At 63.6% G+C, this 57,153-nt stretch carries 50 protein-coding genes, 1 other RNA gene and 1 pseudogene (2 of these 52 only partly in view); 26 read left to right on the plus strand and 26 right to left on the minus strand.

Annotated elements, in window-relative coordinates; translation table 11 throughout:
- Positions 1 to 295: the 5' portion of a GtrA family protein gene (locus GGR61_RS09080; protein ID WP_184621190.1), read on the minus strand. 89 nt of this gene lie to the left of the window's left edge; only the first 295 of its 384 coding nucleotides appear in the window; it begins with the start codon at positions 293 to 295; the stop codon falls past the left edge of the window.
- A gap of 144 nt (positions 296 to 439) precedes the next feature.
- Between GGR61_RS09080 and glmU the strand changes: the two genes are divergently transcribed.
- Both glmU and GGR61_RS09090 read left to right on the plus strand, forming a co-directional pair.
- Positions 440 to 1,804 (plus strand): bifunctional UDP-N-acetylglucosamine diphosphorylase/glucosamine-1-phosphate N-acetyltransferase GlmU, encoded by a 1,365-nt coding sequence (gene glmU, locus GGR61_RS09085; RefSeq protein ID WP_184621191.1) that lies wholly within the window; start codon positions 440 to 442, stop codon positions 1,802 to 1,804.
- A gap of 118 nt (positions 1,805 to 1,922) precedes the next feature.
- Positions 1,923 to 2,864, plus strand: coding sequence for a right-handed parallel beta-helix repeat-containing protein (locus tag GGR61_RS09090; RefSeq protein ID WP_260287404.1), 942 nt, complete (start codon positions 1,923 to 1,925; stop codon positions 2,862 to 2,864).
- A gap of 181 nt (positions 2,865 to 3,045) precedes the next feature.
- Here the strand turns inward: GGR61_RS09090 and GGR61_RS09095 are convergent, their stop codons facing one another.
- The 8 genes from GGR61_RS09095 to GGR61_RS09130 form a co-directional block, all read right to left on the minus strand.
- Positions 3,046 to 4,398: a HAMP domain-containing sensor histidine kinase gene (locus tag GGR61_RS09095; protein WP_184409141.1), complete on the minus strand. Its 1,353-nt coding sequence runs from the start codon at positions 4,396 to 4,398 to the stop codon at positions 3,046 to 3,048.
- A gap of 8 nt (positions 4,399 to 4,406) precedes the next feature.
- Positions 4,407 to 5,750, minus strand: coding sequence for a sigma-54 dependent transcriptional regulator (locus GGR61_RS09100; protein WP_184621193.1), 1,344 nt, complete (start codon positions 5,748 to 5,750; stop codon positions 4,407 to 4,409).
- Positions 5,751 to 5,858: 108 nt separating this feature from the next.
- Positions 5,859 to 7,094, minus strand: a complete 1,236-nt coding sequence (locus tag GGR61_RS09105; protein WP_184621194.1) for an FtsX-like permease family protein — start codon at positions 7,092 to 7,094, stop codon at positions 5,859 to 5,861.
- A gap of 1 nt (position 7,095) precedes the next feature.
- Positions 7,096 to 8,424 carry an ABC transporter permease gene (locus GGR61_RS09110; RefSeq protein WP_184621195.1) on the minus strand — a complete coding sequence of 443 codons (1,329 nt, stop codon included), beginning with the start codon at positions 8,422 to 8,424 and terminating at the stop codon, positions 7,096 to 7,098.
- A gap of 42 nt (positions 8,425 to 8,466) precedes the next feature.
- Positions 8,467 to 9,693, minus strand: coding sequence for an FtsX-like permease family protein (locus tag GGR61_RS09115; RefSeq protein WP_184621196.1), 1,227 nt, complete (start codon positions 9,691 to 9,693; stop codon positions 8,467 to 8,469).
- A gap of 64 nt (positions 9,694 to 9,757) precedes the next feature.
- Positions 9,758 to 11,056, minus strand: a complete 1,299-nt coding sequence (locus GGR61_RS09120) for an ABC transporter permease (protein WP_184621197.1) — start codon at positions 11,054 to 11,056, stop codon at positions 9,758 to 9,760.
- Between the two features lie 83 nt (positions 11,057 to 11,139).
- On the minus strand, positions 11,140 to 11,862 hold the full coding sequence (locus GGR61_RS09125) for an ABC transporter ATP-binding protein (protein ID WP_101362174.1): 723 nt from the start codon (positions 11,860 to 11,862) through the stop codon (positions 11,140 to 11,142).
- 161 nt (positions 11,863 to 12,023) lie between these two features.
- A complete protein-coding gene (locus tag GGR61_RS09130) occupies positions 12,024 to 13,295 on the minus strand; it encodes an efflux RND transporter periplasmic adaptor subunit (RefSeq protein WP_184621198.1) in 1,272 nt (423 codons plus the stop codon).
- Between the two features lie 203 nt (positions 13,296 to 13,498).
- On the opposite strand from GGR61_RS09130, the gene glmS reads away from it, so the two are divergent.
- On the plus strand, positions 13,499 to 15,328 hold the full coding sequence (glmS, locus tag GGR61_RS09135; RefSeq protein WP_184409189.1) for a glutamine--fructose-6-phosphate transaminase (isomerizing): 1,830 nt from the start codon (positions 13,499 to 13,501) through the stop codon (positions 15,326 to 15,328).
- Between the two features lie 192 nt (positions 15,329 to 15,520).
- On the opposite strand, the gene GGR61_RS09140 is transcribed toward glmS, so the two are convergent.
- Positions 15,521 to 17,872, minus strand: coding sequence for a hypothetical protein (locus GGR61_RS09140; protein WP_184621199.1), 2,352 nt, complete (start codon positions 17,870 to 17,872; stop codon positions 15,521 to 15,523).
- A 781-nt stretch (positions 17,873 to 18,653) separates the two neighbouring features.
- Between GGR61_RS09140 and GGR61_RS09145 the strand changes: the two genes are divergently transcribed.
- A complete protein-coding gene (locus GGR61_RS09145) occupies positions 18,654 to 19,127 on the plus strand; it encodes a hypothetical protein (protein WP_184408842.1) in 474 nt (157 codons plus the stop codon).
- A 237-nt stretch (positions 19,128 to 19,364) separates the two neighbouring features.
- Positions 19,365 to 20,513 carry a hypothetical protein gene (locus GGR61_RS09150; protein WP_184621200.1) on the plus strand — a complete coding sequence of 383 codons (1,149 nt, stop codon included), beginning with the start codon at positions 19,365 to 19,367 and terminating at the stop codon, positions 20,511 to 20,513.
- A gap of 163 nt (positions 20,514 to 20,676) precedes the next feature.
- Here GGR61_RS09150 and gloA read toward each other — a convergent pair whose 3' ends face one another.
- The 4 genes from gloA to GGR61_RS09170 form a co-directional block, all read right to left on the minus strand.
- Positions 20,677 to 21,201 (minus strand): lactoylglutathione lyase, encoded by a 525-nt coding sequence (gene gloA, locus GGR61_RS09155; RefSeq protein WP_184408840.1) that lies wholly within the window; start codon positions 21,199 to 21,201, stop codon positions 20,677 to 20,679.
- Between the two features lie 213 nt (positions 21,202 to 21,414).
- Entirely contained in the window at positions 21,415 to 22,686 is a 1,272-nt protein-coding gene (locus GGR61_RS09160; RefSeq protein ID WP_184621201.1) for a copper resistance protein B, read from the minus strand.
- Positions 22,683 to 24,470: a copper resistance system multicopper oxidase gene (locus tag GGR61_RS09165; protein WP_184621202.1), complete on the minus strand. Its 1,788-nt coding sequence runs from the start codon at positions 24,468 to 24,470 to the stop codon at positions 22,683 to 22,685. The genes GGR61_RS09160 and GGR61_RS09165 overlap by 4 nt, the downstream gene beginning before the upstream one ends.
- Before the next feature lie 100 nt (positions 24,471 to 24,570).
- On the minus strand, positions 24,571 to 24,987 hold the full coding sequence (locus GGR61_RS09170) for a CopL family metal-binding regulatory protein (RefSeq protein ID WP_184621203.1): 417 nt from the start codon (positions 24,985 to 24,987) through the stop codon (positions 24,571 to 24,573).
- Positions 24,988 to 25,120: 133 nt separating this feature from the next.
- On the opposite strand from GGR61_RS09170, the gene GGR61_RS09175 reads away from it, so the two are divergent.
- The 5 genes from GGR61_RS09175 (at position 25,121) to GGR61_RS09195 (ending at position 30,219) form a co-directional block, all read left to right on the plus strand.
- A complete protein-coding gene (locus GGR61_RS09175; protein ID WP_184408837.1) occupies positions 25,121 to 26,224 on the plus strand; it encodes a PLP-dependent cysteine synthase family protein in 1,104 nt (367 codons plus the stop codon).
- A gap of 75 nt (positions 26,225 to 26,299) precedes the next feature.
- A non-coding RNA gene (locus GGR61_RS09180) (sX9 sRNA) lies at positions 26,300 to 26,375 on the plus strand.
- Between the two features lie 44 nt (positions 26,376 to 26,419).
- Positions 26,420 to 28,444: a M3 family metallopeptidase gene (locus GGR61_RS09185; RefSeq protein ID WP_184621204.1), complete on the plus strand. Its 2,025-nt coding sequence runs from the start codon at positions 26,420 to 26,422 to the stop codon at positions 28,442 to 28,444.
- Between the two features lie 169 nt (positions 28,445 to 28,613).
- Entirely contained in the window at positions 28,614 to 29,225 is a 612-nt protein-coding gene (locus GGR61_RS09190) for an SH3 domain-containing protein (RefSeq protein WP_221237342.1), read from the plus strand.
- A gap of 310 nt (positions 29,226 to 29,535) precedes the next feature.
- Positions 29,536 to 30,219: an SH3 domain-containing protein gene (locus GGR61_RS09195; protein WP_184621206.1), complete on the plus strand. Its 684-nt coding sequence runs from the start codon at positions 29,536 to 29,538 to the stop codon at positions 30,217 to 30,219.
- A gap of 463 nt (positions 30,220 to 30,682) precedes the next feature.
- On the opposite strand, the gene GGR61_RS09200 is transcribed toward GGR61_RS09195, so the two are convergent.
- The 4 genes and pseudogenes from GGR61_RS09200 to fabA form a co-directional block, all read right to left on the minus strand.
- Positions 30,683 to 31,351 (minus strand): SH3 domain-containing protein, encoded by a 669-nt coding sequence (locus tag GGR61_RS09200; protein ID WP_184621207.1) that lies wholly within the window; start codon positions 31,349 to 31,351, stop codon positions 30,683 to 30,685.
- A gap of 93 nt (positions 31,352 to 31,444) precedes the next feature.
- Positions 31,445 to 31,782: pseudogene (locus tag GGR61_RS09205) on the minus strand (M3 family metallopeptidase); the annotation flags it as partial.
- Positions 31,783 to 31,818: 36 nt separating this feature from the next.
- A complete protein-coding gene (gene fabB / locus GGR61_RS09210; protein ID WP_184621208.1) occupies positions 31,819 to 33,027 on the minus strand; it encodes a beta-ketoacyl-ACP synthase I in 1,209 nt (402 codons plus the stop codon).
- Entirely contained in the window at positions 33,027 to 33,542 is a 516-nt protein-coding gene (fabA, locus tag GGR61_RS09215) for a 3-hydroxyacyl-[acyl-carrier-protein] dehydratase FabA (protein ID WP_184408831.1), read from the minus strand. The genes fabB and fabA overlap by 1 nt, the downstream gene beginning before the upstream one ends.
- A 330-nt stretch (positions 33,543 to 33,872) precedes the next feature.
- Here fabA and dinB point away from each other — a divergent pair, with 330 nt between their 5' ends.
- Positions 33,873 to 34,952, plus strand: coding sequence for a DNA polymerase IV (dinB, locus tag GGR61_RS09220; RefSeq protein ID WP_184621209.1), 1,080 nt, complete (start codon positions 33,873 to 33,875; stop codon positions 34,950 to 34,952).
- A 150-nt stretch (positions 34,953 to 35,102) separates the two neighbouring features.
- Entirely contained in the window at positions 35,103 to 35,753 is a 651-nt protein-coding gene (locus GGR61_RS09225; protein WP_184621210.1) for a phosphoglycolate phosphatase, read from the plus strand.
- Positions 35,754 to 36,058: 305 nt separating this feature from the next.
- Here the strand turns inward: GGR61_RS09225 and GGR61_RS09230 are convergent, their stop codons facing one another.
- The 4 genes from GGR61_RS09230 to GGR61_RS09245 form a co-directional block, all read right to left on the minus strand.
- A complete protein-coding gene (locus GGR61_RS09230; RefSeq protein ID WP_184621211.1) occupies positions 36,059 to 36,883 on the minus strand; it encodes a hypothetical protein in 825 nt (274 codons plus the stop codon).
- Positions 36,884 to 37,083: 200 nt separating this feature from the next.
- A complete protein-coding gene (locus GGR61_RS09235) occupies positions 37,084 to 37,608 on the minus strand; it encodes a hypothetical protein (protein WP_184621279.1) in 525 nt (174 codons plus the stop codon).
- A 485-nt stretch (positions 37,609 to 38,093) separates the two neighbouring features.
- The gene (locus GGR61_RS09240; RefSeq protein ID WP_184621212.1) at positions 38,094 to 38,486 is read right to left on the minus strand and encodes a TfoX/Sxy family protein; all 393 of its coding nucleotides are present in this window, start codon (positions 38,484 to 38,486) and stop codon (positions 38,094 to 38,096) included.
- Positions 38,483 to 38,965 carry a GAF domain-containing protein gene (locus GGR61_RS09245; RefSeq protein WP_184621213.1) on the minus strand — a complete coding sequence of 161 codons (483 nt, stop codon included), beginning with the start codon at positions 38,963 to 38,965 and terminating at the stop codon, positions 38,483 to 38,485. The genes GGR61_RS09240 and GGR61_RS09245 overlap by 4 nt, the downstream gene beginning before the upstream one ends.
- Before the next feature lie 117 nt (positions 38,966 to 39,082).
- On the opposite strand from GGR61_RS09245, the gene bioD reads away from it, so the two are divergent.
- Positions 39,083 to 39,757 (plus strand): dethiobiotin synthase, encoded by a 675-nt coding sequence (bioD, locus tag GGR61_RS09250; RefSeq protein WP_184621214.1) that lies wholly within the window; start codon positions 39,083 to 39,085, stop codon positions 39,755 to 39,757.
- Between the two features lie 297 nt (positions 39,758 to 40,054).
- Here the strand turns inward: bioD and GGR61_RS09255 are convergent, their stop codons facing one another.
- From GGR61_RS09255 to GGR61_RS09265, 3 genes are all read right to left on the minus strand, one after another.
- Positions 40,055 to 40,417 carry a phasin family protein gene (locus GGR61_RS09255; protein ID WP_184621273.1) on the minus strand — a complete coding sequence of 121 codons (363 nt, stop codon included), beginning with the start codon at positions 40,415 to 40,417 and terminating at the stop codon, positions 40,055 to 40,057.
- Positions 40,418 to 40,610: 193 nt separating this feature from the next.
- Complete coding sequence (gene queD, locus GGR61_RS09260) at positions 40,611 to 40,964, minus strand: 6-carboxytetrahydropterin synthase QueD (protein ID WP_184408822.1); 354 nt, start codon at positions 40,962 to 40,964, stop codon at positions 40,611 to 40,613.
- Positions 40,965 to 41,557: 593 nt separating this feature from the next.
- Complete coding sequence (locus GGR61_RS09265; protein ID WP_104549301.1) at positions 41,558 to 42,946, minus strand: DEAD/DEAH box helicase; 1,389 nt, start codon at positions 42,944 to 42,946, stop codon at positions 41,558 to 41,560.
- 307 nt (positions 42,947 to 43,253) lie between these two features.
- On the opposite strand from GGR61_RS09265, the gene GGR61_RS09270 reads away from it, so the two are divergent.
- Positions 43,254 to 44,312: a fumarylacetoacetate hydrolase family protein gene (locus GGR61_RS09270; protein WP_184621274.1), complete on the plus strand. Its 1,059-nt coding sequence runs from the start codon at positions 43,254 to 43,256 to the stop codon at positions 44,310 to 44,312.
- Positions 44,313 to 44,355: 43 nt separating this feature from the next.
- Positions 44,356 to 45,018: a maleylacetoacetate isomerase gene (maiA, locus tag GGR61_RS09275; protein WP_184621215.1), complete on the plus strand. Its 663-nt coding sequence runs from the start codon at positions 44,356 to 44,358 to the stop codon at positions 45,016 to 45,018.
- A 478-nt stretch (positions 45,019 to 45,496) separates the two neighbouring features.
- On the opposite strand, the gene GGR61_RS09280 is transcribed toward maiA, so the two are convergent.
- Complete coding sequence (locus GGR61_RS09280) at positions 45,497 to 46,630, minus strand: PilT/PilU family type 4a pilus ATPase (protein ID WP_184408820.1); 1,134 nt, start codon at positions 46,628 to 46,630, stop codon at positions 45,497 to 45,499.
- A gap of 98 nt (positions 46,631 to 46,728) precedes the next feature.
- Here GGR61_RS09280 and GGR61_RS09285 point away from each other — a divergent pair, with 98 nt between their 5' ends.
- The 11 genes from GGR61_RS09285 to GGR61_RS09335 form a co-directional block, all read left to right on the plus strand.
- Positions 46,729 to 47,112 carry a DUF4398 domain-containing protein gene (locus tag GGR61_RS09285; protein WP_326520625.1) on the plus strand — a complete coding sequence of 128 codons (384 nt, stop codon included), beginning with the start codon at positions 46,729 to 46,731 and terminating at the stop codon, positions 47,110 to 47,112.
- The gene (locus GGR61_RS09290; RefSeq protein ID WP_184408819.1) at positions 47,109 to 47,999 is read left to right on the plus strand and encodes a hypothetical protein; all 891 of its coding nucleotides are present in this window, start codon (positions 47,109 to 47,111) and stop codon (positions 47,997 to 47,999) included. Before GGR61_RS09285 ends, GGR61_RS09290 begins: the two co-directional genes overlap by 4 nt.
- Positions 48,000 to 48,351: 352 nt before the next feature.
- Complete coding sequence (locus GGR61_RS09295; protein WP_168957165.1) at positions 48,352 to 48,570, plus strand: YdcH family protein; 219 nt, start codon at positions 48,352 to 48,354, stop codon at positions 48,568 to 48,570.
- 229 nt (positions 48,571 to 48,799) lie between these two features.
- Positions 48,800 to 50,170 carry a pyridoxal-phosphate dependent enzyme gene (locus GGR61_RS09300; protein WP_184621216.1) on the plus strand — a complete coding sequence of 457 codons (1,371 nt, stop codon included), beginning with the start codon at positions 48,800 to 48,802 and terminating at the stop codon, positions 50,168 to 50,170.
- A gap of 88 nt (positions 50,171 to 50,258) precedes the next feature.
- A complete protein-coding gene (locus GGR61_RS09305; RefSeq protein ID WP_184621217.1) occupies positions 50,259 to 51,455 on the plus strand; it encodes a cystathionine gamma-synthase in 1,197 nt (398 codons plus the stop codon).
- Positions 51,452 to 52,291, plus strand: a complete 840-nt coding sequence (locus GGR61_RS09310; protein ID WP_184621218.1) for an ABC transporter permease — start codon at positions 51,452 to 51,454, stop codon at positions 52,289 to 52,291. Before GGR61_RS09305 ends, GGR61_RS09310 begins: the two co-directional genes overlap by 4 nt.
- Positions 52,281 to 53,645: an ABC transporter ATP-binding protein gene (locus GGR61_RS09315; RefSeq protein ID WP_184621219.1), complete on the plus strand. Its 1,365-nt coding sequence runs from the start codon at positions 52,281 to 52,283 to the stop codon at positions 53,643 to 53,645. Before GGR61_RS09310 ends, GGR61_RS09315 begins: the two co-directional genes overlap by 11 nt.
- Complete coding sequence (locus GGR61_RS09320; RefSeq protein ID WP_184621220.1) at positions 53,642 to 54,259, plus strand: CatB-related O-acetyltransferase; 618 nt, start codon at positions 53,642 to 53,644, stop codon at positions 54,257 to 54,259. The genes GGR61_RS09315 and GGR61_RS09320 overlap by 4 nt, the downstream gene beginning before the upstream one ends.
- Before the next feature lie 8 nt (positions 54,260 to 54,267).
- Positions 54,268 to 55,317 (plus strand): class I SAM-dependent methyltransferase, encoded by a 1,050-nt coding sequence (locus tag GGR61_RS09325; protein ID WP_184621221.1) that lies wholly within the window; start codon positions 54,268 to 54,270, stop codon positions 55,315 to 55,317.
- A 167-nt stretch (positions 55,318 to 55,484) separates the two neighbouring features.
- On the plus strand, positions 55,485 to 56,798 hold the full coding sequence (locus tag GGR61_RS09330) for a glycoside hydrolase family 99-like domain-containing protein (protein WP_184621222.1): 1,314 nt from the start codon (positions 55,485 to 55,487) through the stop codon (positions 56,796 to 56,798).
- Positions 56,786 to 57,153, plus strand: partial view of a rhamnan synthesis F family protein gene (locus GGR61_RS09335; RefSeq protein WP_260287368.1) — the start only. It continues 1,342 nt past the right edge of the window; the window shows 368 of its 1,710 coding nt (coding positions 1-368); it begins with the start codon at positions 56,786 to 56,788; its stop codon lies beyond the right edge, outside the window. The genes GGR61_RS09330 and GGR61_RS09335 overlap by 13 nt, the downstream gene beginning before the upstream one ends.

Raw genomic sequence — 57,153 nt, forward strand, 5'->3', positions numbered from 1 at the left:
GGCCGACCAGATCGACCGTAGCCGAGAGCAGCCAGGTGCTGATCAATGTCAGTGCCAACCACATCACCGCAAAGCGTCGGAAGCGCTGCCAGCCCAGGCCTGCCCCGTTGTCCTGGGCAAAGGTAAAGCGGCCGTTGAGCCAGAATCCGAGCATTGCGCCGCTGATGCGTCCGAGCAGATTGGCCGGCACCGCCGGCATGCCTGCGGCCGTGGCGGCGATGAAGATGCCGCAGTCCACGGCCAACTGCAGGGCGCCAATGATCATGAATTGGCTGCCTTGGCGGAACAGACTCATGTGTGCGGGGTGAGCGGACGAGGGCGCCCATGCTAGCGGCTGTTGCACCGAAAGTGTGATCGCGGCTGGACGACTGGCCCGGTCACGACGCGAGCTGGCGCAGCGACTAGAATTTGCGTCTCTATTCGTTATTGGAACGTCTCGATGACCTTGCCTCTGCACGTCGTGATCCTGGCCGCAGGCGAGGGCAAGCGCATGCGCTCGTCCTTGCCGAAGGTGCTGCAGCCGGTGGCCGGCCAGCCGATGCTGGCGCACGTGATCGCCACCGCGCGGCAGCTGCAACCGGCGGCGATCCATGTGGTGTACGGGCATGGCGGCGAGCAGGTCCAGGCGGCATTCGCCGCGCAGAGCGATCTGCAGTGGGCCGAGCAACGTCAGCAACTGGGCACCGGGCATGCGGTGCAGCAGGCCATGCCTGCCATCCCGGATGCGGCCACGGTGCTGGTGTTGTACGGCGATGTGCCGCTGATCCAGGCCGATGATTTGCTGCAATTGCTGCATGCACCGGGCCGCATGGCGGTACTGGTTGCCGATGTGGCCAACCCCGCCGGTTATGGCCGGATCCTGCGCGATGCCGGAGGCAAGGTGGCCGCGATCGTCGAGCAGAAGGATGCCAATGATGAGCAGCGCCGCATCCGCACCATCAACACCGGCATCCTCACCGCCGAGTCCACCGCGCTGCGGCGCTGGCTGGCCGGTCTGTCCAACGAGAATGCCCAGGGCGAGTTCTATCTCACCGACGTGTTTGCCAGCGCCGCGGCGGATTTCACCCCGGCCGACATGGTGCATGTGAGCGACGTGCAGGACGTGGAAGGCGCCAACGACCCATGGCAACTGGCCCAACTCGAGCGCGCCTGGCAGCTGCGGGCCGCGCGTGCGCTTTGCCTGCAAGGCGTGCGCATGGCCGACCCGGCGCGCGTGGAGCAGCGCGGCACGGTGCAGGTGGGACGCGATGTGCAACTGGATATCGATGTGATTCTGGAAGGCGATGTGACGCTGGGCGATGGTGTGGTGATCGGCCCGTTCGTGAGACTGCGCGACGTTGACCTCGGCGCCGGGACGCAGGTGCGTGCGCATTGCGATCTGGAAGGCGTGGTCACCGAAGGCGCGGTGATGATCGGCCCGTTCGCGCGCTTGCGTCCCGGCACCGTCCTGGCCGACGGCGTGCATATCGGTAACTTCGTCGAGACCAAGAAAGTCACGATGGGCGTGGGCAGCAAGGCCAACCATCTGACCTATCTCGGCGATGCGGTGATCGGCAGCAAGGTCAACATCGGCGCCGGCACCATCACCTGCAACTACGATGGCGTCAACAAGTCGCAGACCACCATCGGCGATGGCGCGTTCGTTGGCTCCAACAGCGCGTTGGTGGCGCCGGTCGAGATCGGCGCCATGGCCACCATCGGCGCGGGCTCGGTGATCACCCGCGATGCACCCGCAGGCCAGCTCAGCGTGACGCGTCCGCGTCAGACCGTGATCGAAGGCTGGGAGCGACCGAGCAAGAAGTAGCGCGCTGCTCGGTCGCACTGTCCTGCAGATCTGCGGCAGCGCCGACACCGATAGACGATGTAGGGCACAACTGATCACGAGGTGCGCAATGCAAACCCGGCGGTGCTTGTTACTGGCGATGTTCTTGCTGATGGTGGCAGCCGGGCTGCCCGGTGCGCTCCATGCACAGGCCTATCGGTTGTATCTGGCGCCCGATGGCAACGATGCTGCCGCCGGCACCAGCGCGTCGACGGCGCTGCGCAGCCTTGGCGCGGCCCAGCAGCACCTGTTGGAGCGGCGGCCGACCGGTGCGGTAGACGTGCTGATCGCCGCAGGCACCTATCCCGGCCAGTCCGTGCAATGGACCTTCACCAATGGCGCGCCCATCCGCTTTATCGCCACCCCTGGCGCCGCAACGCCACCACTGTTCGACGGGCGCGGTGGCGCCACCTGGTTCACCTTGAAAGGTGGAAAAGATACCGCGACGCGATTGACCTTCGAAGGTTTGAAGGTCAGCCATTACTGGATGGCGCTGGATCTGGGCAGCAGCAAGCGTGGCGACGACGGCAACAGCGGCAATGTCATCCGCGACATGACGTTTGAGCGCATCGGTGGCCTGTATGGCCACAGTAGCGAAGCGGATTACGCGTTTGCGGCAATCCGGCTGCAGAATTCGCGCGACAACCGCATCGAAAAGAATCGCTTCGTGTCGATCGAAAACGACACCAAGACCTCCGGTTTCGTCCATGCGATCTACCTGGCGCGGCATTCGTCGGGCAATCGCATCGAGGGCAATACCTTCAGCGACATCAACGGCGACGCGGTGCGCACCCGCGATGCGTCGGACAACACGTACGTGGCGGGCAACCGCTTCGTCAGGGCGGGCAAGTACGCGGCGTTTTCGGACTGGTTCAAGCCCGATGGCGAATGTCCCTCGCAGGGCGGGCAGTTTTTCGACAATACGGTGGGCGTCGGCTACTACCGTGCGATTGCCGCCACCCGGACGACGGGGGCGGACGATGCCTGTGGCGCACTGAAGAAGCCGCGCATCGAAGAGCGTGCCACGCTTGGCGGCGACTGAAGGCGGAGATCAGGCCGCCGTTTGCGATGCGCTGTCAGCAACGCGAATGCGTTTGCCGAAACGATGGTTTGCCGGCGTGGTGCATCCGCACCGGTGAGGGGTCGTCCGATCGGGTGCGCCATCGTGTGCCTGCGACACCGCAGAACCGCCAGCATTCGCGTTCGAAATCGGTCGCAGCGAATTAGCCTGCGGTCGCAGCCGGCAGCAACAAGGTGACGCACAGGCCGCCGTGTTCGCGGTTATGCAACGAGATGCGGCCGCCGTGCGCCTCGGCGATCTCGCGCGTGAGTGCAAGGCCCAGCCCGGTGCCATTGCGTTTTGTCGAGTAAAACGGCATCAAGGCATTGTGCAATACCGCCTCGTTCATGCCGTTGCCGCGGTCGAGCACTTCGATCCGCAGCCATTGCGGCACGCGCGTGACGCGCACGGCGACATCGCTGTTGGGTGGCTGCACTTCGCTGCAGGCTTCGTGCGCGTTCTTGAGCAGGTTGAGCAGCGCCTGCTCGATCTGCGCGGCATCGATGCGGCTGCAGACATCGGTGAGTGCGCCTTGCAGCTGGAACGGAATCTGCTGCCGCAAACGTTCCAGAAACGGCGCCCAGTCGATGGTCTGCAATTGCGGCTGCGGCAACTTGGCAAAGCGTGCGTAGCCGCGGATGAAACCTTCCAGATGACGTGCGCGTTCTTCGATGGTTTCGAACACCGTGCCCAGCCGGTCGGTGCGTTCGCGACGCAGCAACTCGGCACCGGAGTGCGCCAGCGAGGCGATCGGCGCCAGCGAATTGTTCAACTCGTGGCTGATCACGCGGATGACCTTCTTCCAGGTCTGCACTTCCTGGCGACGCAATTCGGTGGTCAGGGTGCGGATCAGCAACAGTTCGTGGCTGCGTCCGTTGAGATGGAAGCTGCGCCGTGACAGGTGATAGATCTGTTCGTCGTCTTCGTCATCGCCATCCTCGCGTACCGCAAACAGGCAATCGCCACCGCGTGCCAGTGCATCGCGCAGTTCGTCCGGCATGCGGCCGAGCACATCGTCCAGATGCTGGCCTTCGAGCTTGCGGCCCTCATGCAGCAGTTTGCGTGCCGCGTTGTTGGAAAAACCAATGCGGCGCATGCCATCGCCACCGGCCACCACCAGCAGCATCGCCACCGGGGTGTTCTGCAGCATGGTGTCGAGCATCAATTCGCGTTGCACCAGGTCGCGCCGTTGCGCGCGCAACACATCGCCCAACTCTGCGTGCGCCTGCACCAGTTGCGCCAATTCGTCGGTGCCGCGCCAGTACACGCCGAAGTTGTATTCGCCATCGCGGTAGCTGCTGGTGGTGCCGGCCAGTGCGCGGAACAGCGAGCGCATCGGTGCGGTGGCGCGGCTGAGGCTGAACCACATCGCCGACAGCAGCAGCACCGCCGACACCACGGCCACTTCCCAGCCACGGTCCAGCCAGTACGCCATGAACCAGGGCAGCGCGGCGGCCAGCGCCAACACCGGCAATAGCCGCAAGAACAGCGAGAAAGTGAAAGAGCGCTGCCGCATGCCGGGACTCATTCCGAAGTGATGCCGTAGCGGTCCATGCGACGGTACAGCGCCTGCCGGCTCAATCCCAGCTCGGCGGCAGCCTGGGCGATGACGCCCTGGGCGCGCGCCAGTGCCTGCTCGATGCGGGCGCGATCCGGCTCGCCGGCTGCGGGCGCGGCCGGGCGTGGCGCAGTGGTGCGCGGCAAGTTCAGGTCGCTGGCTTCGATGCGCGCACCTTGCGCAAGCAGGGACGCACGTTGCAGCACATTGCGCAGCTCGCGCACATTGCCCGGCCAGGGGTGTCGCTGCAAGGCATCACGCGCCTGCGTGGACAGCGGTTTTTCGCCGGCCAGGAAGTGTTCGGCCAACGGCCCGATATCGCCGGGGCGTTCGGCCAGTGCGGGCAGGGCGATTTCCACGGTGTTGAGGCGGTAGTACAGGTCTTCGCGGAAGCTGCCATCGCGGATCATCGCCTGTAGATCGGCGTTGGTGGCGCTGACCACGCGCACCTTGGCGTGCCGTTCGCGGTTGGAGCCCAGGCGCTCGTAGCGGCCGGTTTCCAGCACGCGCAGCAACTTCATCTGCCCGGCCAACGGCAGGTTGCCAATTTCGTCCAGGAACAGGGTGCCGCCGTCGGCCGCTTCGAACTTGCCTTCGCGTGCCTTGTTGGCGCCGGTGTAGGCGCCGGCTTCGGCGCCGAACAATTCGGCCTCGATCAATTCGCCAGGCAGCGCACCGCAGTTGAGTGCGATAAACGGGCCATTTTTTGCCGGCGAGTTGGCCTGGATGATCTCGGCGATCTTCTCCTTGCCGCTGCCGTTGGGGCCGGTGATCAGCACCGGCAGCGCCGAGCGCGCGACCTGGCAGGCGAGCGCGATCGCGCGTTCGCTGGCCGGGTCGGCAAACACGGCGCCACGCAGATCGTAACGCTGGGTCAGTTGTTCGCGGCCACGTCGCTCACGCTCGCGACGGCGCTCCAGTTCGCGGCGCGCTTCGGAGAGTTCCAGCAGGTTGTTGACCGTGGTCAGCAGCTTGGTGTCGTCCCAGGGCTTGGCGATGTAGTCGGCGGCACCGGCCTTGACCAGGCCTACCGCGCTGCCCAGATGGGTCCAGGCGGTGAGCAGGATCACCGGCAGATCCGGGTGGCGCTGACGGATCTGGGTGAACAAGGCTTCGCCTTCCTCGCCGGAGGTGGTGTCGGCGCTGAAGTTCATGTCCTGGATCACCAGGTCGAACCCCTGCTCGTCCAGCAGCGCCAATCCGGCCTGCGGAGAATGCGCGTGCCGTGCATCGATGTCGTGCAGCGAAAACAGCACCTCCAGCGCAGTGGCCACGGCGGTGTTGTCGTCGATGATCAGGATCTGCGGCATCGGAAGCCTTGTCGGGTTGCGGTCATAAACGAGCGAACGGAGCAAGCAGCACGCATCATCGCAGCCACGCGAGGGATTGTCGTGCCGTTGTCGGGCCGCTCGGGTGGCTCATGCCGTGCGCGTGGCCACCGCAGGTGCCACCGCTGCGGCGCGCCGTGCTGGCCATAGCACCGCGAGCTGGCCGAGCAACAACAGGGCCACCGCGCCGGCTGGCACGTACATCGGCGGCAAGCGGACAGCGTCGTAGCGAAGCATCAGCCATTGGTTGAGCAGCAGCGCCAGCAGCATGCCCAACGCGCTGCCGCTGCCGACGATCAGCATATTCTCTGCCTGGAAGTAGCGCAGGATGTCGCGGCGGGTCGCTCCGATGGCGCGGCGGATACCGATCTGCCGGCGACGCTGTTGCACCCAGAAACTGGCCAGTCCTGCGATGCCCAGCGCGGTGACGAACAGCAGGCCCGTGGTGGCCGCAAGCAACAGGCCGATCATCGTCGTGTCGCGCTGGAAATAGCGTGCGCGCACCTGCGCAAAACTGCGTTGCTTGTCGGCGGGGATGATCCGCAGCGGTCCTGATGTGGCAAGCACGACAGCCGCCTGCGCCAATACGCGGCGGCGATCTTGCGGGGCGCTGCGCAGCAGATAGTGCGTCTGATTGCCGGTGGGTAGCTGCGGCGACAAGGCGACCAGATGATCGAGCTCGGCCTTGCGCAGTCTCGGCCGCAGCACATCCTCCACCACGCCGACGACCGTGCTTCGGCTCTCCCATCCGTAGAGTGTCTTGCCGACCGCCACTTGCCCCGGCCACAGTTGCTGTGCCAGCGCGCGGGTAATGATGGTCGCGCTCGGCGTGGAGGTCGAGTACTCGGCCGGATGGAAATCGCGGCCGGCGATCAGGCGCGCGCCCAGGGCCTGCACAAACCCGGGTGAACCGGTGTAAGCGCTGACATCCACGCAGCCGGCAGCGCCGCTCGAACGGAGTGCGATCGCGCGCTCCAATGCGCGCTGATCGGCACAGATGCCGCTGTCGTCGGCACCGCCCGACAGCGGAAGGGTCGCGCCGATCGCGGTGGCCGCCGTGACGCCGGGGATGCCGCGCAGCGCGATCACGTCGGCTTGCCATTGTGCTTGCGCATCGGCCTTGTTGTTTAGGCCGCGCACGGAGATCAGCGAGACTTCGTCTTCGGGCAGGCCGCTCGGCGTCCGCAGCCTGTCGACCCGGTCGCCGATCAAAAAGACCGCGTTGGTGACGAAGGCGCAGCTGAGTGCCACCTGCAAGGCCAACAGCCCGGCGGTGAGCCGGTGATGTGCCAGGCTGGAAAGCATCGGGCGAAGTGGTACGCGCATCTCAGACGTCCTTGATCTGCAGGGCCGGATTGACGCGGCTGGCCCGCCACGCCGGCAGCAGCCCGGCCAACAGGGCGGCTACGATGGCCAGCACGACGGTGCTCAGCAGCATGGGCGTATCGAGATGGGCCAGCGCGGCATAGTCGTCGGGGCGCTGGCGCACACTCCAAAGCCCTGCCTGGGCAATGGCGATGCCCAGCAAGCCGCCCAATCCTCCGATCAACGCTGCTTCGGTGGCGAACTGCAGCAACACGTGGTGGCGTCGAGCGCCGAGCGCACGACGCACGCCGATTTCCCCACTGCGCCGCAAAAACTTTGCCAGCAACAAGGCGACCACGTTGATCAGGCAGACCCACAGAAATCCCAGTGCCAACAGCGTCTGCAGGCGCAGGTCATCCGGCACCATCTGCAGGTGCGCCAGCCAACCCATCAGCGAATACAGGCGGGCCGTCTGTGGCGGGCGCTGAAAGCGGCCGCTGGCATATTGGGTCGCGGCGTAGTCGTAGAGAAAACGCTCGTAGGCAGCGACTTGCTGTGGGGTATCCAGCTGCGCCCAGAACTGCAGCCAGCTGGTGGAGGGGCTTTCGAGTTGCTTGACGCCACTGTCGCTGCGCGTCTCCCAATTGCTGATGCTGTTGCCGGTCGCCAGCTCCAGTTCCATCGCTGTCGATAGCGGAACAAAGAATTCGTCCTGATCACCGAAGGCACCCTTGCGGCCTGGATCGGCATAGAACAACGGTTGCGGATGCCATGTGCCAATGACACCGACGATGCGAAAGCCGACGCGCTGCTCGCCGATGGCGACCGTCTGGCCGATCGGGTCGCGCGACCCGAACAAGGTGTTCGCCAGCCGCTGGCTCAATACGATCAGGCGCGCATGATTCTGGTCGTCGTGGGTGCTCCAGCTGTTCCCCTGTTGTAGCGGGATGCCGAACAACGTAAAGAACGCTGCCGTTGTATAGCGGCCGTTGAGGTCGAGCGGCGCTGTGGCGGCCTGCATCGGCCAGATCAGCGATTGTCCGCTCGCCATTGCCGCTTGATGGACAGCCGGCGCTGCCCGCAGCAAGGCCATTGCATCCGGCCATGTCAGGTTGTCGGAGGGGTCGCCCCATTCCTGCGCACGGGGAAGGTCGGTTGGTAACGGGTCCAGGTGCGGCGTGTAGAGCACCTGACTTTTTGCCGGCAACGGGTCGCGCGACATGACATGCAGCACGGTCAGCATGGTCATGCTCGCACCAATGCCCAGACCGATTGCCAGCACCATCAGTGCGCTGGCAATCGGGGTGCGCCACAGGCTACGCCACGCCAGCCGCAGGCAATAGCGGAACATCACCGAAGACCTTTGCTGGTGTCGATCGGCATCCGGGTCATCTCACGCGCTACGCGTGGCCACTGCCGGCGGCACCAGCGCGGCGCGGCGGGCGGGCCAGAACACCGCGATCTGGCCCAGCACCCAAAGCAGCAGCGCGCCGATCGGCAGATACAGCAGTGGCAGGCGTGGTAGCTCGTAGCGGGCCATCAACCAGACATTGATCGAGTAAGCCAGCAACATGCCGAGCACGATACCGACCGAGGCCAGCAGAAAGTTTTCGATCTGGAAATAGCGCAGGATCTGGCCGCGTGTGGCGCCCAGTGCGCGGCGGATACCAATTTGTTTGGTGCGTTGTTGTACCCAGAAGCTGGCCAGGCCAACGATGCCCAGTGCGGTGACGATCAGTAGCGCGATGCACACAGCACCGAGCAGCCAGACCATCGCGCGGTCACTCTGGAAGTATTCGTCGCGGATCTCGGCATAGGTCTGCTGTTTCAGCACCAGGCGGCTGCTGTCCACCTTCATCAGCGCCGCAGTCGCCGCGGTGAGCACTTCCTGGCGCCGCGCCGGGTCGGTGACGCGCAGCACGTACAGGCCCTTGGTGTAGTTCAGGCGCAGCGGCAGCAGCATCGCGTAGTCGATCTCGGCCAGGCCGCTGGTCGCGGCCGGCCGCGCCAGCGTGTCGACGATGCCGACCACGCGCACCGGGATCTGTCCGATATAGAGGGTCTTGCCGAGGGCATTCTGCCCGGGGAACATCTTCTCCGCGGTGGCGCGATTGAGAATGATGGCGGTACCTTTTTTCTGCGCGTCCCTGTCGGTTTTCGCGATTTCCAGATCGAGGTATTCGTCGGGCGTGAAGTCGCGCCCGCCCACCAACTGCAGCCCCAGGGTCTGCAGCGTGCCTTCCTCGGCCATGTACTGCGCCCCGTTGAGGGTGGGCCGCTCCTGGTCCGGGGTCAGCGACAGGCTGGTGTTCGAGGAGTAGTGCACGAACGGCACCTGGTTGAGCACGGTCGCGTTGCGCACGCCCGGCACGGCGCGCAACGCGGCCAGATCCTCGCGGGTGCGCGCGGCCGCATTGACCTGCTGGCCGATGCCGCCGAGCGAGACCGTCACCAGTTCCGACTCGGCGATGCCGCTGGGCCGGTGCAGGGTCTCGATGCGGTTGCCGATCAGGAACAGCGCATTGCAGACGATCGCGCAGGCCAGCGCGATCTCGAGCACGATCAGCGCGGCGGCGGTCTTGTGCCGGCGCAGGGTGGAAAGGATGGGGCGGATGTCCATGGAGATAACCTTGTGAGGGACCTTCGTTGGCGGTCTGCCCGCCGCCGTGCGGCGGGGGCGATGATCAGGACGATTTGAGCTGCAGCGCCGGCGCCACCTGGATCGCGCGCCAGGCCGGCAGCAGGCCGGCCAGCAGACTGGCGGCCAGGGCCAGGGCGAAGGTCAGTGCCAGCATCGTAGGGTCCAGATGGGCGAGCTTGGCGTAGCTGGAGGGCTGCTGGCGCACGGCCCACAGGCCGAGCACGGCCAGGCCGAGACCGGCGATGCCGCCGGCCAGGCCGATGGTGCCGGCTTCGACCAGACACTGCGCGAAGATCGCACGGCGCGAGGCGCCCAGCGCGCGGCGCACGCCGATCTCGCCGCTGCGGCGCAGGAACTTGGCCAGCAGCAGACCGACGGTATTGAGCAGGCATACCAAAAGAAAACCCATCGCCAGCCACAGCTGCAGGCGCACGTCGCCCGGCACCACTTCGTTGTGGTCCAGCCACTGCATCACGTTGCGCAGGCGCACGTTGTTCGGACGCTGGAAGCGGCCGGCGGCGCGCTGCTGGTTGGAGTAGTTCTCTAGGTAGGCCTTGTAATCGGCGGCCTGCGCCGGGCTCTCCAATTCCGCCCAGTACTGCATCCAGGTGCAAGGCGCATTGAGCGAGGTCTGATCGCCGTTGCTGTCGCCGAAGCAGTTCATGTTGCCGTTGCGGTCTATCTTCAGGTCCATCGCGACTGAGAACGGCAGGTAGGCCTGTTCGTCCGAACCGTAAGTGTTGGTGATGTCGTAGAAGCGCGGATTGGGGGCCCAGGTGTCCAGCACGCCGACGATGCGGAACGTGTTCTGGTCCATGCGCAGTTCGCGGCCGACGCTGTTGGCGCCGTCGTACAGCTTCTCGTTGAGCTTCTTGCTGATGACCGCCACCCGCTCGTGGCGTTCGTCTTCCGTACCGGTCCAGCCGTGGCCGTACAGGAACGGCGTGTCGAACATCGGGAAGAAATCCGCTGAGGTAAGCCGTACTTCCGACTTGAACGGTTTCAGCCCGCTCCTGAGCGGCTCGATCGCCGCCGACCCGCCGGTCATGATCGCCTGCCGCTTGGCGCGTTTCTCGCGCAGCAGCGTTTCGGCGTCGTAGCGCGTGTTCTGGAAGTCCGGCTCCTCGCCGGGCTGGAAGCCGGCCTTCGGCTGCGCATCGACCTGCACGTAGAACAGCCGGTCGCTCTTCTGCGGGATCGGATCGCCGGAGAGCACGTAGAACACGGTCAGCGTGGTCATGCTGGCGCCGATGCCAAGCGCGATGGCCAGCACCATCAGCGCGGTGAGGACCTTGTTGCGGCGGAAGCTGCGCAAGGCGAGGCGGAAGTAATAGCCGAACATGAGGTGGCTCCGGGTCGGGCGCTGCAGGTAGCGACGATGGGTGGGATGGCGATGGCGCGCAGCGCCGGGCCGGTTGCGTTCGCTCAGCGCGCGACGTTGGGGTTGGCGCCGATCGCGGCGTGCCCCAGCACCGGTTCGCGCTGCAGGTCAGTGGCCTGGCCATCGACGATGTGCACGTTGCGCTGCGCGCGCGCGGCCAGTTCCGGATCGTGGGTGACCATGACGATGGTCGAACCTTGCGCGTTGATTTCTTCCAGCAGTTCCATCACCCCGCGCGCCATCTGCGAGTCCAGGTTGCCGGTCGGTTCATCGGCCAGCAGCAGGCGCGGGCTACCGGCCAGCGCACGCGCGATCGCCGCGCGCTGTTGCTGGCCGCCTGACAGCTCGGACGGGTAATGCTTCATCCGCGAACCCAGCCCGACCCGGCCCAGCGCGTCCTCGATGCGCCGCTTGCGCTCGGCCGCGGCCATGCCGCGGTAGCGCAGCGGCACATCGACGTTGTCGAACAGGTTGAGATCGGGGATCAGGTTGAAGCCCTGGAAGATGAAGCCGATCTTCTGGTTGCGCAGGCGCGAACGCGCGTCGTCGGACAGATGGCTGACGTCTTCGCCGTCGAGCAGGTATTGCCCGCTGGTGAAAGTCTCCAGCAGCCCGGCCAGGTTGAGGAAGGTGGTCTTGCCCGAGCCGGAAGGGCCGGTGACCGCAACGAATTCGCCTTCGCGCACATGCAGGTCCAGCGAGCGCAGCGCGTGCGTTTCCACCTGTTCGGTACGGAAGACCTTGGAGACCGATTGCATCTTGAGCATTGCCGAGTCCTTGCAAAAAGAGGAGTGCGAACGGGATTCAGGGTGGCCAGCAATGCGTGGCGAGTAGTCGCCAGGCGGTTGCGGACGCGGAATCTGCAGGTGTTACATGAGGCTTCCGGGCACCTGCCGCACGGCGCGCGCGGGCAGATGGATCGCCGCGCTCAGTGAACGGTGACGCGTGGTGCATCGCCAAAGTTATCCGCGCCCGCCACCACCACACGGTCGCCGACCTGCAGCCCGGACAGCACCTGCACCTCGCCCAGGCTGCTGACGCCCATGCGCACGGGGCGGCGCACCGCGGTGTTGCCGTCCATCACGTAGGCGTAGCTGCCGCCGGATTGTTCGACGAACGGGCCGCGTTCGACCTTGAGCACATTGCGCCGCGTGTCCATCACCACGCGCGCGCTCATGCGCTGGCTCTGGCGCAGGCCCGGCGGCTGCTTGTCGGTGAAGCGGATACGTGCGGTGACTTCGCCATTGACCACTTCCGGCGATACCGCCGAGATGGCGCCCGGAAACGGCTCGCCGCTGCCGCTGGTGAGCTGCGCGGGCATGCCGATCGCCAGATCGCGCGCGAAGCTTTCCGGCACCTTGATCTCCACTTCGAAGTTGGACAGATCCACCACGCCCAGGATCGGCGCGTTAGCGGCGACTTGTGTGTGCTGCACCGCTTGTACCTGGCCGACCTGACCATCGAACGGCGATAGCAGCGTGAGCGCATCTACCTGGCGCTGCACCTCGGCCACTACCGCGCGTTGGCGATCCGCCAGCAGGCGCTTGTTGCGCGAATCCAGATCCGCGCCCTGGCTCTTCAATGAGGCATCGCGCTGGGCGTGCTGCAGGTCGATGTCGGTCTTCTTCAAGGTGTCCTGCGCCTTGGCCAACTCCACTTGCGGCACGGCGCCACCGTCATAACCGCGCTGGTAGCGTTCCAGGTCGCGTGCGGCTGCCTGCTTGTCGATCTTGGCCTGGTCGGTGAGCTTGCTGGCGTTGGCACGCGCCAGGTTCGCGTCCAGGGCGGTGCGGCTGGATTCGGCTTCCAGGCCGGCCAGCGTGGCCTGCTCCTGCGCCAGCTTGCTGCGCAGCTCGGGGCTGTCGATGCGCGCCAGCTCCTGGCCCTGCTTGACCACGTCGCCGGCCACCACGCTCAGCGTCACCGTGCCGGCGGAGATGGCGTACAGCACCGGGCTGTTGGCGGCGATGACGCGGCCATCGGCGGCGATGTCGCGCACCAGGTCGCCCTGGCCGACCGTGGCGATACGCACCCGGCCGGCATCGAACGAGCGACTGCCGGCGCTCCATGCGCTGACCGCCCAGCCGATGCCGGCCAGCACCGCCACCACGCCGATGCCGGGCCACAGCCAACGCCGCCATGGCGCGCCCTGGGCGGGTGTACGGAGAACCTGATCCTGGGCAGAAGTATCGCGAATCATATCGGCTGGCTTGATGGCGTCACTGCGTTGAAGCAGAACCTGTGCCAGTTCTCAAGTTGTTGAAATACATGTGTTTTGTGCGCCAGCTGCCGGTGTCCGCGATGTCCGCGGACACCGGCGCGGACACGCTGTCCGGGCACGGTCATGGAGTGGACAAGATCGGACACGTTAAACTGAGTGGCTTATTTCTCAAGGGTTGGCCTATGTGCGGCATTGTCGGAGCGATCGCCGGGCGCGACGTGGTTCCGGTCCTGATCGAAGGACTCAAGCGCCTGGAATACCGCGGCTACGATTCTTCCGGCATCGCGGTACTCGATGGCGCGCAGGTACGCCGCGTGCGCCGCACCGGACGCGTGGCCGAGATGGCGCAGGCGGCGCAGGCCGAGCAGTTCGGCGCGACGCTGGGCATCGGCCACACGCGCTGGGCCACCCACGGCGGTGTCACCGAGGCGAATGCGCACCCGCATATCAGTGCCGGCGTGGCACTGGTGCATAACGGCATCATCGAAAACCACGAGCAGCAGCGCGAGAAGCTGCGCGCGCTCGGTTACACCTTCGAGTCGCAGACCGATACCGAAGTCATCGCGCATCTGATCCATCACCATCTGGCCGATGCGGGCGATCTACTCAGCGCACTGCAGCGCACAGTGAAGGAACTCACCGGCGCCTACGCGCTGGCGGTAATGAGCCAGGCCGAACCGGAGCGTTTCGTCTGCGCGCGCATGGGCTGCCCGTTGCTGATCGGCGTGGGCGAGGGCGAGAACTTCGTCGCCTCCGACGTCTCGGCCATCGTGCAGGCCACCCGCCAGGTGATCTTCCTGGAAGAGGGCGACACGGCCGAATTGCGCCGCGACGGCGTGCGGATCTTCGATGGCAACGATGCGCCGGTCCAACGCCCGCTGCATCTGTCGGATGTGTCGCTGGCCTCGCTGGAACTGGGCCCGTTCCGCCACTTCATGCAGAAGGAAATCCACGAGCAGCCGCGCGCGCTTGCCGATACCATCGAGGCGGCGATCGATGCGAAAGGATTTCCTGCCTCTTTGTTCGGCGCGCATGCCGAAGCGGTGTTGCGCGATATCGAAGGCGTGCAGATCCTGGCATGCGGCACCAGTTACTACGCCGGCATGACCGCGCGCTACTGGATCGAGGCCATTGCCGGTTTGCCGTGCAGCGTGGAGATCGCCAGCGAATACCGCTATCGCGCCGCCTATGCCAACCCCAAACATCTGATCGTCACCATCTCTCAATCCGGCGAAACGCTGGACACGATGGAGGCGCTGAAATACGCCAAATCGCTGGGGCATCTGCACACGCTGTCGATCTGCAACGTGCCGGAAAGCGCCATCCCACGCGCCAGCGAACTGGTCTGCTACACGCGTGCCGGCGCCGAGATCGGGGTGGCCTCGACCAAGGCATTCACCACGCAGCTTGCGGTGCTGTTCCAGCTGACCATGGTGCTGGGCAAGTTGCAGGGGCGCATCAGCGCGGCAGAAGAAGCCGATTATCTGGAACAGTTGCGTTTTCTGCCTGGCAGCGTGCAGCACGCCTTGAATCTGGAGCCACAGATCGTGGCCTGGGCCGAGCGTTTCTCACCGAAGCAAAACGCGCTGTTTCTCGGCCGTGGCCTGCATTACCCGATCGCGCTGGAAGGCGCGCTCAAGCTCAAGGAAATCTCCTATATCCACGCCGAGGCGTATCCGGCCGGTGAGTTGAAGCATGGCCCGCTGGCGCTGGTGGACGCGGCGATGCCGGTGGTGGTGATCGCCCCCAACGATCGCCTGCTGGAAAAGGTCAAGTCCAACATGCAGGAAGTACGCGCGCGTGGTGGCGAGCTGTTCGTGTTCGCCGACCAGGACAGTCACTTCAGCGAATCCGAAGGCGTGCACGTGATCCGTACCCCGCGCCACGCCGGCGTGCTGTCACCGGTGATCCATACCATCCCGGTGCAGTTGCTGGCCTATCACACCGCGCTGGCACGCGGCACCGATGTGGACAAGCCACGGAATCTGGCCAAGTCGGTGACGGTGGAGTAAGCGCGGCGCGTCGAAGGGCTGCGCTCATTGCACGATGGGCGCACCCAATGCCCGGAATCCTGCCGACGACTGCCTGCTACGGTGTGTTATCCACTCCACGCTGTGGGTGCAGCGCGCTGATTTGCGCGCGTGAGGCGATGAGCCGGTACGTTGCGACCCAAGGGGCACGCAACGTACCGGCAAACATCCGCGTTACGGCACCACCAGATTGCCGTTGTCCGGGCGTGGCTCATTCATGATGACCGGCGACGTTTGCCCGCTTGCCGTACGGTTGCCTCGGATCAATGCGTCCTTGACGTTTTCGTTCTGAATGCGGACCTCCGGGGTGATGTTGTTCTCGATCAGCGAGTTCTTCACCCGATCCCAAAGGCCCACGCTGCCAGTTGCGCCTGCAGCGAAGCGGTTATTGCGGATGATGCCGGTGTTGGTGACCGCATCGGTGTACCAGGCGTTTTCTCGATTGCCTTCGCTGATCATCAGGTTGCTTCCCTGCAGGTTGAATACTGCCGTCTGGCCATCGATCGAGGACGGGTTGGCAACCGCATCTGCAGTAATTTCATTATTGAGCATCTGCGAATGCCAGCCTGCCAGTAGCGAGTTGGCATCGGTATAAAACCCGGTGGGCTGCACGATTCCAGCACCAAAGCGATGCAGCCGGTTGTATGCATGGATGACGTCGGCGGATGGAAAGAAGTTGGTGATCGGGCCAGCGCCACCATGGTCGTTATTGACGAACAACATCCGCCCATTGGTCGTCACGATGGTGACGATGGAGCTCTGATCGGGCGGGATGTCCCATGCACGGTCCAGGTTCACGCGGTTGCCCAGCGGCGATGCATTGCCCATCAGATAACGCGTCTGGCCAGCCCCCTTGCCGGAGACAATCATCACCGAGTTGCCATCGGGATCGCACAGATACGGAACGTCTTTTGCATTGCTGGCCAACGTCAGCGTCGTGCCAGAGCTGGCAGCGACCTTGCCAAGATAGTTGCCGATGCCTTCGTCCATCGTCAGCTGCCAGGTCTGCTGCGCATCCTGCGGATACTGGCTGGCATTGTCTGCGTAATACACATCACGACCAGGCGCAGCAAAGCCCAGTTCCGACGGCGTCTTGTGGTACGGCGCACCGGCGGAGATGTGCTGGTTGTGCGTGATGAGCGCGTTCTGCACATCGTGATTGAAGGTCAGTGCCAGCTCGTGCCAACGCAGTGTGTTGTTTTGCACGGTGGCGCCGTACACATGCTTATCCATGGTGATCGGCTTGCTGGCGGTGATGTCGTTTCCGCTGATCTGCAGGTTGGACACATTACTCGCCTGGATGCCGGTCGTCAGCGGCCCGCTGGCCGTGCGATCGGTTTGCCTGCCGAGGGTGAGCCGGATATCGCGCACGAAGGGGACCGAGCGCAGATCCGTCAGCGGCATATGCTCGAACACGATGCCGGTTCCTTCGCGCATGGCGGGCGCTTCGATGGCCAGGTCGCGTATGCCAAACAGGTTGGTGGCCCAGTTGATCTGCTGATCGCACTTGGGTTGACGTGGCGGCGTGTAAAAGATGCCGTTGCCCTTGAACAACGTGGTGTTATTGGCAATCGGAAAGGACAGCACCGTGGCGTCCTTGCCCGCGCCAGCGATCACCACATGGTTGGGAATCTTCTGATCGAATCCTTGTGCGTATTGCCGGGACAAGGTGTATCTGCCGGCGGGAATCGAGACCACCCCCCCGTTGGCCGCGCAGGCCAGTGCCTCGGCAAAGCTCGCATCATCCGGTGCGCCATTGCCGATCGCCGGGGCCACCCTGCACTGAGTGTTGGGCCAGTTAGTCGGATAGGCGATGCTGACGGTGGTGATGGTGCGACGCGGAGCGGTGCGATCTGCGCCGACACCGAAATTCTGATAGCGGCTCCATGCGCTTGGGCCGCCGGAGCCGTTATGCAAATACAACTCGTAATCGCCTTCGGGCATGTCGGCCGGAATGGCGAAGCTCTGTGCGTACATGCCTTCTTTGGGGTTGGATTCGTCGGCGATCAGGATGCGTTGCACGGTGCCATTCCTGACCAGCGCAAGCTGCACAGGCTGGGTCGATGCCGACATCCTGCCCAATGCGGTGCCGAACACATTGAGCCTGCCACGCGGCGATGCACCACTGCCGACATTGCCCTGCACGAACCAGATGTCCGGGGCATTCACCAGCGTCGTCGCACCCGCACCGTTGCCGGTGACGATCTGATACGCGTAGACGCCACGCGCGATATCGGGAAGTTGGAACTTGAGCGATTGCTCGGTAGCCTGGATCGGAGTCACGCTGCTCCAGCCATTGTTGGCGCTGTCTGCTGTCTCCAGCGGATTGCCTGCCGCGCTATCGTCGAGCCGGGTAAGCCGCACTGTCGCGGTGGGACTGATGTTGCCGCCGCTGACCACCACCGTCTCGTCGCGATCGACCGGTTGTGATGCCCAGAACGTGATCGCGGTGCCGGCAGGTACTTCTGCCGGGCCTGGATAGGCCGCAGATGCAGGAGAGATCACCGCGCCTGCGCGTGCACGCATCCCCGGCGTGCCTGATTGTGGCGACGCATCGCCATCGCTAGTTGAAAGGAATAGTGTCGATGCGAGTAACGCAATGAACGTGGACGTTTTTACAACCATCTCGAATGACTCCTGATACGGAAGCAAACATCTTCCGGAAGGCGCGAGCGCGCGCAAAACACGCGTCGTGATCTCGCATGGCAGTTTTGCGGCCGTCGATGGAGGAAGGCACAGGCTGGGCGTCATGCATGCGCATGTTGCCGTTGCAATCGCAGAACTATGGTGTCCAGTTGCGTGGGGCTTGCCGGGCAGCGGCCATCCTAGAGATACGCACGCGTTTGAATGCGAACAGGGATCACACAGTTGGGTTCGTTTGACGCCAATGTCTCACGGCGCGAGCCAAGTCACTTTTTCGGACCGATCATGCGGTGGTGACGGTTTCGCCAACATGCCGAGGCATCGGTATAGCGAGGTGGGACAGAACCGCACGGTCATTGCGATGGGGATGCGGTTTGATGCCACTGGCATGGTGCATGCGCCACCAGCTGGCCTACCTCGTGACAGGAGCCGTGTTGTGTGCCTTGTGTTCCAGCGGTATGTGCAAGTAAGCGGCGCGTCGCGGGGGGTAACATCTCCCGTCTCGCTGCAAGGATGTCGCAAATGCGGATGGCATGGCTCCTCGCTATCGATTGCTCAGGATCGTGGGCACTGCTCGCGTTAGCGCTCGGTAACCGGCAGTGCTAACAGTCTGGCCCGGAATATGCTTCTGTCTTGCCGAGGGTCCCACCACGCAGGAGGACGTATGCACGAGTCTTTCAAACAGGGCGCGCCGGCCGAGTTGTGGCAAGCGTTGGTACGTGAGGCGGGGCAGCGGATTGCACGTCCGCTGGACGAATCACGCGAGCACTATCTGGTGTTTGTGTTGCTGCGCTTTCAGCGCGATGCGCATTTGCTCTCGCGCACGCAGGCGCTGGCGTGGCTGCACGCGCAGGATCAGGTTGGCAGCGTGCGTGCCGATGCATTGCGCGATGTCGGCGATGGCTGTCTGTTGATTGCCGGGCTGTTTCCGGGCGTGGCGCAGCGTCGTCGGCTCAGCGTGGACTACTTCATCGATCTGGGGCGCGGTGCCTATTTCGAAGTGGCCGACACGCGTTGCAGCGATGCCGGCCTGTTCGCGCAGCTGGCCGGGAGCTACCACGAACTGGTACGCACGCTCGCCGCCTTACGCACCCCGTGCAACTGGCAGCCGGGCGCAGGCGGGATCCTGCATGCCTGAGCAGTGATCGCAGGCAGGGCCGGTCCCGACACCCGCGTCGGGCCCGTCCTGACTGCGGTCGCCCTCTCGCTGGCGCACACTATCCCGGCAGGCAGATCTGCCGGGTGGGGTTGTGCCATACCCGGCAATCGATGTCCTGCATTGTTGATGGCCACAGCGTTGATGTGCCGTGGCACATCGGTCGCGCTGCATGGGGGACATGCAGCGCGTCGCAATCATCCATAGGGACGGGGATTCATGAAAACGTATATCGCGGCGGTGCTGCTGGCATTGCCTGGGCTTGCCATTGCGCAAGACCTGCCGCCGGGCTATGCCGGTGAAGGTGGAATGACGCTGCAGGAGATCGATCCTGCCATCTATGCCTATCACTACGACCACGGGTTCGTTGGCGAAGATGCGATGGGCTGGGATCCTGCACTGCAATTTGCCTGGTCGCGCATCGCTGCTGCCAAGGTGTGCGGCCAGCAGCCTGTCGAGCAGGAGGCCCTCGTTGCCAAGCTGGTCACGCAATACGGCCAGGATGCAGCTGTACATCAGGTCAGCGGCATCGGCTTTCACGAAGCGCAGATGCGTGCGTCCAGCGCGTTCTGTACAGCCACGCGTGGTGCAGAGGCCGTGGCCGTGATACCCGCATTTGCCGCCGGCGATTTTTCGACAGCGACAACGTATGCCGCCGCCGCAGCTGCGGGTACGGTGTCGGTTGCTACAACACAACAGCAATCCTCCCCGCAAACGCAGGGCGATGCCGGTGCGGTCGTTGCACCGTCGGCGGATTGGGCATTGCAGCTTCCGTTGCATTCCAGCATGCGTGTGGGTTCCAACGGTCTGCCTAATGGCGACGAGATGCTACGGGTGGTGCGGCGCGGGCACACTGGTGCGGCGGTGGGTCTGCAGATCGCCACTAGCCTGTTCGCGCGCGGCATCGCAGTGTCGGCCTTCGGCAAGGGCCAGCTGAAGGGCGAGAAGATGGAAGGCCTGGGCAACCCTGGCTATCAATTGCAGCGCGATGCGGTCAATGCGCACCTGAAGACCTACTTCACCGGGCATCCGGCAGCGCTGCCGGTGGATCCGTTCCCGCTGCAGGTGCTGATGTCGGATTGGTTGCTTGTCTACCAGAGCCTGGCCGACACCAAATCGCCTTACGAGCTGCGCTATGCAGTGACGATCGGCGGAGAGCGCAGCGGCCTTCTGAAGCGCAAGGCGAGCCCGGTCAATCTGGAGTGCGCGCCGACACCGCGTACCGCCTCGCTGGAAGAGTGGGAAGCGAACGACTACGCGCTGGTCAAAGAAGCCGCACAAGCCTACAGCGACGAATGCGCGGCGAAATTCGCCGAGCGGTTGCCGCAGTGGTTCCCGGACAGAGAGGCTGTTGCGACCTCGAACTGACACAACGCGCCGCGCTGCGTGCTGAGTGCGGGGCGTTTGTTCAACCAGGCGGGCAGTCATCCCTGCCGACACGCCCTGCCTGAGCACGCCGCTTTGCAGCAACTGCCGGCGACACACAGGTTTGAAATAAAAAGCCCGGAACGATTCCGGGCTTTTTGATGCGTTACGCCAGCGGCGTATTGGAAATGATCTCCACCCAGTAGCCATCCGGGTCCTTGATGAAGGCCAGGTGCTTCATGCGGCCGTCTTCCAGACGTTTCTGGTAAGGCACCTTGAGGCTGTCGAAACGCGCGCAGGCGGCGTGGATGTCAGGTACCGAGATGCAGATGTGGCCGAAGCCGCGCGGCTCGCTGTTGCCGTCGTGGTAGACCGGGCCGTCCTGGGTTTCGGTGCCGTGGTTGTGGGTGAGTTCGAGCACGCCGGGGATGCCGGCCATCCACAGGCGACGTGCGGCATCGTCGTCCGGGATTGCGGTGCCTTCGGGCAGCAGCGCCAGGAAGTACAGGCTGAACTGGGCATCGGCAAAGTCGCGCGCATCCAGCAGGCGAAAGCCCAGCACGCGTGTGTAGAAGTCCAGCGAACGCTGCGCATCCTTGACGCGCAGCATGGTGTGGTTGAACACGAAGCCGGCGGTGTCGGCGGGCGCGGTGCTGGCGCCGGGGACGTGTTGCAGATCGGTCAAAGGCATTGCGGTTTCCTTGTTGAAATCGGGAGGCAGGTCAGCGCTGCAGTGGACACCGATGTTAGCGAGGCAATGGTCGTCGGCGTGTCTGCATTGCGCAAGTTGGCGGTCTGGCCGCCATGGGTCGTGGCCGGTCGTTGGGGATGCCTGCAGCTGCACGCGTGCAGGCGGTGCGTATGGGCGTGGTGATTGGCGCCCATGCGCACCACTGTGGCTATCTCAGAACCAGATGCGCACGCCGGCAACGAACCGGCTGTCGCGTTCCGGTTCGTCGTCCATCGGGGCGCGTCGGGCAGTGTCGCCGAAGCGGCGGCTGTGGACCCAGCCGACGTATGGCGCAAAACGACGGGTGATTTCGTAGCGCAGCCGCAGGCCGACCTCGACCTGCTCCAGTCCGGTGTCCACGCCGCGCCGGTCATCGTCGGTGAGGGCGATGTTGGCTTCCACGCGCGGTTGCAGGATCAGGCGGTTGGTGAGCAGCACCTCGTATTCGCCCTCCAATCGCAATGCCGCGCGGCTGCCGCCACCGACGTAGAGCGTGGCGTCGGTTTCGAACTTGTAGGGCGCCAGCCCCTGCACGCCGAAGACCGCCCAGCTGCGCTGCTCGCCCGCTCCGATGTCCTGGCGTGCACCCACCAGCAGATCCCACCATGGCGAGACGGCATGACCGTAAAACGCCTCGATCGCTGCATCCTCGCTGCGTCCGGCATGCCGCTCGCCTTCGCTGCGTAGCCACACCCGGTCGATGTCGCCACCGATCCACGCACGTGCTTCCCACCCCTGGCCGCTGCCGCGATCGGTGTCGGAGGCTTCCAGTCGATCGAGCAGGACATAGTGGTTGATGCCTGGTGCGTGCATCGCGTGGCGGTGCAATGGCACGAACGCCGCAGCGATCTCTTCGGCAGTGGGTTCCGGAATCGGCTCGCGCGGCAGCGCGGCACCGGCAAGCGATGCCGTGGGGGGCGTCTGTGCGTTGCTGGGCGGCGCATGCCCCATCTGCATGTGATCCATCGATCCATGCGGCATCGACGCGTGATCCATTGCACCGTGGTCCGTGTTCGCCTGCGGCTGGTGGGTGTGGTCCGGTTGTGGGTTCGGAGAGGTCGCGTGTGCGGCATGCTGGTCATCAACGTGCTGCATGCCTGCGTGACGCATCGATGCAGGCGATGCGGACACGTCGTCTTGCCCCGGGCGTTGCGCAGGCGTGCTGTCCGCAAGGTTGGCGACTGGCGATGCAGCGCTGGAGTGCTGCGGATGCGCATGCTCCATCTGCATCGCATCTGCGCTCTTGCGCGCAGATGGCGGCGATGCATTTGTCGCGCCAGAGGCCTGTGGCTTGGCTGCCGTTGCCTGGTCGGCGCCGTACATTGCAGCTGCGCCATCGTCGTGCGCAGGTCCATCCATCGCCGCATGCACATGTTCTTGCGCAGCAGCCGATGCGCTCAGCAGCAGCGCGATCATCAACCGATAGTGGGTGCCGGGCGCGCTCATGCGTCCACCCGTACTTCGCGCATCATGCCCGCTTCCATGTGGTACAGCAGGTGGCAGTGATAGGCCCAGCGGCCCAGTGCATCGGCGCGGACGCGATAGCTGCGGCGTGTGCCGGGCGGCATGTCGATGGTGTGCTTGCGCACCTGGAAATTGCCGTCGGCGTCTTCCAGGTCGCTCCACATGCCGTGCAGATGGATGGGGTGCTGCATCATGGTGTCGTTGACCAGCACGATGCGCAGCCGCTCGCCGTACTGCAGGCGCAAGGGCTCTGCCGAAGCGAAGGCAATGCCATCGAACGACCATGCGAACTTTTCCATATGCCCGGTCAGGTGCAACTCGATCTCGCGGCCGGGCTCGCGGCCGTCCGGGTCGTCGAACAGGCTGTGCAGGTCGGCGTAGCGCAGCACCCGGCGGCCGTTGTCGCGCAGGCCAACACCGGGATCGTCCAGGCGCGGCGCAGTGGCGTTGCTGCGCATGTCGATCAAGGGATTGCCATCTTCGCTGGCAGGGTGGTGTGGGGTCTTGTCGTGCGCATGCGCTGGGGCAGCGTCATGCGTGTGCAGGTCATGCCCCGCATGCGCGGCCTGCATCCCGGAGGCGCCGTGCATGGGCGGCATGTCATGGTGCATGCCGTCGCCGTGCCCCATGTCCTGCATGGTCAAGATCGCGCGCGGGTCCAGCGCAGGCATCGGCGCCTGCAACCCATGCCGCACCGCCAGCGTGCCGCAGGCGAATCCGGTGCGTCCCATGTCCTGCGCGAACATCGTAAACGCATCCTGGCCGATGGGTTCGACAAGCACATCGAAGGTTTCGGCCGCCGCAATGCGCAGTTCGTCCACGCTCACCGGGTGCACGTACTGCCCGTCGGCCGCCACCACGGTCATGCGCAGGCCGGGAATGCGGATGTCGAAGTAGGTCATCGACGAGCCGTTGATGAAACGCAGCAGCACCTTTTCGCCAGGCTTGAACAGCCCGGTCCAGTTGCCGGCTGGCGCGACGCCGTTGAGCAGGTAGGTGTAGGTGTTGGCATTGACGTCGGACAGGTCGGTCGGGGTCATGCGCATGCGCCCCCACATGCCGCGATCGGCCAGTGTTGCGCGCAAGCCATCTTCGCGCGCATCGCGCAGGAAATCGCCCACGGTCCGCTGCGCATAGTTGTCGTGGCTGGGCATCTGCTTGAGCCGACGGAACAGCGCGGCCGGGTCCAGATCGGTCCAGTCCGAGAGCAGCACCACATGCTCACGATCGTGCCGATATGGCGGCGGTATCAGCGGGTCGATGACGATCGCGCCGTATAACCCGCTCTGCTCCTGAAACATCGAATGGCTGTGGTACCAGTAGGTGCCGGATTGGCGTAGCGCGAAGCGATAGTGATATTCCTGCCCCGGCGCGATGCCATCGAAGCTCATGCCCGGCACGCCGTCCATATTGGCCGGCAGCAACAGGCCGTGCCAATGCACCGAGGTCGGTTGATCGGCCAGCGCGTTGCGCACGCGCACGCTCACCGTGTCGCCCTCGCGCCAGCGTAGCGTGGGGGCTGGCAGGCTCTGATTGACGGTGATGGCGGTGCGCGTGCGCCCGGTGATGTTGACCGGCATGCGGCCGATCTGCAGCGCCTGGTTGCTGCCGCGCAATACCGGCGTCACCGGCGTGGCCGCATGCGCCGCGCCGCGGCAGAGGCTGCCGGCTGCAGCAGCACCGCCCAGCGCAAGGCCTTGCACGAAGCGGCGCCGGCTCAGGCCGCCATGGGAGGGTGGATCGAAAGAAGAGGGATCGAACGACATGACATCTCCGACGCCATCCGCCAACGCGGCGGACACGGCGCACCGCTGAAAAGCCCGCGCAACACGCACGCGGGGCCGATGACGGCAACGCCGTCAGCGCTCAGGCGATGGGAGGTCGAACCGGTTGCTCGGGCATGGGGCTGCTGCGCCCCACGGCCAGCGTGGCAGGTAGTGCGGGCCGACCAGGTAGCCCCGCCGGGACTGCAGGCAAGGTCAGCAGGGCGAGGCTGCCGTGTTGCAGGCAGTCGCAGCTGCCCAGCTTGCAGCAATCGGCCGCATGCGCATGCTTGCCATCGTCGGGCAACGGCATCTGCGCCTGCGCCTGCGCCGGCATGGGCTCGTGGCAGGGCATCGCGGCCGACACGGGCGCATGCGCCATTTGCGCCCGTGCTGCGGTCGATGCCATTGCAGCCACTGCAGTCTGCGACATCGCCATGCCCACCGACGCCCACGCGCCGGTGGCCGTATTGGCAACCAGGCACAGGCACAGCAGCAGGCGGAGCAGGCAACGCAGCACGGCATTCAACGCAGGCGGGCAGGTGTGGCGAGCATAGCATCGGCTCCCAGCTGTCCGCCCGATGACCCGCCCGCCGTGGCTGCATGCCCGGCAGCGGTAGAATTGGGGTTTCCTTTCGCCGCACAGTGCCGCCATGTCGCAGCGCCAGTGGGTGGCCGCCGCCATCCAGAAGATCGAAGCCGATTTCAACCGTTCGGCCGACACCCACCTGATCCCGATGGCCTTGCCGGGGTATCCGGGCATCGACCTGTACTTCAAGGACGAGTCCAGCCACCCGACCGGCAGCCTCAAGCACCGGCTGGCACGCTCGCTGTTCCTGTATGCGCTGACCAATGGCTGGTTGCGCGCCGGGCGACCGGTGATCGAGGCATCCAGCGGTTCCACCGCCATTTCCGAGGCCTATTTCGCGCGCTTGCTGGGCGTGCCGTTCATCGCGGTGATGCCGGCCTCGACCTCGCCGGAAAAAATCGCCGCGATTCAGTTCCATGGCGGCCGCTGCCACCTGGTCGAGCGCGCCTGCGATCTGGACAGCGCCTCGCACCAGCTCGCCCGCGAAACCGGCGGGCATTTCATGGACCAGTTCACCTACGCCGAACGCGCCACCGACTGGCGTGCCAACAACAACATCGCCGAATCCATCTTCAAGCAGCTGTCCGAAGAGCCGCACCCGATTCCCGAGTGGATCGTCTGCAGCCCCGGGACCGGCGGCACCAGCGCCACCTTGGGGCGCTATGTGCGCTATCGGCGCCACGCCACCCGTATCCTGTGCGCCGACCCGGAAGTGTCGGTGTTCTTCGACGGCTATTGCCGTGCGGTGGAAGGGCACTGCCCCAAGGAACTGGCCATCACCGGCGGCTCGCGCATCGAAGGCATCGGCCGCCCGCGGGTAGAGTCCAGCTTCATCGCCAGCTGCGTGGATGAAATGATCAAGGTGCCCGATGCGCTGAGCCTGGCCGCGATGCGCCACGTCAGCGCCACGCTGGGCAAGCGCGTCGGCGGCTCCACCGGCACCAACTTCGTCGGTGTACTGCAGGCTGCGCAGCGCATGCGCGCGGCAGGCCGCACCGGCTCCATCGTCACCATCCTGTGCGATGCCGGCGAGCGTTACGCGCACAGTTATTACGATCCGGCCTGGTACGTGGCGCGCGACATCGACGTCACCGCCAGCGATGCGGCCATCGCCACTGCCGTGAATGGCGGCGAGTTGCCGACGCTGCCTTGTGCAGCGCTGGAATGACCGCCATCTCCTGGAGTGACGATCAACGCGACAGCGCTCACCGCCAGGCGGGCGCGATCGGTGTTCGGAATCGGCATGTGCCGCGCGTGCATACCGGTTCCTGCGTGCCGTCCGCATCCACCTGACAGCTGCTCGCCAGGTGTCGCCATCCCCTCTTTCTGTTCTTCCTGATCCAGTCCACCGCCGGAGCGCCCCATGACCAACCCGCTGCTCGACCTGTCCGGACTGCCGTCCTTCGATGCGATCCGCCCCGAACACGTGGGCCCGGCAATCGACCAACTGCTGGCCGAGGCCGAGGCCGCGGTGAAAGCGGCCGAGCAGGTCAGCCCGGTCAGCTGGGACAGCTTCGTGGTGCCGCTGGACGATGCCACCGAGCGGCTGTGGCGTGCGTGGGGGCAGGTGGGTCATCTGCAGGCGGTGGTCAATACACCCGAACTGCGCGAGGCCTACAACAGCAATCTGCCCAAGCTTAGCCGCTTCGGCAGTGCGCTGGCGCAGAATCTGGCGCTGTATGCGCAATACAAGGCCTTGGCCGCATCGCCGGAAGCCGCGCACTACGACGATGCACGCCGCAAGGTACTGGAGAATGCGTTGCGCGATTTCCGCCTCGGCGGTGCCGAGCTGGATGACGCGTCCAAGGCGCGGTTTGCGCAAGTCCAGGAAGACCTGTCAGCGCTGGCCGCCACGTTTTCGCAGAACGTGCTCGATGCCACCGATGCGTGGTCGTACCTGACCGAAGACCAGACCGAACTGTCTGGCCTGCCGGCCGAAGTCATCGCTGCCGCACGCGCTGCTGCGGAAAAAGACGGCATGCCGGGATGGAAGCTCACCTTGCAGATGCCGTGCTATCTGCCGGTGCAAACCGATGCGGACAATCGCGAACTGCGCGCGCGGCTGTATCGCGCCAATGCCGAGCGTGCCTCCGAGTTCGGCGATGCCGCGCTGGACAACAGCGCCAATATCGATCGCATCCTCGCCTTGCGCGCCGAGTTGGCGCAGCTGCTCGGGTTTGCCAGTTACGCGGAGTATTCGGTGGCCACCAAGATGGCGCAGAGCCCGGACGAAGTGATGGGCTTCCTGCGCGATCTGGCGGTGCGCGCCAAACCGCATGCGCAGCGCGATCGCGCCGAGCTCGAAGCCTTCGCCCGCGACGAACTGGGCCTGGACGAACTGCAAGCCTGGGATCTGGCCTACGCCTCGGAAAAACTCAAGCAGGCGCGCTACAGCTTCTCCGAGCAGGAAGTGAAGCAGTATTTCACCGAGCCGAAGGTGCTGGCCGGCCTGTTCGATGTGATCCACAGCCTGTATGGACTGAGTGTCGAACCCGATAGCGCCCCGGTCTGGCATGAGGATGTGCGTTTCTACCGTCTGCAGGATGCACAGGGCGCGCTGGTCGGCCAGTTCTATCTGGACCTGTACGCGCGCGAAGGCAAGCGTGGTGGCGCGTGGATGGACGATTGCCGCAACCGCCGCGAGACCGCCAACGGCGTGCAGACGCCGCTGGTGTATCTGGTGTGCAACTTCGGGCGTGGCAGTGGCGATACGCCGGCCACGTTCCGGCATGGCGAAGTCACCACGCTGTTCCATGAAATGGGCCACGGCCTGCATCAGTTGCTCACGCGCATCGGCGAGTTGGGCGTGGCCGGCATCAATGGTGTGGAATGGGATGCGGTGGAGCTGCCGAGCCAGTTCATGGAGAACTTCTGCTGGGAATGGGAGCGCGTGCAGGCGATGACCGCGCACGTGCAGACCGGCGAGCCGCTGCCACGCAATCTGTTCGATCGGCTGCTGGCCGCACGCAATTTCCAGAGCGGCATGTTCACCGTGCGGCAGCTGGAATTTGCACTGTTCGACATGCAACTGCACAGCAGCTTCGACCCCAGCCAGGACAACGTGCTGCAGCTGATCGAGCGCGTGCGCGACGAGGTGGCGGTCAATCGTCCGCCGACGTGGAATCGCTTCCCGCACCAGTTCAGCCACATCTTCGCCGGGGGGTACGCTGCCGGTTACTACAGCTACAAGTGGGCCGAAGTGCTCAGTGCCGATGCCTACGCCGCCTTCGAAGAAGCACCCGAACAGGTGGCCGATACCGGCGCACGCTTCCGCCATGAAGTGTTGTCGCGTGGCGGCAGCCGCAGTGCGGCCGACAACTTCCGCGCTTTCCGTGGCCGCGCGCCAACCATCGATGCGCTGCTGCGCCACAACGGCATGGCGGGCTAGGCCTGCCTTGCGCTGCGATGGTTCGAGGTGTCGCGTTCGTGTCGCGTTTAGGTTGCCTGCGTTACATGTGTCGCACCGGTGACCGCTGCGGTGGTCGGACCGGGTGAATGGATCAGGACACAGGGAGAACGCAATGACGCGAGGCTTGGCATGGATAACAGCAGGAGTGATGGCCGTGACCTTTCCGGTCGCGGCGCAACACGCCGGTCACGCCAATCGCGCGGCGGGCCTGCATGCCGGCCCTGACCCGCAATACCGGCGTGTGGGCGACGTCCAACCCGGCGGTGCGCTCAAGGTCTACGGTTGCCTGAAGAACGGGGCATGGTGCGATGTGCGCTCGCCCGATTCGCGCGGCTGGATGCCGGCGCAGGCCATCGCCCTGGATCGCGGCAGCGTGACCCGCGTAGTCCCGGTGGTGCCATTTTCGCTGGACACCTACTGGGATACGCATTATCGCGGCCGCGAATGGACCGTCGAGAGCGAGCGCGCTTACTGGCGCAGGCATGAGCCAGGCACTCCCCTGGCCCCGGGCATGATCGCGCGGCCCGCCGAGGGGAGTGTGCCGCCGCCGACCCTTGGCGCCGCGCCGCCGCCGCAGTGGGTGCCACCCGGCGAACGCATGTATCAGGCTCCGCCACCGGATGTCGTAAAGCGCAACCGCGAAAGAGAAGCACGCGAAAGCGATGCACGCATCCAGCGGGAACGTAAACGCTATGAGAACGATCCGCCCCAAACCGGTTGGTGGCCGCCGCGGCCTTACCAGCTGCAGGACCACAACTAGCGCGTGTTCTGTCGTTTGAGATGACAGACGTTGGCCGTCAGCGCTCCATCACATCGGTCCGAACAGCGATGTTGCATGTGTTGCGGCGAACCTGCACCACTGGATATCGCCATATTCATCATGCGCCTGGCGATGCGCTGCAGATCGTGTTGGAACCTGCGGGATCGCGGCCGGCGCTGCGCTGCCTTGCCGGGCGTTGGCCTGGTGGTGCGTTCGCGTTACGTTGAGGTTGCTTTCGCTGTATCTGCGCCCATCGCCGGTCCCGACGTGGTTGGATCGCGCGGAGTAATCGGAACATAAGGAGAATGCGATGACACGTCATCTGTCATGGATTGCAGGGGGGGTGATGGCGGTGGCCTTTCCGGTCGTGGCGCAACAGATCAGCCACGCTAGTAGCAGCACCAGTTTGCGCGCCGGCCCGGCCGCGGAATTCCGGCGCGTTGGCGATGTGCAGCAGGGCAATACGCTTCAGGTCTACGGTTGCCTGAAGAACACGATATGGTGCGATGTGCGTTCACCCGATTCGCGTGGCTGGATGCTGGCCAAGGACATTGCATTCGATCGCAAGGCGGTGACCCGCGTGGTGTCGTTTTCGCTCGATGACTACTGGGACGCGCATTATCGCGGCCGCGAATGGACCGTTGAGAGCGAACGTGCGTTGTGGCGCGGCTATGTGCCACGCGACTCTGTCAGCCTGGACATGATGGCGCCCAGTAACGACCCGGGCGCTGGCCCGGACACCATCGCAAAACGTCTCAAGCAAGAAACACTCGCAGAAGAAACCCGCGCAAACAACGAACGTACCGCGCGGGAGCGGGCGCAGATCGATGCATACCAGAGGTCGCGCATACGCATGGACAGGCAGCAGGACGAGCTCCATCGCTGCAAGCGATCGGGACTGGAGAGTAGTGCCGTGAAGAGCTGTATCGACGAGAAGCGTACCTCTTTCGAGAACGAAGAACGGCAACGTGAATTTTTCAAGCGTGACGATTAAGAGCAAACCGGTCGTGTGCAAGACGACCGGCTCGCACCGGGCGATCAGGTAGCAGGGCGCGTGCGATGACGCGACATCGGTCGTGCCTCGCTCGTCTCAGACACCTCAGGGTCATCACCACGCATGCCGACAAGGCCGCCGGTTCTTCCGGCTGCACCGCGCTCATAGGGCGAGCTTCGCTGGCGGGAGGTGGATCGGCCAGGGTGCTTGACGCAGTTCAAGAGCGGCTTACAGCGCCAATGCGCCCGTAGTCAGGCGCTGTGTTCGGAGTCGGCATGTACCACGCACCCGCTCCGGTTCCGGTGCGCGCCTCTTGCCGCCGACGATTGTTCACAAGGTTTCGATCCCCCGCCAGCATCGAACCGCTGCATTCCACAGCGTTCGATGCGCGCATGGCTGAGGCACGCCATGCACGCGCCATGGCGGACCGCCCGCCGCTCGCGTGTTCGAACCCATCGCCTGGCTAGTAGCTTGCCTTGCGACATGCCGTCGCCGAGGCTTCGCTCACCGGGCCGCGGCCTCGTACGTTCTGCTCGGCGCGGGCCTTGTCGATGCACTCCCGCTCGGCTTGCTCGGCACGCTCTCTCTTGGCCCCCTCCTGCTTCGCCCGCTCGGCCTCGGCCCGGTCACGTTGGATCCGCTCGCTGTCTGCGCGTGTTTCTGCCTTGGTACGTCTTGCGATGGAGGGCTTGCCCATCGCCGGCAGGCCCTCACCGGGGGCGAGGATCTCCAACTCCGGCGCGCTGCCCGGCGTATGCTCGCGCCAGAGCGCGCGTTCGCTCTCGATGGTCCAGTCGCGGCCGCTGTAATGGGCATTCCAGTACGCATCCAGCGAAAACCCAACGCTCGGCACAACGCGGGTCGCAACGCCACCGTTGAGGGCGATGGCCTGCGCAGGCATCCAGCCGCGCGCATCTGCCGAGCGCACGTCGCACCATTGGCGATTGTTGAAGCAGCCGTAGACCTTCAGCGCCCCGCCAGGCTGGACCTCGCCCACACGTCGATACTCCTCGGCAGGACCTGCGCGCAGGCCGGCCAGGCTGCTGGCATGCCCGGCGTGCTGCGCCGCCGCCGGCACCGCCACCGCCACAAGCATCAACCACAGTACAGTCAATGACGGACGTCGCTTCATTGCGCTCTCCTTGTGTCCTGATCAATGTATGCGATGCGGCCATGCCGGAATCGCACTGCCGCGACGACCACCTCGCTGCGCGCCTGTTGGCCACTGACGCATGGTGAACATGTCGCTCTGGAAAGTGCGTGCGGCCAGCAGCCGATCGAACAGATTGCGTGGCAGCGGCTCGCCGGTCTGCACGCGAGTTGCACACCAGATACACCAGCGGCGTCTGCACGCCGTTGGCGGTATCACGGCGGTTGGAACTGGCCGACCAGCGCGCCCTGCGCATCTTGCAGACGATAAAAGCGCACGTCCTCACGCCAGACCGGCGCGCCATCGGGTTTGACGGTCAGGCCATACAGGCTGTGGATCACATCGAACAAGCCGGCCAGCACCTTCGGCTCGGTGAAAGACGGCTTCACTTCTTGTTCGGAGACGCTGTTCTGCACTGGCACCCGGCAATCAATACCGCCGCCGCGTCCTCACACCCGGCCGAATACCAGCGTCGCGTTGGTGCCGCCGAAGCCGAAGCTGTTGGACATCACCGTGTTCAACGTGGCGTCCTGGGTTTGTCGCAGGATCGGGAAGCCTTCCGCACGTGGGTCGAGTTCGTCGATATGCGCCGAGCCGGCCATGAAGCCGTCGCGCAGCATCAGCAGGCTGTAGATCGCCTCATGCACGCTGGCCGCGCCCAGCGAGTGCCCGGACAATCCCTTGGTCGAGGACAGCGGCGGCACGTTGTCGCCGAACACCTCGCGCACCGCGCCCAGCTCGGTGACATCGCCCAACGGTGTGGAGGTGCCATGGGTGTTGAGGTAGTCGATCGGCTGGCTGAGGCCTTGCATGGCCATCTGCATGCAGCGCACCGCGCCTTCGCCGCTCGGGGCGACCATGTCGGCGCCATCGGAGGTCACGCCATAGCCAAGCAGTTCGGCATGGATGCGTGCGCCGCGGGCGATCGCGTGGTCGTAGTCTTCCAGCACCAGCATGCCGCCGCCGCTGCCGATGACGAAGCCATCGCGCTGCGCATCGTAGGGGCGCGAGGCCACTGCAGGGCGATCGTTGAAGCCGGTGGACAACGCGCCCATCGCATCGAACATGACGCTCATGGTCCAGTGCAATTCTTCGCCGCCGCCGGCGAACATCACATCCTGCGCGCCGTGCCGGATCAGATCGGCGGCCGCACCGATGCAATGCGCCGACGTCGCGCAGGCGGCCGACAGCGAATAGCTCAGGCCACGGATCTTGAATGCGGTGGCCAAGGATGCGGACACCGCCGAACACATGGTGCGCGGCACCATATACGGGCCCACCTTGCGCACGCCACGGTTGCGCAGCAGGTCGGCGGTTTCCACCTGCCACTGGCTCGAGCCGCCACCGGAGCCGGCAATCACGCCGGTCCGCAGGTCGCTGACCTGCGCAGCATCCAGACCGGCATCGGCAATCGCATCTCGCATGGCCAGGTACGCGTAGGCAGAGGCATCGCCCATGAAGCGCTTGAGCTTGCGGTCGATCAGGCTGTCCAGATCCAGCGCCACCGCGCCGCCGACCTGGCTGCGCAGGCCGGCCTCGGCGTGATCGGGCAATGCGGTGATGCCGGAGCGGCCTTCACGCAGTGCGCTTGAAACGGTGTCCAGGTCATTGCCCAGACACGAGGTAATGCCCATTCCGGTGACGACGACGCGGCGCATCAGAAATTCTCCGTTGAAGTGAACATGCCTACGCGCAGATCCTTGGCGGTGTAGATCTCGCGCCCGTCCACCAGCATGCGTGCATCGGTCTGCGCCATCACCAGCTTGCGGTTGATCACGCGGCTGATATCGATTTCGTAGCTCACCAGCTTGGCGCTCGGCAAGACCTGGCCGGTGAACTTGACCTCGCCGCAGCCCAGCGCGCGGCCACGGCCGGCTGCGCCGATCCAGGTGAGGAAGAAGCCGGTCAGCTGCCACATCGCATCCAGGCCCAGGCAACCGGGCATCACCGGGTCGCCGATGAAGTGGCAATCGAAGAACCACAGATCGGGGCGCACATCCAGTTCGGCGCGGATCACGCCCTTGCCGTACGCACCACCGGTGTCGTTGATCTCGGTGATGCGGTCGAACATCAGCATCGGATCGTTGGGCAGACGCCCGCTGTCGGGCCCGAACAATTCCCCGCGCGCGCTGGCCAGCAACTGGTCACGCGAGTACGCATTTTGACGAGTCATCACGAACATTCCTGCAAGCAGCGATAAGGCCAAGCCCGCAAGGGTGCATGAGGGCGCGCGGTTCAATCAAACGTTTTATCCGTACGCATGCGTGCTGTTTTCCGCCGTTTGCGTGGCGTCGCAGGCAATCTGTGCCAGCGGATCGATGGCGCGCCACACCTCATGGCATGCAGCCGTGAGACTGGGGCGGGGAGGCGCAGGACCCGCAGCCAACGGCTTGCGCATGTGGAGTTGCGTCGCGGTCGCGCTCGCCAGGCGCGCTGCCAGCTCAAGGCATGAGACGCGGCTGATTTATCATGGATGGCCTATCGGTGGAGAGACGCCAGTTTGATGCGCAAGATCGTGCACGTGGACATGGATGCGTTCTACGCGTCCGTGGAGCAACGTGACGATCCTTCGCTGCGCGGCAAACCGGTGGTGGTGGCCTGGCGCGGCGCGCGCTCGGTGGTCTGCGCGGCATCGTACGAGGCGCGCACCTTCGGCATTCGTTCGGCCATGCCGGCGATCCGTGCCGAGCGTCTGTGTCCGGATGCGGTCTTCGTGCCGCCGGATTTTGCGCGTTACAAGGCGGTGTCGCGGCAGGTGCGCGAGATCTTTCATCGACACACCGATCTGGTCGAGCCGTTGTCGCTGGACGAGGCTTATCTTGATGTCACGCACGCCAAGACCGGCATGCAGTTGGCTACCGAAATCGCGCAGCTGATCCGTGCCCAGATCCGCGAGGAAACCCAGCTCACCGCGTCGGCCGGCATCGCACCGAACAAATTTCTCGCCAAGATCGCCTCGGACTGGCGCAAGCCCGATGGGCAGTTCGTCATCGCGCCCAGCCGTGTGGATGCATTCCTGCTGCCGTTACCGGTCAATCGCATTCCCGGCGTCGGCAAGGTGATGGACGGCAAGCTGGCCGCGTTGGGCATCGTTACCGTCAGCGATCTGCGGCTGCGTCCCCAGGAAGAATTGCAGGCCCATTTCGGCAGCTTCGGGCAGAGCCTGTATCGCCGGGCGCGCGGCATCGACGAGCGCCCGGTGGAACCGGATCAGGAGGTGCAGTCGGTGTCGTCGGAAGACACCTTCAGCGAAGACATCGCGCTGGAGGCGCTGGATCCGCACATCCTGCGCCTGGCCGAGAAAACCTGGCTCGCCACGCGACGCACCGAGCGTATCGGGCGCACGGTGGTGCTGAAATTGAAGACCTCCAATTTTCGGATTCTGACCCGCTCCTACACGCCCGATCAGCCACCTGCCTCGCTCGATGCATTGGCAGAGATTGCACTGGCGCTGACCCGACGGGTGGAGTTGCCGGACGACACCCGATATCGGTTGGTCGGTGTGGGACTGAGCGGTTTCAGCGATGTGGAGCAGGGCGCGGTGCAGGGCGACTTGTTCGGCGATGTGCCGCAGGCGCAGTGAGCGCACCGCGTTGTGCATGCAGTACCGCTGCCTGGGCGTGCTACCCGCATCCGACGCAAGTGGGGACATTCCGCTTGCCTCCCCGGCGGTGACACGCGCTGAATCCTGCACTTCGTACACTGCAGTCCGCTCCCACACGAGGCTGTGCGCATGTTTCCGTATTCGCTGGTGATCTTCGACCTGGATGGCACGCTGGTGGATAGCGCACCCAACATCGCCGAAGCGCTCAATGCCACCTTGCAGGAGCTTGGGCTGCAGCAGTTCAGCGAGGCGACGATCCGCAGCTGGATCGGCGAAGGGGTGCACGTGCTGCTCGCCACCGCCTTGCGCCAAGCCGGCAGCACGCACGATGCCGACACCGAGATGCCGGTGATGATGCGTCACTACGCGGACTGCCTGTTGCACAACCCGCAGCTGTATCCCGGTGTTGCCGAGGCATTGGCCAGCCTGCGCGAGGCCGGCGCCACATTGGCGTTGTGTACCAACAAGCCAGCGCGTTTCATCGCGCCGCTGCTGGAGCATCTGGGCATCGCAGCGCATTTCAGCAGCGTGCTCGGTGGCGATTCGCTGCCGCAGCGCAAGCCCGATGCGGCGCCGCTGCTGCACCTGGCCAAACACTTCCAGCACACGCCGCAGCAGTGCCTGATGGTCGGCGATTCGGCCACCGATGCGGCCGCCGCAAATGCTGCTGCGATGCCGCTGGCGATGGTGCGTTACGGCTATCTGCGCGACTTCGATGTGCAGACCTCCGGTGCGGTGGCCATTGTCGATGACATGCGGCAATTGCTTGCGTTGCAGTAGCCGGCCAGCAGCGTCGCCGCATATTCAACACATCGCCAATGACGGCAAGAAGCCGCAGACCTGTAGCAGTGCTGCAGCTGCCCTTGCCGCATCGAATGGATGCTTTCCGCGCGACACCCGTATCTGCAAGCAGCAGGCACTGTGCACGCCTGTGACAGTGACGCACTCTGATGCATCGATATCACTGGTCGCCTCACATGCGGCTTTTTAGGCTCTGGTTCGACCATTGGGCAAACGGGATGGTGGCTTTCTGGAGTCACTGGCTGCGGCAATGTCCCTTTCCGGTTTGCTTTTCTGGTGTGACATCAGTCCTCGGGTTCGACGCCGATGTCCCAGCGTGTGGGCCAATCACCAGTGCGTTCGTGCATGGCCTCAACAAGAAGTTTTACCGATAGGGCAGGATCGCAAGGTGGCCGTTCGAGCACGTATGTGATCTGGTTGTCTTGGGCGTCCACCTCGAAACTCAGTCCGGCTCGTCCCGACGCCACCAGTTCAGCGGCGCTCATTCCGGGGTTATAGCCGCCCCACATGTTCAGATCATGCGCAGCATTGAGAAAGTGATTGGCGAAGTTCAGATCCGCCTGGGCTAAAGGCTTGCTATATGCAATCGAAAACTGGAAGAAGTGGTAGCCCGGCCAGTCATACTTTTGGTCTTCAACCCAGTCCTGCGGCCATTCGGATGCAAGGTCTTCATCGTCGGGAGGAAAGTCTCTCAGGCGTGCTCCCATAAACACGCCAGCGTCTTCGTTGGCTGCCTCGAGTGCTCTTTGGAGCTTTTCAGACGACATCGCTTCGGGAGCATCGGTGTAGAAAATGGCTTCTCTTATCGTGGTAGAGCGTTCGGATTCGTAATCCTGACCGAAATCTAGAAGGTTAAGAACGATCGCCCGGTCTAGGTCGGAAACGGAGACGCTCGCGTCAACAAGCACTTCGATACTGTTGTCTTCGGCTGTCCGATAGGTCGAGATCGCCTGTCCTCGGCCCAATATGCCGTTTAAATAGCGCGACGTCATCGTGTCAGGGAATTCGTTGATGAGTGCTTCCGGGGTAAATCGCTCGTCCAGGATCAACCGGCAGATCGAGTCTGCCGATAAAGGCCGGAATGACACGGGGAAGTTGTACTTTCTCATGCGCAGTGGTTCCTCGTAACGATGTTGGCCTGTTGCACGCGTAGCGAGATGGCGTCATTGCATCGCCAGGTTCAGAATTTACTGCGTAATCAGCGCAGTGTACCGTTTGGTTGCAGCTTGCTAAGCGCTATCTGCATGATTTCGAATCACGGATGCGTTTCCAGAACCGTGGGGTTCGTCATCTTGGCGTGATGCGGAATTCAATCTGCCTCGTTCGTGATTTCGATCAGATGCTCTGCTTTGAACATCTCGCGGCCTGGTCGGAAAAGCCTCAGTTTCGGCCAGGTAAAGCCGGCGTTTTTACTCTTGAAAACAGGAGGCTTTCCTTTTGGGCTGTACTCGATGACAAAGCCAATGAGTTCCAGTCCGAGCGAAGGCATGATGACGCTATGGTGGTACCAGAAGACCGACCCTGCCGCCCTTCCGAGCGTAGAATAGACGTGCTTTGGGGCATCCCGGAAGATCGACACGTCCTGGAATCGGACATCGATGATGTCAGACTTTCCGATTGAGAGATACGTCAGGATTCCGTCCTGAAATGAGCAAACTGGTGAGCCGCGATCACGAAACTGGTTAATTGCCAGACTGCCATCCGTTAATGTCTCTTCGGTGGTTTCATCGATGGGGCCCATGACATTCTCAAATTCGGCAACCTGAGCCTGTGTCATGCCGAATTCCAGCGGTCCCAAACCTTTACGAGGGTTGACGGTCCAGATTGCACTCACCAAGCGTCTCCTTTGTTGTTCACCTGCAGGGGGCTAAAACGCATTCTTCCAATTCTTCACTGGGACACGGTGTCAGCGCCGGAGCGTCTAGCGTAGGTGCCAGGTTGCGTTGCCGACGCGCTGGAATGTAACAGCACATAATTTATCTGTCGTGAGCGGGGCGCCGTTCGAACCGTGGTGCATATCCGCCTTCGATAAAAACGAAGGTTGCCAGGTCTGCAGGGATTTCAGGACCGTAAGTCACACCATCGTAGCCGGCGGCGAGCATCCCCCGGGCTTCAAGAACGACTGAAGAGCTGCGATGCAGCCCCCAGGCGGGCGTGGACGGCTGCCCGGAATCGGCATGCATCGCGTGGACGCTCCGGCTCTGAGTGCGTGGTGCGCGCCCACATGACGGCTGCTCGCCAAGGTCGCGCCCTGGTCAGCGCGGGTGCCTGGCTGCAGGTGCAGCGCGTGGTCGATCGCGCACTGCGCCGCACCAACCCTCAGTCGTCCTGCGTCTGGTCCGGTATCGCAGCATCGTCGTCTGCTTCGAGCATGTCGCTATGCGTGTCGTCGTTCTCCGCCCGTGCGTAATGCACGGTTTCCACCGGCCCACCGACTGCGCGGCCGCGTACCGGTAACAGCGCACTGACCGCTTCGTATTCGGCCAGCAAGGCATGCCGACGCGCTTCCGGCACATCCTGCCAATGGCAATCGGTCAACGCGCCTTCCAGCGAATACAGCAGGTTGAGGCTGGGCTTGAAGCCGGCGCGGCGCACCTTGACGAAGGCGCCCACCGCTCCCACCGCCTGCAGGTCCTGCTGCGTGCGCAAGCCGACCTGGCGCAGCCAGGCCGCGCTTTTCGGGCCGATGTTGCGCAGCCGTTCGGTGGTCATGTCAGCGCGCCGACGAAGACCTGCGCAATGGCTTCCAGGCCGCGCTGGTCGTCGGCATCGAAGCGATCCAGTTCCGGGCTGTCCAGGTCCAGCACGCCAATCAGCGCATCGCCCTTCACCAACGGAATGACCAGCTCCGAGCGCGAGGCCGAATCGCAGGCGATATGCCCGGGGAAGGCGTCCACGTCGGCGATGCGCTGGCTCTGCCGGGTGCTGGCGGCCGCGCCGCACACGCCCTTGTCCAACGGAATGCGCACGCACGCCGGCAAGCCCTGGAACGGGCCCACCACCAGCTCGCGGCCATCGTGGAAATAGAAGCCGGCCCAGTTGAGCGACGGCAGCGAATGGAAGATCAGCGCGGCCAGATTGGCGGCATTGGCGATCCGATCCGGCTCGCCGTGCACCAGTGCCTGAGCCTGGGCGGTGAGCTGGGCATATTGTTCCGGCTTGCTGCCGGTCAGCGAAGAGGTTGCGAACATGGCCGAAGTTTAGCAGCGGCCATCCGCAGCGGCATTGCGACTCAGCCGCGCGTTCGGGTCCGCGCGCTATGCTGCGCGCCCTCAGGGCAATGGCGGCGCGGCCGCAGGAACGCATGCATGCAGCACTCGGCGTTGTATGTCACCGGCACCGACACCGGTATCGGCAAGACCATGGCCAGTACCGCGTTGCTGCACACGCTGCGCGCACGCGGGCACTCGGCGGTGGGGATGAAACCGGTGGCCAGCGGCTGCGAGAACACGCCGCACGGCTGGCGCAACGAGGACGCGCTGGCGTTGCAGGCCGCCAGCGCTCCGCAACCGGACTACGCCACCCTCAATCCCTACGCCTTGCCCGCACCGCTGGCGCCGGAACTGGCCGCCGCCGACGTCGGCGTGACCTTGTCGCTGGAGCCGATCGCCCAGGCCTTTGTGCAATTGCGTACCCAGGCCGAGGTGGTGGTGGTCGAAGGCGTCGGCGGCTGGGCCGCACCGTTGAGCGCCGACCTGGACCAGGCCGACCTGGTGCGCGCGCTCCAGCTACCGGTGGTGCTGGTGGTCGGTGTGCGGCTGGGCTGCATCAATCATGCGCGCCTGACCGCTGCGGCCATCGCTGCCGATGGGCTGGACTGCATCGGCTGGATCGCCAACCAGGTCGATCCGCAGATGGAGCGTATCGAGGAGAACATCGCCATGTTGCGCCAGCGCCTGGCGATGCCGTGCTGGGGGCGTATTCCATGGCGACCGGATGCCGATGCCGCCATGCAGGCACACGGGCTGCAATTGCCGATCTGAGTGAGGCCGGCAAGTTGGCGATTGCGTAGCGGCCAGGCCACCGCTGCCGCTGGTTTCAACGGGCAGACAACGCCAAGCGCTGCAGGCATCGGCGACCAGCCAGCGTCTGTGTCCCAGACGTCGTCGGCACACTCGGTCGTTGGGCGCACTGCACCGTGCCGCCATGCGCCACAGGCCGCAACGGCAGCACGGGACCCAACGTGTGGACAATAAAAAAGCCCGACAGAGGGAGGGATCTGTCGGGCCGGATTGCATGGGGGGAGGGACCCATGCAAAGACGCTGAATTTTGGTGGCCGTTAGGTGCGCCGGGTCTTGCCTGTGTTCGCGGGCTCGCTGTTGGCGTCGAACTGCTGCTTTGCCAACGCGCCAAATGCATCGGACGCCTTCAACCCCAGACCGACAACTTCCTGATTGGCCGAGGCCAGACGTTCCAGGTTGTCGCGTGCCAGTTGCAGTCCCTTCGGCAACAGCGCCTGGTAGGCGCTCACGTCGCTGGCCTGTGCAAACTCGCCAAAGAAGCTGGTGGTTGCACTGACGTTGCGTTCGAGCGTCTTCAACTGCAGGCCAAACGCGTTTTCTGCGTGTTCCATCGCCAACTGGTTGGCGCGTGCCGCGGCGGAAGCAAAGCTGTTGAAGCCGTTTTCGAACTGCGCCGACATTGCGAACCCCTTGGGGAATGCGGTGACCGTCTGTTGCGTTGCAGCATACGCAGATACTGCTGCGATGCAACAAGTTTGCTGAAAATTTCCAGAACAGCTGTGGAAGTATCGAAAATTCAATAATTTAGCGCTGCCCCAGAAAACGCCAAGGCCGCCCGGCAGGCGGCCTTGGGTCACACGGTGCGCTGGTGGATCAGCCGCGGTAGCGGCAGCCGGAAGTGCAGGTTTCATGCACCACGATCTCGCTCAGCGCGGGCAGGACAGGCTTGAGTTGCTGCCAGATCCAGATCGCCAGACGCTCGCTGGTCGGGTTCTCCAGCCCTTCGATGTCGTTGAGGTAATGATGGTCGAGGCGGTCGTAGATCGGCTGGAAGGCGGCCTTGATGTCGCCGAAATCCATGATCCAGCCGGTCTCGGCATCGGGTTCGCCGCTGACATGCAGTTCGACCCGGAACGAATGCCCGTGCAAACGGGCGCACTTGTGGCCGGGCGGCACATTGGGGAGCCGATGCGCGGCTTCGAGCGTAAAGACTTTGAAGATATCCATGCGCGGCATTGTAAGTGCGCCAGCGGTCATGCGGCCGCTGGCGACGGCAACGTTGTGGTGCAGGTGTGGCCGATGCGGGCAGCTCCCGGTGCTCGATGGCGTCGCACCCACGCATTGCAGGCCGCGGCGGGTTGGTGCTTGGCATCCCGGATCCGGTGTATGACGCTGCCTGGACACCGCAGGTATCCATCCGTGCGCGGCCACTGCAGTCGGTCAGGCGTCAGCGGGACACTGCCGGGGAAAACCGGCAGCCATCTCGGCTTGCCGGTGTCGCGTCACAGGCGAGCGGCATGCTCGATCGGATCACGCAGCCAGACCATGAACGGCGGGCTGACGGTGGGCGTTTCGCTGCGGCCGCGCAGCGCCAGTGGTCCTTGCCGGCGTCCTCGCGCACGACCGAGGCGAGCGCCTTCCCGTTGCGCCGCGCTGGCTCGCATCGGCTCGCAGGCCGGTGCGACCGGCGCATTGCAGCCATGGATGGACAGCGCGGACCGCCCCGGCGACAGGTCGCCCACAAAAAAGCCGCCCCGAAGGGCGGCTTTTTCTGTCAGTTCACCGCATGCCTGGGCGCCGGATACACCGGCGCGCAGGATTCAGCGCGTGCCGCTCGGACGCTGGCCGCCACGGCCACCGTCGCGACGGCCTGCGCCGGCACCGGCGGCAACACCGGCCTGACGCGGCCCGCTACTGCGCTGGCCACCCGGCTTCTTCGGGCCGGCATGCGCATGTGCCTGACGCGGTGCATCGCCATGCGGACGACGGGCGTGGCTCTTGCGCGGCGCGCGATCGCCACCCGGCTGTTCGGCACGGCCCGGGGCGCTGTTGCCCCAACGGATCGGGGTCTGCGGCTCGTAGCCCGGCACGTCGCGGATTTCCACGTCGCGGCCCAGCATGCGCACGATCTGGCGCAGCAGCTTGGCTTCGTCCTGCGCCACCAGCGAAATCGCTTCGCCGGTGGAGCCGTTACGGCCGGTGCGGCCGATACGGTGCACGTAATCCTCGGCCACCATCGGCAGGTCGTAGTTGATGACCTTCGGCAGCTGGTCGATATCGATACCGCGCGCGGCGATATCGGTGGCCACCAGCACGGTCACGCGGCCGGCCTTGAAGTCGCTCAGGGCACGCATGCGCTGGCCCTGGCTCTTGTTGCCGTGGATCGCCGCGGTCTTGATGCCGGACTTCTCCAGGAACAGCGCCAGCTTGTCGCTGCCGTGCTTGGTGCGCGCAAAGACCAGGGTCTGCTCGCGGCTGTCCTGCGCCAGCAGGTGCAGCAGCAGGTCGCGCTTGCGCGCGCCATCGACCGGGTGCACGCGGTGGGTGATGCTCTCGGCCACGGTGTTGCTCGGGGTAACCTGGATCTGCATCGGGTTGCGCATGAATTCCAGCGCCAGCTGCTTGATGTTCTCTTCGAACGTCGCCGAGAACAGCAGGGTCTGACGGTCCTGGCGCGGCAGCTTGGTCAGGATGCGCTTGATCGACGGCAAAAAGCCCATGTCGAGCATGCGGTCGGCTTCGTCCAGGATCAGCACTTCGATGCCGGACAGGTCCACGCTGCGACGCTCGATATGGTCGATCAGCCGGCCCGGGCAGGCGATCAGCAGATCCACGCCACGACGCAGGGTGTCGAGCTGGTTGCCCATGCCGACGCCGCCGTAGATCACCGCGCTCGGAATGCGCAGGTACTTGCTATAGCCACGCAGGCTGTCGTGCACCTGGGTGGCCAGCTCGCGGGTCGGGGTCAGGATCAGCGCGCGCGGCTTGCGCGGGCCGTTGACCGGCTGCGGGGTGGTGCCCAGGTGCTGCAGCAGCGGCAGGCCGAATGCGGCGGTCTTGCCGGTACCGGTCTGTGCGCCGGCCAGCAGGTCGTGACCGGCCAGCACCAGCGGGATCGCCTGCTGCTGGATCGCAGTGGGGGTTTCGTAGCCCTGCTCGGCCAACGCGCGCAGCAGGAAGGGCGCAAGGCCCAGGGATTCAAAAGACATCAGGAAGCTCCAAGTAAAGCGTTGCCGCCAGGACGGGCCCGGAGCGCAGACGCATTGCAGATGCAAAAAGTGAGGCTCGGAGCGTTCCCGTGAACCGCGCTGCGAGATGGTGGAACAACCCAATCAAAGAGCGATGGGTTTGTCGGCACCACGAAAGGCGTCGGGTGGGGCGGGCGAGCGGATCGATCGATCCTGGCCTCGCCGGCTGTCCCTAAGGGAAACGGACGGCCGCATGCAGACCCGGCAAGTGTACGCGCGTTTGGCGCGCTGCACAAAAGGCGAGTTCATCGGTTGGGCTACGGGTCAGTTGTTTCAGTTGCAACCACTGTGGCGGCAGGTCGTACAATCGGCCGATCAGCCACAGCACAGGATGGTCATGAAGCTAGGTTCCCTGAAGGAAGGCGGCCGCGATGGCAGCCTGATCGTGGTCTCGCGCGACCTGAAAACGGCGGTCCGCGCCACCGGCATCGCCGCCACGCTGCAGCGCGCGCTGGAAGACTGGAGCAATGTCGCGCCACGGCTGAATGCCTTGTCGGCCTCGCTCAACGAGGGCAGTGCCGATGGCGTGTTCGACCTGGATCTGCAGGCATTGGCCGCGCCGCTGCCGCGCGCCTACGAGTTCGTCGACGGCAGCGCCTACCTGCCGCATGTGGAGCGCGTCCGCCGCGCACGCAATGCCGAGGTGCCGGAGAGCTTCTACACCGACCCGCTGATGTACCAGGCGACCAGCGCGGGTTTCTACGGCCCGCGCGACGCGATCAAGGTCATCAGCGCAGACCACGGCATCGATCTGGAAGCCGAACTGGTGGTGGTCACCGACGATGTGCCAATGGGCGCCTCGCCCGAGTTGGCGGCAGCGCACATCCAGTTGGTCGGCCTAGTCAACGACGTCTCGCTGCGCAACCTGATCCCGGCCGAGCTCGCCAAGGGCTTCGGTTTCGTGCAATCCAAGCCGCGCTCGGCGCTGTCGCCGGTGTTCGTCACGCCCGACGAATTGGCCGATGCGTGGCGCGACAACAAAGTGCATCTGCCGCTGGTGACCCACGTCAACGGCGCCTGGTTCGGCGCGCCGGAAGCGGGCAACGACATGCAGTTCGACTTCGCCCAGTTGATCGCCCACGCCGCCAAGACCCGGCCGCTGTCGGCCGGCACGATCGTCGGCTCCGGCACCATCGCCAATCAGGACACCACGCTGGGCGCTTCGTGCTTTGCCGAGCAGCGCGTGGTGGAAACCCTGCGCGACGGCAAGCCGAGCACGCCCTTCATGGCGTTCGGCGACGTGGTGCGGATCGAAATGTTCGCCGCAGATGGCGCCAGCATTTTCGGTGCGATCGAACAGCGCGTCGAACGTCAACCGCTGCCATGACATCGGCGCAGGTCTCTGCAGAAAACCGTGCACGAGGTCGTCTATGAGTGTGCAACTGGAACTGTTTTCGTACTGGCGCTCCAGCGCTGCCTATCGCGTGCGTATCGGCCTGCAGTTGAAGGGGTTGGCCTATGTTGCGCATCCGGTGCATCTGGTGCGCGATGGCGGCGAACAGCATGCGCCGGCGTATGCGCAGCTCAACCCGCAGCAACTGGTGCCCACGCTGCGGCATGGCGCGGTGGTGATTCCGCAGTCGCTGGCGATCCTGGAGTATCTGGAAGACGCGTTCCCGGACAGTGCGCCGCTGCTACCCGCCGCAGCGGCCGAGCGCGCCCGCGTACGTGCGCTGGCGCAGGTGATCGCCTGCGATGTGCACCCGCTCAACAACCTGCGCGTGACGCAGTTTTTTGAACGGCAATGGCGCCTGGATGCTGGGCAACGCCAGGGGTGGACGCGGCACTGGATGGAGTGCGGATTTGCAGCGCTGGAAGCGCAGTTGGCCAACGATCCGCACACCGGCATGTTCTGCCATGGCAACAACCCGGGCCTGGCCGATTGCGTGCTGATTCCGCAGCTCTACAACGCGCATCGGTTTGCGGTGGAACTGAGCCCGTATCCGACCTTGCAGCGGATCGAACAGGCGTGTCTGGCATTGCCGGCATTCGACGCGGCGCGGCCGGAAACGCAGCTGGATGCCGGGGTGTAGTGGTTGGGGTTTTCTGCGCCCTCATCCGCCCTTCGGGCACCTTCTCCCGCGAAGCGGGAGAAGGGAGGCGCCAGGAGCGGAGAGCTAAAAGCTAAGACCTAAAATCCAAACCCCAAACCCCAAACCCCAAACCCCAAACCCCAAACCCCAAACCCCAAACCCCAACGCCAAACGCCAAACGCCAAACGCCAAACGCGAAGCCAAGGGCCGAATCCAAGCCAGAAGGCAGAGGCCTTGTCTTCCCTTCTCCCGCCTGCGGGAGAAGGTGCCCGAAGGGCGGATGAGGGCCGGGCGCAGTTGAGGGGCCAGTGCGCACCGAAATGACCGACGCACACCCACGCGCATCGGCAAACCAGCCCGCCGTTCAAACCCCATCGCCGCAACTGCAGGCGACTACCCGCGATACGTTGACCCTGCCCTTCTCGCTGCGCTCTGCAACAAGGCAAGGCAACACCCAGCCACCAGATACACCGCCCTGCTAACTGAACCCGTGGCTGATCTGCGGTGACGCAGGCGATTCGTAATCCGCGTACGGGTCGTGCTCGCCGGAGCCGCCTTCGGACAGGCGGAACTTCAGCGCCAGGCCATCGCGCGAGTCGGCGGCGCGGAGCGCTTCTTCCTGCTCGATTTCGCCGGATTTGACCATGCGGAACAGGCATTGGTCGAAGGTCTGCATGCCTTCTTCCAGCGACTCTTCCATCGCCTGCTTGACCTCGTGCACCTGGCCGCGCCGCAGCAGGTCGCGGATCATCGGGGTGTTGAGCAGCACCTCGGTGGCGGGACGGCGGCGTCCGTCCACGCCCTTGACCAGGCGCTGCGACACCACGGCGCGCAGGTTCAGCGCCAGATTCATCAACACGTTCTTGTGCGCGCTTTCGGGGAAGAAATTGAGGATGCGCTCGATGGTCTGGTCGGCGTTGTTGGAGTGCAACGTCGCCAGGCACAGGTGGCCGGTTTCGGCGAAGGCGATGGCCGCCTCCATGGTCTCGGCATCCAGGATCTCGCCGATCAGGATCACGTCCGGCGCCTCGCGCATCGCGTTCTTCAGCGCGCTCTGGAAGGCATGGGTGTCCAGGCCCACCTCGCGCTGGTTCACGATCGACATCTTGTGCTTGTGCAGATATTCGATCGGGTCCTCGATGGTGAGGATGTGCCCGGTAGTGGTGCTGTTGCGGTGGTCGATCATCGAGGCCAGCGAGGTCGACTTGCCCGAGCCGGTGGAACCGACCACCAGCACCAGCCCGCGCGGGGTCATGATGACGTCCTTGAGCACCTGCGGCAGGTTGAGCTCTTCGATGCTGGGAATCCGGCTGCGGATGGCGCGGATCACCATGCCGACCTCGCCACGCTGCTTGAACACGTTCACGCGGAAGCGTCCGGCGTCCTGCAGGGCAATGGCCATGTTGAGTTCCAGCTCGCGCTCGAACTGCGGTACCTGGCCTTCGTCCATCAACGAGTAGGCGATTTTCTTCACCATCCCCGGCGGCAGGCCCGTATTGCCGAGCGGGTAGAGCTTGCCTTCGATCTTGATGTACACCGGCGCGCCGGTGGTCAAGAACATGTCCGAGGCGTTCTTCTCGGTCATCAGCTTCAGGAAGTAGCCGATATCCATGCGCAATGGTTCCCCAACAAACAGCAGCGTCTCGTTGCAAGTCCGCCGCAGGCTTCCGACAATGGCCGCGATCGAGACTTCTCGCTACGGCTCCCCTAATGACGGCTAGCTTCGCATACTTGCGGCGATCCCTGTGTGGCATCGCCTGTTTCATGGTTCTTTCCTCTCCGGTTGCCGCCCAGGTGGCGCCGGAGCTCACCGCTGCCGAACAGGCCGTGCAACGCGCCACCCAGGCCGATGCCGACCAATACGCCCCTGATCTGGTCAATCTGGCCCGCCAGGAATTGATGCAGGCCCAGCAGGCTCAACTGGACAGGCGCCAGCGCAAGCAGGTGCCGCAGATCGCGCTGCGTGCGGCCGCCGATGCCGATCTGGCCAAGGCGCGCAGCGAAGAAGCTGTGGTCAGCGCCCAGCTGGAACAGCGGCGCAAGGAAGTGGCGCAGTTGCAGAACAGCCTCAACACCGGGGAGGGCGGCCGATGAACCTGCGTCCATTCCTCTACATCGGTGTGCTGAGTCTGGCGACATTGCCGCTATCGGCGATGGCCGCCAAGGACGACCCGCAGGCCGACGCGCTCAACCGACGCCTGGCGATGCTGCAGAACGATCCGCAGACCAGCGAGGTGGCCCGCTTCGAGCGGCTGCAGGCGCAGCAAAGTGTGGCCGCCCTGGCCGAGGCCAAGCGGCGCGACCGCGACGAACTGGTGTTTCTGGCCGATCGTCGGGTCGAGATCGCCGAGCTTACTGCCCGCACGGCGCTGGCGCGGCGCGAACTGGACCGGCTGGAAAGCACCCGCAACGATCTGCTGATCGAAGCCAGTCGCCGTGATGCCTCGCGCGCCCGGCAGGAGGCCGAGCGCCTGCGCGTGCAGACCCAGATCCAGGCCGAAGAGGCCGAGCGCATGCGTCAGGCGGCCGAGCAGGAAACCCTGGCCCGCCAGGACGCCGAGCTGGCGCTGACCAGCGTGGCCGGCAAGCAGACCGCCAAGCTCAATGCGGCGCAGCAAAAGGCCGTGCAACTGGCGCACGAAGAAGCCGAACTGGTGGCCGGGGCGAAACTGCCGTCTGCCAAGTTCGATAGCCGCGGCGAAGTGTTTTCGTTGGGCAGCGGTGCGTTCGGCGGCAAGGCTGCATTGTCTGGCGATGCCACAGGCCAGGCCAAGGCGTTGGCCGAGTATCTGAACATCGGCAAGAAAGGCCGGGTCAGCATCGTCGGCTACGACACCGATCCCGCAACGGCCAAGAAGCGGGCAGAAGCCGTGCGCGACGCCCTGGTTGCCGCCGGTGTCGCCAGTGCACGGGTGCAGGTCAGTGGCACCAAGGCCGCAGCCAGCAAGAGCCGCGCTGCCGAGGTCGTTGTCGCGCCATGATGCAACTGTTTGGAAGTTAAGGGCTTTTAACCCGGGCATGACGCCCGGTTGAACCGCGGTCACTGATTGGTACAGGGAACGGCAAAAGCGGCCGTTCCGGCCTTGAACCCCCTCCGCGACCGGCGTAGGGTCGTACATCCGGGCAGCAACTCCGCTGCCTGGATGTACGGAGGGCCGGGCCAGTGACGCAAGGGCGCGCATCAACGCAATCGGGTGGAAAGGTGTCTGGTTCTGCCTGTGCGCTTGCCGTTGTGGTCCTTGCTGACGTGATCCGCGAGTCTTCCATCCCCAAGCAGCGCCCCGTGCCGCCAGCGGCCGGGGCGTTCTTGTTTTAAGTGAAGGAGGTAACGCCATGTTCGAAGGGCAACCGCAGACCGAAATCGACGCATTGGTCAAGTCCGATCCCGAGTTCAAGCAGCTCTACCAACGCCACAAGCTCTTGAACAAGAAATGCATGGATGCCGAACTCGGGGTGCTTCCCATCGATGACGTGACCTTGGGCCAGATGAAACGCGAGAAATTGCAGGCCAAAGAAAAGCTCACCCGGATGTACGACCAGCGCACCCACTGATCCTTCCCCACCGTTAGAACAAGTTCACCGTCGCGGGCGGTGGCGGCCTCCTCGTCGGCTTGCCACCGTCCGCGTCTTTTGTTCTGCGTGGCTGCGGCGCGTTGCGCGCGTTTGCCGAGCCCGCTTGTTCATGCGCGGGCGCGTTCGCTTCCAGCCTGAGTGAGCATTCCCTAGCCGTTCGTCGGATAATGGGCGGCCAAGCCCCGCGCGACGCAGTGACATATCCCCGATGGCGATCCATTCCTCCGTACTCGAACTGATCGGCAACACGCCGATCGTCAAGGCACAGCACCTGGACACTGGCGTCTGCGAGCTGTTCCTCAAGCTGGAGGCGGCCAACCCCGGTGGCTCGATCAAGGACCGCATCGGTCTGTCGATGATTGAAGCGGCCGAACGCCGTGGCGATCTGAAGCCCGGCGCAACCCTGGTCGAAGGCACCGCCGGCAACACCGGTCTGGGGCTGGCGCTGGTCGCGCAGCAAAAGGGCTACCACTTGATCCTGGTGGTGCCGGACAAGATGAGCCGCGAGAAGATCTTCAACCTCAAGGCCATGGGCGCCCAGGTGGTGCTGACCCGTTCGGACGTGGCCAAGGGCCATCCGGAGTACTACCAGGACCTGGCCGCCAAGATCGCTTCCGACACGCCCGGCGCCTACTTCATCAACCAGTTCGGCAACCCGGACAACCCGGCCGCGCACGAATTCGGCACCGGTCCGGAAATCCTGGCGCAGATGGACGGCGACCTGGACGCGATCGTGTTCGGTTGCGGCAGCTCCGGCACCATGACCGGGCTGTCGCGCGCCTTCGCCACGGCCTCGCCGCGTACCGAACTGGTGCTGGCCGACCCGGTCGGCTCGATCCTGACCCAGTACATCGAAGAGGGCACAGTCAGCGAAAAGTCCGGCAGCTGGTTGGTCGAGGGCATCGGCGAGGACTTCCTGCCGGATATCTCGGATTTTTCGCGGGTCAAGAAGGCCTATTCGATCAGCGACGCGGAAAGCTTCCACACCGCGCGCGAGTTGCTGGCCAAGGAGGGCATCCTGGGCGGCTCGTCCACCGGCACCCTGCTGGCGGCAGCACTGAAGTATTGCCGCGAGCAGACCACGCCCAAGCGCGTGCTGGTATTCGTCTGCGATACCGGTAACAAGTACCTGTCCAAGATGTACAACGACTACTGGATGCTGGACAACGGTTTCCTGGAGCGCCCGCAGCACGGCGATCTACGCGACCTGATCCTGCGCCCCTACAACAAGCGCGACACCGTGGTGGTCGGCCCGAAGGACCTGCTGACCACCGCCTATCAGCGCATGAAGCTGTATGACGTCTCGCAGCTACCGGTGATCGACGACGGCGAGCTGGTCGGCATCGTCGACGAAAGCGACGTGCTGCTGCATGTGTATGGCGACGAGGCGCGCTTCCGCGACCCGATTTCCACCGCGATGGTCAGCAAGCTCGATCGCCTGGATGTCGCCTCCCCGATCGAAGCGCTGCTGCCGGTGTTCGATCGCGGCCAGGTCGCCATCGTCATGGACGGCAACCAGTTCCTGGGCCTGATCACCCGCATCGATCTGCTCAACTACCTGCGCCGTCGCGTGCAGTGATCGCGCAAGCCCGCGCGTGTCAGTGAGACGCGCGGCATTGGCCGTTCAGACCTGCTTGTTACAATTCGCCACTTTTCCGGGAACCTCCATGTCCAATCGCACCACAACTAGCCACGATGGCGAGCGCGAACTCTCGCTTGCCACGCGGGCGATCCATGGAGGGCAGTCGCCGGACCCCAGCACCGGGGCAGTGATGCCGCCGATCTACGCAACGTCCACCTATGCGCAATCCAGCCCGGGCGAGCATCAGGGCTTTGAGTATTCGCGCACCCATAACCCCACGCGTTTCGCCCATGAGCGCTGCGTCGCGTCGCTGGAGGGCGGTACGCGCGCGTTCGCATTCGCCTCCGGCATGGCCGCCACCTCCACGGTGATGGAATTGCTGGACGCCGGCAGCCACGTGGTGGCGATGGACGACCTGTATGGCGGCACGTTCCGTTTGTTCGAGCGCGTACGTCGCCGCACCGCCGGCCTGGATTTCAGTTTCGTCGATCTGACCGATGCGGCCGCCTTCGAAGCCGCGATTCGTCCCGACACCAAGATGGTGTGGATCGAAACCCCGACCAACCCGATGCTCAAGCTGGTCGACATCGCTGCGATTGTCGCCATCGCGCGCAAGCACGGCCTGCTGATCGTGGTCGACAACACCTTCGCCTCGCCGATGCTGCAACGCCCGCTCGGATTGGGTGCCGACATCGTCGTGCACTCGGCCACCAAGTATCTCAACGGTCACTCGGACATGGTCGGCGGCATCGCGGTGGTCGGCGACAACGCCGAACTGGCCGAACAGATGGCTTTCCTGCAAAACTCCATCGGTGGCGTGCAAGGCCCGTTCGACAGCTTCCTCGCCTTGCGTGGCCTCAAGACCCTGCCGCTGCGGATGCGCGCGCATTGCGAGAACGCGCTGGCGCTGGCCCAGTGGCTGGAAACCCATCCCGCCGTCGAGAAAGTGATCTACCCCGGCCTCGCCTCGCACCCGCAGCACGCGCTCGCCACACGCCAGATGTCAGGTTTCGGCGGCATCGTCTCGATCGTGCTCAAGGGCGGCTTCGACGCAGCCAAGCGGTTTTGCGAAAAGACCGAACTGTTCACCCTGGCCGAGTCCCTCGGTGGTGTGGAGAGCCTGGTGAACCATCCGGCTGTGATGACCCACGCCTCCATTCCGGTAGAACGGCGCACGAATCTCGGCATCAGCGATGCGCTGGTGCGGCTGAGTGTGGGCGTTGAGGATGTGGGGGATTTGCGGGTGGATTTGGAGCGGGCGCTCAGTGGAGCTGCCACATGAACCAAATGATGTCTTCTTCCATCGCTGCCTCGGGTTCTCCCTCGGCAATGGTGCGCAGCTTTATCAGCAATCGCGTGCTCATTTACCAGCTGGCCAAGCGAGAAGTCATCAGCCGGTACCGCGGCTCGCTGATGGGCCTGGCTTGGTCGTTCTTTAATCCGCTACTGATGCTTGCCGTCTACACGTTTGTGTTTTCGGTCGTTTTCAATGCGCGCTGGGGTGTGGAGACGGCGCATAAAGGCGATTTCGCAATAATTTTGTTTGCGGGAATCTTGGTGCATGGCATTTTCGCGGAATGCGTGAATCGCGCTCCTACCTTGATTGTAGGAAATGCGAGCTACGTCAAACGTGTCGTGTTTCCGCTAGAAACGCTTCCCTGGGTGGCAATGGGGGCGGCGCTGTTTCACGCGATGGTATCACTTGCGGTATTGCTGCTTGCGCAGTTGTTGATCCGCGGAACGTTGCCCGTGACAGTAATGTATCTCCCACTGGTGCTGTTCCCGTTGGTGATGCTGACGATGGGGTTGGCCTGGATGCTGTCTGCACTCGGTGTTTTTGTGCGCGACATTGGGCAGATGACCGGCATTTTGACAACAATATTGTTGTTCCTGGCGCCAGTTTTCTACCCTGTCACTTCGCTGCCCGAGGGCATTCGTAAGTGGATCTACCTCAATCCGCTCACCTTCATCATTGAGCAGGCGAGGAATGTGCTGATATGGAATGTCGCGCCCGATTTTGTCGGGTTGTCTAAGTACACAGTCTTTGCCGCGTTCTTGGCTTGGCTTGGCTATCTCTGCTTTCAGAAGCTGCGCCGAGGATTTGCCGATGTCATCTAAACAATCAGTCGAAAATCAGGCAGAGTTGGCGATCCGCGTATCGGATGTCACGAAATGTTTTCAGGTCTACTCGCAACCGCAGGATCGGCTCAAACAGGCGATCCTTCCGCGTCTGTCACGTTTCTTGGGCAAGCCTGGTCATATTCATTATCGAGAGTTCTGGGCGCTCAAGGGCGTTAACTTCGAAGTGCGTCGTGGCGATACGGTGGGCATCATTGGGCGTAACGGATCCGGTAAGTCCACCTTGCTGCAGATCATCTGCGGCACCCTGCAGCCAACCACCGGCGAGGTTGCTGTGCGTGGCCGTGTCGCCGCATTGCTGGAGCTCGGCGCTGGCTTCAACCCTGAGTTTACGGGGCGCGAGAATGTGTATATGAGCGCGTCAATCCTCGGCTTGTCACGCGAGGAGGTCGACAGCAAATATGACGACATCGTTGCATTCGCCGATATCGGAGACTTCTTAGAGCAGCCGGTCAAAACATACTCAAGCGGCATGTACGTGCGACTGGCATTCGCTGTGATTGCTCACGTAGACGCCGACATACTGGTGATCGACGAAGCCTTGGCGGTAGGTGATGCCATCTTCGTGCAAAAATGTATGCGCTTCCTGCGCAAGTTCCGCGAAAACGGCACGCTCCTGTTCGTCAGTCATGACACATCTTCCGTGCTGAATTTTTGCCAGAGCGCCGTCTGGCTGGATCGTGGTGAAATGCGTATGCATGGCACGGCGCAGGATACCTGCAACGCTTACATCGAATACTGCTCCCAGGAAGTTTATGGTGACACTGTTAAATTGCAGTCGCGCCAAGCAGAAAAAGGCGAGAAAAAGACACCGTCTCCGGTGCGGATTGAAAAGGATTTGAAGGTTGAGCTGTTCGACAACGTAGCCAACTCCGGTGGATGGCAGTCTGGCGTTGCCAGTATCGACTCGGTGACACTCTGCAATGATCGAGGTGAGCCCTTTACTTCTTTCGCCGGTGGCGAAGACGTTGTATTGAAGGTTCGGGCCACTGCACACCAACCGCTCGAAAGCCCGCTAATCGGTTTCTTCGTAAAGGACCGTCTCGGTCAGTCGTTGTTCGGCGAGCACACCTATACCTACGTGCAACCGCCCATGCAGGTCGAGGCCGATACCGGTTTGGAAGCTTCCTTCCGCTTTACCTTGCCACTTTTGCCCAATGGCGAATACTCCATGACGGTGTCCATTGCTGATGGAGATCCGTATGCCAACACCCAGCATGCCTGGCTGCATGATGCGGTCTTGATTCGTGTTGCATCGCCCCGTTTGCGCTATGGATTGGTGGGTATTCCGTTCGATGAGGTGACGATGAAGCGGACGGGCACCACAACATGAGCGACCTATCTGCTCAGCCGTCCGTGACCGAGGACTATGGATTCATTCCGCCCTTGATGACGAACGACCCGCGCATTTCCATCGGTCGCTTCACATACGGAACTCCGCAATTGAAAGTGTGGAGTGAGGGAGAGCGCATTGATATTGGTGCATTTTGTTCGATCGCCGATGATGTGCTTATCTTCGGTGGCGGCGAACATCGTCTGGACTGGATTACCACTTATCCCCTGCGGATTGCACTGAACTCCCCGGGTGCCGGTCAGGACGGGCACCCGCACACCAAGGGTCCGACAATCATAGGCAATGACGTGTGGATCGGGCACGGCGCCATGGTGGTTTCCGGCGTGACCGTGGGTGACGGTGCATGCATCGGCGCTGGGGCGGTTGTCAGCAAGGATGTGCCGCCCTATGCAGTCGTCGCTGGTAATCCCGCGCGCGTGGTGCGCATGCGCTTTGACGAGAAGGTCATCGCGCGATTGTTGGCGATTCGTTGGTGGGACTGGCCGATCGAAAAAATCCGTGCTTTCGAGTCCCTTCTGTGCTCTGGCGATATTGGTGCTTTTCTAGCGGCTGCATCACCCGGTAGGGATTCCATTTCTTCTTTCGATAATTAGACGGTTTCATGATCAATTTTCCATTAACTTCCAGCATGCTGGTCGCTCCACGATCGGTGCCCTTCAGTGCGTGGCTGGGGCATGTTCCCTTCGCATCTTGGCTTGTGGAGCAGCTCCGTCCACAGTCAATCGTGGAGCTCGGTACGCATAGTGGTGCATCCTTTCTCGCCTTCTGTCAGGCGATTGAAGAGCAGGAGCTTACGTCTCGCGTATTCGCAGTCGATAGTTGGGAGGGCGACGAACACGCCGGATTTTATGGCGACGATATCTATAACGAATTACGCGACTATCAACAGCGGAATTATCCCGGAATTTCTGAGATGTTGCGGATGCGCTTTAATGAAGCGCTTGGCTACTTTGCCGATGACTCTATCGACCTGTTGCACATTGATGGGTTGCACACCTACGAGGCGGTTCGCGAAGATTTTGAGACGTGGCTCCCCAAGCTTACCAAGCGTGGAGTTGTGCTATTCCACGATACGTGTGTGCGAGAGCGCGGCTTTGGCGTTTGGCAGTACTGGGCTGAAATCAGCCAGCAATATCCTGCATTCGAGTTCACCCATACGCATGGGCTTGGTGTGCTTTTGGTTGGCGACCAACGTAATCCCGCGTTATTGGAACTGGCAGGGGCCGCTGCGGCGGGCGCGTTTGCGCCGATCAATCGCTTATTCGACGTGCTTGGTCGCAACATCAAAAACATTGAAGAACTCGCTCGTGTCTACGCCGGACTCGAAGATGCGCGGGGCCAAGTTGTACACCTGACACAACAGGTTGAGACGCAGCAGCAACAGACTCAGCAACAGGTTCAGCAACTTGAGCAACAGGCTCAACAGCACGCTCAGCAGTCCCAGCAGCATCTCCTGCATGCCCAACAGTTGGAGCAGCAGGTTCAGCAGCTTTTACGGGATTCGGTGGCTTCTGAAGAGCTGCAGCGAAAAATTGCCGAAGAACGGACACAAGCTATCAATGAGATCAAGGCCATGGTGATGCCGCGTTTAGAGAGTAATGATCAAAAGCTGGATAAGGTGCTTCTGCAACAGCGCTGGTGGCGTCGCTGATCAGGACATGAACTTACCGCGCGCCTTGGCAGCAGACCCGCTGTCAACGGTGCAAAGGCCAGGGATTTCCTGGCGATATATGATCAACAGGTCTGTGGCGGGGGTTTCTGCTTACATCCTGAATGATGTCTCGTCAACCGGGACCTGTCCGAAATTTTGGGGTGACAATGTCGACTGTAAAGCCAATTGCTTTTTATCTGCCGCAGTACCATCCGGTCGCTGAGAACTCTGAATGGTGGGGCCCCGGTTTCACGGAATGGACCAACGTCGCTAAGGGCAGGCCGAACTTCGTTGGTCACTATCAGCCGCATGTTCCTCGTGAGCTTGGGTTCTATGATCTGCGCCTTGTCGACAACATGCGGGCGCAAGCCGAGCTTGCGAAGCTGTACGGTGTTCATGGGTTCTGTTTTTATTATTATTGGTTCGATGGGCGCCGTATCCTCGAGCTGCCGATCGACAATTACCTGAAGAGCGATATCGAGTTTCCTTTCTGCATCTGTTGGGCGAACGAAAACTGGACCCGGACCTGGGACGGCATGGAGAAGGACGTCCTGCTGGAGCAGAAGCACGGTGAGGATGAAGACCGCCGGTTCCTCGAGGACATCCTGCCGTTGCTGAGCGATCGGCGAGCGATCCGGGTAGATGGGAAGCCGATGTTGCTGGTCTATCGAGCAGACCTGTTCCCGGATTCAAAGCGGACGGCAGAGCGCTGGCGCGAAGTCGCGCGGCATCATGGCATCGGCGAGATTCATCTGGTCGCCGTGCAGTTCTATGGAATTGTTGATCCACGCGATTGGGGTTTCGATGCTGCCGTCGAATTTCCTCCCCATACCTTTCTCGGTGCTGAAAATCGCGTGACTCACCAGGTCGAGATGCTCAATCCGGAGTTTCGGGGTGGCATGGCCGACTATCGCAAGGTCGTTGCACAGTCCATCAGTCGCGAGAAGCCTGATTTTCGCTGGTACCGCGGAATTGTTCCCTCGTGGGACAATACCGCAAGGCGTCAGCATACTTCCCACATCCTGTTGGATTCCTCGCCATCGCTTTATCAGTATTGGCTAAGTCAGCTGGTCGATTACACACGCATCAACAATGCGCCTGCAGATCAACTGATCTTCATCAATGCCTGGAATGAATGGGGAGAAGGTTGCCATCTCGAGCCTGATCTGAAGCATGGCTTGGCCTATCTTGAGGCGACGCATGCTGCAGTGACCGGCGGGCGTCCCGATTTGGACAAACTCTTCAACGACGGTAAGCTGCTTCGCGCGCTCGGTGGCGAACGCACCACGGAATTGTTGGATGATCGCGACCGTCTCGTCAACGAAGTGGTTCTGCTCTCTGCGGAGTTGCGGCGCGCCAAGCCGCTAGAAACGCCACTCATCAAGCCTTCTCGGGTTCGTTCGCTAATCGGAAAGGTATTGCGTCCGTTTCCGCGGTTTCGTGCGTTCGCCGTCCAGGTCCATCAGGTATGGACTCGATGACGGCGGTGCGTCGTGTTGCGGTCGTCGCGCACTTCGACGCCGAAGGCTTGCTTAGCGACTTCACTCGGCGCCTGCTCGATGAGTTGCTGTTGCATGCCCAGCGGATCGTGTTGGTGTCGACACGGCTGGCGCCCGAACAGGCTTTGAATCTGGATGACAGGATCAAGGTGATCGTGCGTGAAAACGTCGGCTATGACTTCTACTCATTTCGTACCGGCATCTTCGCCGTCGAGGCGCTGTATTCCTACGACGAGCTGATCATTGCCAATGACAGTGTGGTCACGATCGACCGGGGCGGCATCGGGAAGGCATTCGCACAGATGCGCGATGTCGAATGTGATGTTTGGGGGATGAC

Origin of the sequence: Xanthomonas sp. 3058 (genome assembly GCF_014199765.1) — a bacterium.
In the GTDB taxonomy this organism is placed as follows: Bacteria; Pseudomonadota; Gammaproteobacteria; order Xanthomonadales; family Xanthomonadaceae; genus Xanthomonas; species Xanthomonas campestris_B.

Coding starts and splice junctions, on each gene's coding strand:
- GGR61_RS09315 (WP_184621219.1), top strand. CDS start 52,281: ATGTCATCTAAACAATCAGTCGAAAATCAGGCAGAGTTGGCGATCCGC.
- GGR61_RS09110 (WP_184621195.1), bottom strand. CDS start 8,424: ATGTTCCGCTATTGCCTGCGGCTGGCGTGGCGTAGCCTGTGGCGCACC.
- GGR61_RS09120 (WP_184621197.1), bottom strand. CDS start 11,056: ATGTTCGGCTATTACTTCCGCCTCGCCTTGCGCAGCTTCCGCCGCAAC.
- GGR61_RS09200 (WP_184621207.1), bottom strand. CDS start 31,351: ATGAAGCGACGTCCGTCATTGACTGTACTGTGGTTGATGCTTGTGGCG.
- GGR61_RS09115 (WP_184621196.1), bottom strand. CDS start 9,693: ATGGACATCCGCCCCATCCTTTCCACCCTGCGCCGGCACAAGACCGCC.
- maiA (WP_184621215.1), top strand. CDS start 44,356: ATGAGTGTGCAACTGGAACTGTTTTCGTACTGGCGCTCCAGCGCTGCC.
- GGR61_RS09160 (WP_184621201.1), bottom strand. CDS start 22,686: ATGAGCGCGCCCGGCACCCACTATCGGTTGATGATCGCGCTGCTGCTG.
- GGR61_RS09105 (WP_184621194.1), bottom strand. CDS start 7,094: ATGCGCGTACCACTTCGCCCGATGCTTTCCAGCCTGGCACATCACCGG.
- GGR61_RS09225 (WP_184621210.1), top strand. CDS start 35,103: ATGTTTCCGTATTCGCTGGTGATCTTCGACCTGGATGGCACGCTGGTG.
- queD (WP_184408822.1), bottom strand. CDS start 40,964: ATGGATATCTTCAAAGTCTTTACGCTCGAAGCCGCGCATCGGCTCCCC.
- GGR61_RS09150 (WP_184621200.1), top strand. CDS start 19,365: ATGAAAACGTATATCGCGGCGGTGCTGCTGGCATTGCCTGGGCTTGCC.
- GGR61_RS09285 (WP_326520625.1), top strand. CDS start 46,729: ATGACGGCTAGCTTCGCATACTTGCGGCGATCCCTGTGTGGCATCGCC.
- GGR61_RS09140 (WP_184621199.1), bottom strand. CDS start 17,872: ATGCGTGCACGCGCAGGCGCGGTGATCTCTCCTGCATCTGCGGCCTAT.
- GGR61_RS09185 (WP_184621204.1), top strand. CDS start 26,420: ATGACCAACCCGCTGCTCGACCTGTCCGGACTGCCGTCCTTCGATGCG.
- GGR61_RS09320 (WP_184621220.1), top strand. CDS start 53,642: ATGAGCGACCTATCTGCTCAGCCGTCCGTGACCGAGGACTATGGATTC.
- GGR61_RS09255 (WP_184621273.1), bottom strand. CDS start 40,417: ATGTCGGCGCAGTTCGAAAACGGCTTCAACAGCTTTGCTTCCGCCGCG.
- GGR61_RS09175 (WP_184408837.1), top strand. CDS start 25,121: ATGTCGCAGCGCCAGTGGGTGGCCGCCGCCATCCAGAAGATCGAAGCC.
- GGR61_RS09325 (WP_184621221.1), top strand. CDS start 54,268: ATGATCAATTTTCCATTAACTTCCAGCATGCTGGTCGCTCCACGATCG.
- GGR61_RS09330 (WP_184621222.1), top strand. CDS start 55,485: ATGTCGACTGTAAAGCCAATTGCTTTTTATCTGCCGCAGTACCATCCG.
- fabB (WP_184621208.1), bottom strand. CDS start 33,027: ATGCGCCGCGTCGTCGTCACCGGAATGGGCATTACCTCGTGTCTGGGC.
- GGR61_RS09190 (WP_221237342.1), top strand. CDS start 28,614: ATGGCCGTGACCTTTCCGGTCGCGGCGCAACACGCCGGTCACGCCAAT.
- GGR61_RS09095 (WP_184409141.1), bottom strand. CDS start 4,398: ATGCGGCAGCGCTCTTTCACTTTCTCGCTGTTCTTGCGGCTATTGCCG.
- GGR61_RS09230 (WP_184621211.1), bottom strand. CDS start 36,883: ATGAGAAAGTACAACTTCCCCGTGTCATTCCGGCCTTTATCGGCAGAC.
- GGR61_RS09300 (WP_184621216.1), top strand. CDS start 48,800: ATGGCGATCCATTCCTCCGTACTCGAACTGATCGGCAACACGCCGATC.
- GGR61_RS09290 (WP_184408819.1), top strand. CDS start 47,109: ATGAACCTGCGTCCATTCCTCTACATCGGTGTGCTGAGTCTGGCGACA.
- GGR61_RS09280 (WP_184408820.1), bottom strand. CDS start 46,630: ATGGATATCGGCTACTTCCTGAAGCTGATGACCGAGAAGAACGCCTCG.
- GGR61_RS09265 (WP_104549301.1), bottom strand. CDS start 42,946: ATGTCTTTTGAATCCCTGGGCCTTGCGCCCTTCCTGCTGCGCGCGTTG.
- gloA (WP_184408840.1), bottom strand. CDS start 21,201: ATGCCTTTGACCGATCTGCAACACGTCCCCGGCGCCAGCACCGCGCCC.
- GGR61_RS09195 (WP_184621206.1), top strand. CDS start 29,536: ATGACACGTCATCTGTCATGGATTGCAGGGGGGGTGATGGCGGTGGCC.
- GGR61_RS09130 (WP_184621198.1), bottom strand. CDS start 13,295: ATGATTCGCGATACTTCTGCCCAGGATCAGGTTCTCCGTACACCCGCC.
- GGR61_RS09100 (WP_184621193.1), bottom strand. CDS start 5,750: ATGCCGCAGATCCTGATCATCGACGACAACACCGCCGTGGCCACTGCG.
- fabA (WP_184408831.1), bottom strand. CDS start 33,542: ATGACTCGTCAAAATGCGTACTCGCGTGACCAGTTGCTGGCCAGCGCG.
- GGR61_RS09245 (WP_184621213.1), bottom strand. CDS start 38,965: ATGTTCGCAACCTCTTCGCTGACCGGCAGCAAGCCGGAACAATATGCC.
- GGR61_RS09090 (WP_260287404.1), top strand. CDS start 1,923: ATGTTCTTGCTGATGGTGGCAGCCGGGCTGCCCGGTGCGCTCCATGCA.
- GGR61_RS09305 (WP_184621217.1), top strand. CDS start 50,259: ATGTCCAATCGCACCACAACTAGCCACGATGGCGAGCGCGAACTCTCG.
- GGR61_RS09125 (WP_101362174.1), bottom strand. CDS start 11,862: ATGCTCAAGATGCAATCGGTCTCCAAGGTCTTCCGTACCGAACAGGTG.
- GGR61_RS09240 (WP_184621212.1), bottom strand. CDS start 38,486: ATGACCACCGAACGGCTGCGCAACATCGGCCCGAAAAGCGCGGCCTGG.
- GGR61_RS09310 (WP_184621218.1), top strand. CDS start 51,452: ATGAACCAAATGATGTCTTCTTCCATCGCTGCCTCGGGTTCTCCCTCG.
- GGR61_RS09145 (WP_184408842.1), top strand. CDS start 18,654: ATGCACGAGTCTTTCAAACAGGGCGCGCCGGCCGAGTTGTGGCAAGCG.
- bioD (WP_184621214.1), top strand. CDS start 39,083: ATGCAGCACTCGGCGTTGTATGTCACCGGCACCGACACCGGTATCGGC.
- GGR61_RS09165 (WP_184621202.1), bottom strand. CDS start 24,470: ATGTCGTTCGATCCCTCTTCTTTCGATCCACCCTCCCATGGCGGCCTG.
- dinB (WP_184621209.1), top strand. CDS start 33,873: ATGCGCAAGATCGTGCACGTGGACATGGATGCGTTCTACGCGTCCGTG.
- glmS (WP_184409189.1), top strand. CDS start 13,499: ATGTGCGGCATTGTCGGAGCGATCGCCGGGCGCGACGTGGTTCCGGTC.
- GGR61_RS09295 (WP_168957165.1), top strand. CDS start 48,352: ATGTTCGAAGGGCAACCGCAGACCGAAATCGACGCATTGGTCAAGTCC.
- glmU (WP_184621191.1), top strand. CDS start 440: ATGACCTTGCCTCTGCACGTCGTGATCCTGGCCGCAGGCGAGGGCAAG.